Genomic DNA, 57,671 nt, shown 5'->3' with positions numbered 1-57,671 from the left:
AATTGCGATTACACAAATTTGAGCATCGACCGAGTTAAAGAAATTGTCGCGAATATGGATTATAACGGAATCTCGATAAGTGAACTTGAAAAAGGACAGATTTATGCCAGTTATTGTGGGGTAAGTGTCGGAAAAGTGTCCGAAAATATCACTATTGACTCCGATTATGGCGGAATCAAACTAAAAGAAATCCTTCCTCATACAAATTTGGTGAAAATCAATGCAGAATATGCAGGAATTTCATTAGGATATCATCCAAATTGGGAATTTCAATACGAGTTTTTCAATTCTTACGGAAAAATCTCAGTGCCGGAGAACCTCCCTTACACCAAAAAGAACGTAAAAATGATGGAAACGACCGTCAGCGGGAAAAAAGGTAGCGGAAAAAATACTTTCATCATATCAAGTAAATATGCAGGAATTAAAATCTATGAAAATTAACGCTCAAAACATTTAAAATTTTGCATCATCTATCAGAAATGAAAGACAATCCATAAGAAATAATGCTCCATCTGATAGAAATCATACGTCATCCAATGGAAATCATACACCATCTAATGGAAATGAAACATCATCTGACAGAAATCACACACCATCTGACAGAAATAGCACATAATATAATAAAAAAATACTTAAAAATATAATTTTCATCTCAAATAAGCATAAAATTCTATAAAAGACAATTGAATTTTCACATTCTTGGCTTGAAAAATACTTTCTTTCTGTAATAAAAGAAAGAAAATTGCATAAAATGATTAATTATAAAAAAATAATAAATATGAAACGATTTGTAGTAATGCTATTTTTAGCGGTATTTTCGGTAAGTTGTATCCGATGGTTTATGAAAGAGACCATAAAAGATAACGGAAACATTGTAACTAAGGAATTTGTAGTTGGGGAATACTCCAAAGTGGTAAATGTTGGCAGTCTGGAAGTGATTTTAAGCAAAGGCGAAATGGGGAAAGTGCGTATCGAAGTCTCGGATAACTTAGAACCTTACATTTCCATAACAACTGAGGGGAATTCATTGGTTATCGACTTAGATGATAATTACAACTATGACATTAATCACAAAGCCGTAGTGTATGTTCCTGTAAACGAACAATTAAATGAGATAAAATCAGTCGGAGCTGGGCATATCTTTTTAAAAGAAAGACTCAACGTGCATCATTTGAAGTGCAGTTCAACGGGAGCAGGCAATATTGAAATTAATATTGATGCCAATGAATTGGAATTATCACTTATCGGTAGCGGAAATTTTAAAGCTGAAGGAAATTCTCATAAGTTAAGTGCTTCTATCACAGGCTCGGGTCATATTAATGCTCATCAGAATAAATCAGAAGTAGTTACGGCTAAAATATCAGGAGCAGGGGACATAAGTGTGTATGCTTCGAAAGAAATTAAGGCAAAAATTACAGGAGCAGGCAATATTATTGTAGAAGGAAACCCTGAAAAGAGAGATACTTCGGTTCTCGGTGCCGGAAATATTGAATTCAGGTAAGAAATCAAGGGAAAATACATTGAAATTAAGCTATTTTTGAATCAGTCAGAGGATAATCCGACAGAAAAATTAAAAAAACAGATATAAAAATAATAACATTTAAAAGATAATATTATGAAACGATTAGCAACAATTCTATTTTTGGTTACATTTTCAGTAAGTTATGGGCAATGGTTTGGAAAAAAGACCATAAAAGACAACGGAAACATTGTAAATAAAGAACGTCAGGTTGGGGATTACAATTCCGTTAAACTGAAAGGCTTCATCGATGTGATTTTGCTCAAAGGCGAAGTGGGGAAAGTACGCATCGAGGCTTCGGATAACGTAGAACCTTACATTTTAACCACGGTTAAAGGCGGAGAAATCACCATCGAGTTGCAAGAAGGTTATAGTTACAACTTTAAGCATAAGGTTAATGTATATGTACCTGTAAACGAACGCTTGGAACAGGTTTCACTATCGGGTTCGGGTGATATTTCAATGAAAGAACAGATAAAAGTAGCGAATTTGAAGTGTATGCTGTCAGGTTCGGGTGATATTTCCATCAATTTTGACGCCATCCGATTGGATTTATCTTTAAGCGGTTCGGGCGACCTTATCGCCAAGGGAAATTGTCCGGAAATTAGTATAAAATTGGTCGGTTCGGGGGATATTACCACCGATGGCATTCGAGCCGAACACGTAACGGCACAACTTTCCGGTTCGGGAGACATAGATGTATATGCTTCTAAATCCATTAAGGCAAGAGTGTCCGGTTCGGGCGACATCTCGGTAAAAGGAAATCCCGAATTGCAGGATACGCACGTTTCAGGCAGCGGGGAGATTCATTTTAGGTAGAAATATGACATTATAGCCAACCTAAGATAGTTTGTCATACTAATTCCCCCTTTGAAGGGGGTTAGGGAGATGTAAATCTTAAGAAAACATCCTCCGTCCTTCGGACACCTCCTTCAAAGGAGGATTTTGTAAAATGACAATCTAAAGTGAGTTCGCTATATCAAATTGAATAAAATCAAAGGTTTTAAAAAATCTTTGATTTTATCTTAAAAAAATTACTACGTTTGATTGCATATCTCATATAACAACACCAATCAGAATAATCATTTATGAAAAAACTCCTTATCATTTTATCTTTTTTAAGTACGCTTTCTTACGGGCAACATCTTTCGCTCTCGGGCAAGGTAATTGATGCCCAAACAAAAGAAGAAATGCCTTTTGCAGAAGTAGCTCTTCAAGGAATATCCAACGAATCGGTTGAAATCGGCGTAGTTTCGAACGAAAAAGGCTATTTTCAGATAAAAAACCTGCAAAAAGGAAAATATTTAATGAAAGTTCATTTTGTGGGATATGAAAAACTGACAAAAGAAATCGACCTCACGCATAATAAAACCGACTTAGGCGTGATTTCGCTGAAGATGACCTCCGAAAATCTGGGAGAAGTGGTGGTGGAAGGCAAACGTGCGGCACTTTCTTACAGCGTTGACCGAAAAACCATCAATGCGGCTGCCTTTCCGGAGGCTTCCAACGCTATTGATTTGCTCACCAATGTGCCATCAATTCAAATCAGCGTCGATGGGAAGATAAGTTATCGCGAAGGAGGCTCGTTCGCCGTGTATATTAACGGAATCGCCGTGAAAAATGGCGAGGAACGCTTGCGTACACTTGAGGCTTCGCAAATTGAAAAGATTGAAATCATTACCAATCCGTCCGCCCGATACAGTTCAAGCGGAACGGCAGGAATTATCCGTGTTTTGCTCAAAAAGAACCGCTTGGAAGGGTATGCCATCAATTCCTCCGTGTTGGGAAACTCCCTCGGCACAAGTCAAATCAATTTTTCGGTAGATAAAAAGGGAAAACAAGGCGGTTGGCACACCTCTGCATATTTGGGGCATTCCACCAGAACAAAAACGGATATGGAAACGTTCAACCAGCTGCAATCTGATAATAAATTCTTTGAAATACACGAAATAAACAATTCCAAAAAGCGAAACAGAAGTAATTTCTTTGAATTTGGGTTCAATTATGATGTAACTGATAATGATTTTATTGATTTTTCAGTAATTCTGAAACCTTTACGCGACCGCGAAAAAGAAACTTCCTACATCCAAACCGTTGAAAACATATTCGACCTAAACCGAAACCTAATCACTTCGGAAAAATCAACCAGCGACAATAGTTATACTTTTGATTATCAGATGGTGGGCGTGAATTTGGAATACAATCACTTTTTCAATAAGGATAAATCGCACTCGCTGAAACTAACTTCGGGATACGATGTGTTTATAGGAAGCTCTGATACGGAATCTCGAAACGTGTGGACGCGTCCGTCAGAAACCATCGTTTTTGGAAGCATAGAAGCAGAAAAAAATGAAATCTTTACTTCTACGGAATTGGCTTACGAGTTGCCTCTGACCGAAAAAAGCAATTTGGAAGCAGGAATTGCCATAAAAACGGACTTCATTCCTGAAATTACCAGCGAAAGCGGAATTTTTCAAGGCAATAAAATAGGCATTCCTTCCCCCGATTTCCCGAGTAATCAGAAAATTAAATACGAACAGAATGAGTACGCTGCTTACACCACCTTTAAAAGTAGTTGGAAGAAATTCGAGTACAAATTGGGGCTTCGGGTAGAGCATACACGGCGTGATGTTTCGTACGCTTACAACAAAGCAGCAGAGCAAAGAGTAACCGATAAGTACAAAAAGAACTTTACCGATTGGTTTCCGTCCGTGCATTTGTTGTATAGTTTCTCGGACGATACGCAATTGGCAACCAGTTACAGCAGACGCATACAACGCCCTGAATATTGGACAATTACTTCCGTCTTCAAAATGGAAGACAGGTACACTTATATCAATGGAAACAGCCGTTTGCGATTCAGTTACACCGATGCTTACGAAATGAATTTTAAAAAATCGTGGGGCAAGGATTTTGTTTCGGCAGAGATTTTCGCACGTAATCAGCACGATTTCTTTGGAGATTATCGCCGTCCGTTTCGTGATAATATTTTACTCATTACTCAGGAAAACTTAGGCGATTCGTGGTCGGTAGGTTCGGAATTGATGACAGGACTTGATGTTTTTTCGTGGTGGAATGTAAACGCATCATTAAGTGGTTTTTATTTCGACCAAAAAACGAGTGTAGATAACATTGAAAATCGTTTTTCGCAGTGGCGTTTCCACGGAAAGATGAACAATACGTTCAAATTTCCGAAAGATGTTTCTGCCCGATTGAATTTGGCATTTCAATCACCTGTTACGGGTTTGCAATTTGAGAACGACGGAATTTTCTCGGCTTCGGCGTCAATTACCAAAAGTTTTAAACGCAATCGTTGGCAACTGACACTTTCGAGCTGGAACATATTCGATTCACACCGACAAATCCAACAAAGAAACAGTGATAAATTCGCCTTAAAAACGCAAACACGCTATCATCCTTATGTGGCTTTCTCTGTGAAATATCAGTTTAACAATCAGAAGTAAAACTTAGTAAACCTATTTTTATAATATCTGCAAAAAAAGAAAAAGCTGAGAAATTCTCAGCTTTTTATGTTTGAATTCACCTTTAATATTGCTCCAACAAATAGTTAATCAAATCGGTTGTTGTTACAATTCCTACCAGTTTATCATTTTCCAAAACGGGAATGGAATGAAAACTTTGCTTTGATAGTATTTCAGCCACTTCCTTAATTGTTGCATCGGAATTTACCGTCAGAGGTGTCTTTGCCATTATTTGTGGAATGGTGTACATATCATAAACCACAGAAGTCACCTCATCTTCGTTATCGGTCATATCTGCAAAACTGATTCGCAACAAATCGGAATAACTAACAATACCAACAATTCTGTCATTTTCCACCACAGGAATATGACGAATTTTGTGCTTTTTAAAAAGCCTTTCTGCATCGTACAAAGACTGTGTCGGGGTTAATGTTATCAACTTCCTCGACATAATTTGAGATATGGGAACTCGCTGTTTCATAGTGTTTTCTTTTTTATTTTGAATGATTTCTACGAAACAAAGTTATCTCTAAAATCGCTAAGAAAGTATGACCAAAATCATTGGCTTTTAAATTTCTTTTTTGTATCTTTACTGAATTTTCATTTTAAAAAACTGAAATAAAAAACCTGAACAAAATTGTTCAGGTTTCAAAATCTTAAAAGTATATTTTTTAGAAAACAGCTGCTAAATCTTTTTTATATTTAGCAAGCAACGCTCTCGTTAATCCAAGGTTAGCTTTTGTAGAATCTACTGCCAGATAAATAAAATAACTTCCGTTGGCAGAGATGTCTATAATATGAATTTGATTTGCCAAAGTAATCAAAATATCTTCAATCTTATCTTTTAATCCTAAAACTTGAAGTGCACTTTGCTCCGACTTAACAACTTCCAAGTGATAGGCAGAAGCTAAGCTAGGGTCAAAATTAGGGTCTACCGTATCAGAGCCATAAGATACTCCAGATCTTACCTCTGTAACAGATACTGCAATAAATCCAGGAACATTATTTCTCATATCCTGAATAAACTTATCTAATACGTTTGTCATATTATTTATTTTTTAGTGTTGTTTCTATACTAAGTACTTGAACTAAGTTAGAGGCATCGAGCGGATTCGAACCGCTGTACAAGGTTTTGCAGACCTCTGCCTAGCCACTCGGCCACGATGCCTTTTTTTACTCAGGTCGCAAATGTACAATCTTTTCTAATATTAACAAAATCTTTTTCGTTTTATTTTTATGCTTACAGCTTCAACATCTCCTCCTATTGGTGGATTTAATTTAGAAATTTTCACTACAACTTTCTCTGTTCGAAGTAATTCCTTAAATATTCTGTCAGATATTCTCCCTGCAACGTGTTCCAGAAGTTTTGAGCGAATTGCCATTTCTTCCTTCACTATTCTGTTTAAATGAACGTAATTTACTGTGTCAGATAAGTCATCTGAAGTTATTGATTTTTCCAAACCTAATTTAACTTTCAAATCAACACGATAATCGCTTCCTATTAGCTTTTCCTCATTCAAACACCCGTGATTTGTGTGAATTCGTATGTTTTTTAAAATAATTTGCCCCATATTATTGGTGAGTACATCTACAATTACTTACTCCTTGGAATAAATCAAGCCCTAAAGTAATAACGTGTGTTCCTGAATTGTATTTTATTATATTGTTCAGCATCAACTGATATGAATATGCAAAATAAAAATGTCCTCTTTTTATACCCGCCATAGGACCTGCATTTAGTGGCACAAATATTTTATCATTCAAAAATCGATAATTCAGCCCTACCCAGTAGTAATCCTCCAAATCTCTCCATCGGAATTTGAGGTTAACGTCCGTTGAAGAACGCCTGTCACTTTCGTAAAATTGGGCGAAAATGGAAGGTTCTATTTCAAAACTACTGTTACGATCTCTTTTATATCTGTATCCAGTATATAAAGTGTAGTTGCGTAACGCTTTAGGCTCGTTTGTTGCAAAAACATCAATATCTTTATTCAAAATATTTAACGCATTCAAACTTAAGAACCATCCTTTGTAACGATACAAAAATCCTACATCAAAGTTGTGATTTATTTGTGAACGATTGTTCGTAACGGAAGGGTCTGCCCCTGCCGATTGGTCAAACTTATCAATATCAATTCGGAAAGAATTCAGTGCATACGAAATACCAAAGGATACGAAATGATTCTCATAACGATCTAACGTTAAATGGTGAGCAAAACTTGCCTTCCCTCCCATTTGCTTGGTATTTCCATTTTTATCATTGTAAAGAATCAAGCCTGCTCCGCTTCGTTCTCCTATCCTAATATCTCCAGAAAGCGATTGATAATCAGGTGCATCTTTAATCCCCACCCATTGGGAAACCCCACTAAATCGCAACTTAACAAAGTCACCAATCCCCGCATAAGTAGATGTGATTAAAAACTCACTATCTGCCAAATACTGATTCATCTGAGGCAAGTGTAATTCCTGAGCATAGGACTTTCCTCCAAAAATAAAAATTGTAAGGATTAATAATATTTTCTTCATTGTCATAAAGTTATATGTAAAATATAAATCTTGTTTTATATACGACTATGTGAGGCAACACACAAAATTTCGACAAATATCTTTACTTTTTTTCTCTTTTCCTATTTTTTTTTTATTTTCCTACATAGATTTAACATATTCGAGTTTTTTTAACATTTCTGAAAGATTTTATATTTAACACTTTTTAGACAAAAACCTAAACCTGTTTCTTTTTATAAGTTGCGTATTTAATTTCACCCGTAATATTTATTCCTAAAAAATCTCATTATTTGTAAATAATTATAATTGAATTAATTAAATTATCAATAAAAGATTTTTTATCATTTTTTGTTGGAAAATATTTTTTATTACAAAAACTTGCGTATATTTGCAACCTCAAAACGCTCATCACTGGCGGGTGTGGTGAAATTGGTAGACACGCCAGACTTAGGATCTGGTGCTTCACGGCGTGGGGGTTCGAGTCCCTTCACCCGCACAAATCAAAAGCCTTAATTTGTTGATAAACAACATTTTAAGGCTTAATTTTTTCTCCTAATCCCCTAGCCTTATTTTATAAATTAAAGCTTCTGTATTTCACTAAAAACAATTCTGTTGAATTACAATTAATTAAATTATTCATATTTCTCCCTAAAACGAAAATCAACACAAAAAAAGAAATTGGGTAGTTTTGACAAAAACCATTATCTTTGCATCAATCAATATGAAAAATAATCTAAATTTTTCAGTACAATTATCCCTTACTTTAACTACAAAACTAAATTATTAATGAAAACTCATAAAAGCAAAATTGTTACAATCACCACAGTAGGTTTCGCACTGTTTGCAATGTTTTTCGGAGCAGGAAATCTTATCTTGCCTCCTCTGATAGGATTAGGCACTGGAAAGGATTGGGGAGAGGCATTAATCGGATTTTTTATATCGGCAATTATAGCTCCTTTTTTAGGAATTCTTGTAGTTACAAAATCAGGAACTTCGTTTACTGACTTAGGAAAGAAAATACACCCAAAACTTATTAATATTCTGTCTGTTCTAATAATTTTATGTATTGGACCTTTGGTTGCGATTCCTCGCACAGGAGCAACTACCTTTGAGGTTGGCATAAGTCCTTCTTTTCCAGAATTAAGCAATATTGTTTTTGCAATCATATTTTTTGCAATTGTTTGGGTTTTGTCAATTTCACGAACAACAATCGTGAACATCATTGGGAAGTTTTTAACCCCAATTTTGTTGTTATCGCTATTTGCCTTAATTATTTTAGGGATTTTATACCCCGTGAAGCCTATTGAGCAAGGAATAGAAGGATTGTACAGTTCAAAGGCATTCAGTGTAGGATTTGCGGAAGGTTATCAAACTTTGGACGTTTTGGCTTCCGTTATTTTCGCAGGAATTATCATTTCGGCTGTGGTTAGTGACGGATATACTTCTGTTAGAGAGCGGGTTAAAATAACCATATCGGCAGGAATGATATCCACTTTGGCTTTGCTTCTTATCTACGGAGGGTTGATTTATTTGGGTGCTACTTCGGATTATTTGGAGGCAACCGGAGTTTCTCCATCTGAAATTTCAAGAACAAATCTATTGCTTCATATTTCAACTTCAATATTAGGGAAAGGAGGAACATATGTTATGGCAATAGCCATCGCCTTTGCTTGCTTAACAACAGCCATCGCTTTGACCTCTGCCACAGGCTCCATTTTTGAAAAAATGTCAAAAGGAAGAATTCCGTACAAATTGGGAGTTACTTTATGTACGTTTATTTCTGCCTTTATATCTGTGAACAGTGTTGACAGCATTATAAATTACGCCATCAACATTCTTTTGTTCATTTACCCGATTGTTTTTACACTTATTCTGTACATATTACTTTTCGGAAGGTTTGTAGAAACACGAACTCCTTTCATTGCCAGCATTATAGCAACTGCTTTGGTATCTCTCATTTCCGTGTTGAAAAACCTAAACTTAAATTGGAATTTGGATTTTTTGTTTCAAATAAAGGACTCCCTACCTTTGAATAACTATCATTTGGAATGGGTGATTCCTTCGTTGGTTACTTTTGTGATTTTTGCTGTTTTTAGCAGAGAAAGGAAATAACAAAGTTTATTGCTTCCAAAAGAAATGATTCAATATTTTCCCCGTTTTGAGTTCCAATAAGTGCTGGTTAGTGGTTTTGCTGTCAAGACCGCCCAATGACGGAATCCATTTGCCTGTTTTTATATAGTCCAATTGTTGTAAGAGTTCGGGATATTTTCGGTGTACTTGCTTAATATTCAATCCGGTATAAAGAGCTGTTTTTAAATCTTTTCTTTTTGCCACCGCAATAAAATCAAGCAATTCCTGAATGTCCCATTCGCCTCCCATAAAAAGTACACAACTGATAGTATCTTCATATTTATCAAGAAGTTTTTCCAGCAAATTCACAGTTAAGGGCCCACCCGAATTGGGATTCCAAAGGTACTCGGAATGGCAACCTTTGCAAGCTAACGGGCAGCCCGTTATTGTAAAGCATAACGAAATTTCATTGGGAATTTCCTGTAAAACAATATTATAATCACTATACCTCAGCATTTCCGTAATATCTTTTCTTTGCTTCCTTTTGTCTGTCTTTTGAAAAATTGGTTATTCGTTTTAAATATCCAATGATGCGTGTTGCGTAATCAACGTCTGTTGAATGGCATTTCACGCAATGTCCGGAAGTATGTTTATTTATGTAACCACAACTGTTACAATACGTTACTTTTATATTAAAGCAGAAGTAGTTACAACCCGTTTTTGCTGCCACATTCAGTAGTTTTAAAAATCCTTCTTTAGTTGGATATTCCTCTAAATTACAATGATATGCCGAACCACCATCTAAAAACTGAATATACTCGTGTCCGTGCATATAAAACTTATCTATTATATTAACAGATTCATCTTCAACAATATAAAAATAAGAATTATAGCAATCTCTTGGAACGAAAAGCCCGTCTGCCTTATCCCAATTGGCATTTTTCACGCCCAAATTTTCCGCAGGAACAAATTCCGTGTTGAACATATAGCCGTACTTTGCTTTGGCTTCTTTATTTTTGTTGTAAATTAATTTCAAATTTTTATTGATAAACGCCTTATATTCTTCATTATCAGATATTTTCATTCCCAGATATTCCGCAGCTTCCACCATTCCGTTTATGCCAATGGTAAGAAATTGTTTATCAAGCGAAATAAATCCGGCATCGTACACGGGAAGCATTCGGGCATCTTTATAATCCTGAATAATAGCACGATACGCTACTTGATATTTATGAATCTTATCTATCATTTCTTCCAAAGAAAGTCCTTTTTGATACAACCGATTCATATTGATGGTAATAACATTAATGCTTCCTGTAGAAACGCCGCCTGCACCCAGTGAGTAGCTGAATGTGTTATCCGAAATTTCATTTCGCAAGCGGCAACAACTTGCCAACGAGTCGGCATTATCAGATTGGTAAATAAAGAATGCGTTTCCTTCGCTGAGTTCTTCGGCACAGAAGTCGGCAAACTGCCAGTCATAAACTTTTTTGTCTTTCGTCAGCATTGCCGCCGTAACCACCGGAAATGTTAAAATGGCTTTGGTTCGTTCATTGTTAAACCATTTCATAAAATATTTCTGAAGTCTGTCCAATGATTCATAAATGGGTTTACTTCCATCCGGAAAAACAAAATTTCCGAACATTGAATCAAAATAAGGTCTGTCATACAATGAAATATTCCAAAATACAGATTGATATCCGCGGGCTGCAGCAGGCTGATTGATAGCATAAACCACGTGTTGCATTTCGTTCTCCACTATTTTTCCGTGTGTTTGTAAGTAATTGATTCCATAGTCTTTTCGGGCAAAGTAATCGAAATACATCAAAAACTCAACTGTTGCCACAGCTCCCGCAAATTGAGAAGACACTGAAAATAAGAAATTTACAAACGAACCGCAAAAACTTGCCAAATGTTTCGGAGCTTTGGACTCTCCGCCGAGTTTTAAAAGCCCATCAAGCAAAAGCGGATACATCGAAACACTCACACAATAAGGCTTCAAACTGGTTTCATCGTGAACATAAATTTCGTGTTCCTCAATCTGACGGATGTATTCATCTGCTAATTCCTGACCGAAAAACTGGGCAATTTTGTGTGACACCAATGCTCTATTTACTTGAATATTAATATCTTTATTGAGTTCAGCTTCCATTGTTGCAACATTTTTGTTGGAAACATTTGCATTTGAATCAAATAGTGAGCCGCTCGCTGCATTAAGTGATTTTAGGTAATTTTCAATAAAATTACGCTTCGTTTTTAGTTGTTCTGGTGTTAATTTTGTGAATTTTGACATAATAAATTGTTTTTTGCTCCACAATAGCGGTGAAGTCTGGGGTTATTAAAATAAAAATACTTGTATTAGAGTAACTTTTTTGAGTTAAATTCTGCTTAAGATTTTTCTTATATAAAATATAGTTAGTGAAGTAATTCAATTTCTGAAATTATCAGAAAACAAGATTGAGTTTTTTGTAATACAAACTATTAATATTTGTTATTCAATCGCTTAAAAGAAAAACTTTCTTAAGATTTACGTGTTGCGAAACTAAACAAATAAAAGACTAATAAATCTTAAAATAAAAAATAGTTATGCACAAACTTATCAACACCAAATTAATCAACTCTTCAAAATTCAATGTATTTTTCTGATATAGCGATTTTTGAAGGCAATATTTTTTCATTTTCGAAAAATAACCACATCATTTTTATATATTCATCAAATAAAGAAATGTTTTTTATTTCTCAATATAAAATATTTTCATACTTTTACGGAAATTTTATCTGCTCATTGCAACAATAAAAAATTAAATAATTGTCAAATTTGCCAGATAATATAAAACATTCAAAGAAACTCAATAAAATTTTAACAATATGTCAAAATTTAGAACAGAATCAGATTTATTAGGAGATTTGCAAGTTCCGGCAGATGCCTACTACGGCGTACAAACACAGCGAGCTATTGATAACTTTTATATTTCGGGAAGCAAAATGAGTGAATTCCCCGAATTTGTAAAAGCAATTGCTTATGTGAAACTGGCTGCCGCTCAAACCAATCACGAACTGGGTTTGCTCCCTACCGAACTTTTGACTTCCATCACACAGGCTTGTAACGAATTGATTGAAGGCAAAATGCACAAGCAATTCCCTGTGGATATGATTCAAGGTGGAGCAGGAACCTCTGTAAATATGAATGCTAATGAGGTAATTGCCAACCGAGCTTTGGAAATTATGGGTTATGAACGTGGTGATTATCAACATTGTTCGCCTAATGACCACGTAAATCTCTCTCAATCAACCAATGATGCGTATCCAACTACCATTAAATTGGCAATTATCCGAATGAATGACTCATTGGTGCAACATTTAAAACAGCTTGTGGAGGCTTTCCGCAGTAAGGGAAAAGAGTTTGCTGATGTCATCAAAATGGGACGTACACAACTGCAAGATGCCGTTCCGATGACACTCGGACAAGAATTTGAAGCTTTTGCAGCCACTTTGGAAGAAGAAATTACACGTTTGAACAACCTTTCCGATTTATTTTTAGAAATCAATATGGGAGGAACTGCCATTGGAACGGGATTAAACGCTCCGAAAGGATTTCCGAAAATTTGTGCAGAAAAGTTGGCAAACATCACAGGTGAAGCCTTCGTTCCCGCTGCCGATTTAGTAGAAGCCACGCCTGATACAGGTTCATATGTAATTTATTCATCGGCATTAAAACGTATGGCTGTGAAACTTTCAAAAATCTGTAATGATTTGCGTTTGCTTTCTTCCGGACCACGTGCCGGCTTGAACGAGATTAATCTTCCGGCAATGCAACCCGGCTCGTCCATTATGCCAGGAAAAGTAAATCCAGTAATTCCCGAAGTTGTAAATCAAGTATGTTTTAAAGTGTTCGGAAATGATTTGACGGTAACCTTTGCTGCCGAAGCCGGTCAGTTACAGCTTAATGTAATGGAGCCTGTTATTTGTCAGTCAATTATCGAGTCTATCGTATTTTTGGAAAGGGCTTTGGATACGCTCCGCGAGAAATGTATTGTGGGCATTACCGCCAATCGTGAAGTATGTTTGAATATGGTAAAAAACAGTATCGGAATTGTAACGGCACTCAATCCATATATCGGTTATAAGAGCAGTACCAAAATTGCCAAAGAAGCCTTACAATCAGGAAAATCGGTGTATGATTTGGTTTTGGAACATAATTTGCTTTCACAAGAAAAATTAGACGAAATTTTAGACCCGAAAAATATGCTGGGGATTTAGAACAAAAAAGAGCGATTAGAAATTTCTAATCGCTCTTTTTTTATGTTTTAAGTCTATTTGAAAAATGAATGCGAAACAACATCTGTTCGTTCATCGTTCTTTTTGTCATATTTACGCAACTGACCTAACCAATACACGAAAAACACGATGGCGACCAAAATAAAAACCCAACTTATCAGGTTGGCTGTCCACCAATTTTCAAGTTCCAAATTGCGTAAAAAATCCAACGGGATAAATAAAATTTCTTCAAAAAGATATTGTATAGCTTCAAAAAATGCTTTCATAGCTTATTGTTTTTAACAGTATTACTTTTCGGGCAAAGATATTAATTCTTTTTAGATAAATAAACTTTTTGCCCAATTTCTAACGGGAAATTATTCAAAAAACAAACCTTTTCTCCGTTAGAAACACCAATTATCAGAAATTTTTCTCCCTGAAAATAACAATTTTCAACCGATGCTTCCCAACCCGATTTTTCAACAACTTCAATTTGATACGGTTTTAAAAAAGTCGTTTTTCCGTTTTCCGTATATTTGCTGACGTCCCCAAAGAGTGAAGCTGTGTAAAAATCATCTTTCTGGTTATATACATCTAATAAATCTCCAAACATCAGCAGATTTCCATCTCTCATTATCAGAGCTTTATCAGAAAAAGATAACGCTTCCTTTCCGTCGTGTGTAGCAACAACACAGCTGATTTTTTTGGCTTTCAAATAGGAAAAGAGCGTTCGTTGTAAATTGCTTCTTCTGAAATTATCGATTTGGCTGAAAGGCTCATCAAGTATCAGCAGTTCAGGCTCTTGTGCCAAAGTCATTGCCAAACCGATGCGTTGCTTTTCGCCGCCACTAAGCAGAAGAGCTTTTCTGTTTGCAAAACTTTCCATTTCCACCAACGAAAGCAACTCGCTTACACGTTGTTTTTTATATTCCAAATCAATGTTTGACAGGAATTTACCAACATTCTCAGCAACAGTATGATACGGACTCAAGCCAAAATCTTGTGCCAAATATTTCATCTTCTCGAATCCGGGAACTAACTGACGCGAAGGTCCTACCACTTTCTTTTCGTTGAAAAAAATCGTGCCTTCAGGCAGGTCGAATAATCCGTAAATGGCTTTCAGTAAGGTACTTTTACCGCAGCCACTCTCGCCCATAACCGACAAATGTTCACCTTGTTTGAGTTGAAAAGAAATGTTACGAAAACCTGCATCCGAGCTATCGTGTGTATATGATATGTTATTAACTTCGAGCATTGTCTAAAAAAAGGCAAATATAATAGGAAATAACTAAAACCGCAATACTTACACAAAATCAAACACTTATAAACCGATTTTTTGGACGAATAAAAATTATTTTGAAAAAAGTTGGTGAAAAATTTTTTCTATCAAAAATTTGTTTCTACATTTGTAGTGTAAAATCTAACTTTGTAGAAATATGAAGAAATTATCGAAAACGGAAGAACAACTTATGGAATATTTATGGCAGAAGCAAACCGCTTATATGAAAGATTTATTGGAGGCTTATCCCGACCCTAAGCCTGCAAGTACAACCATCGCCACGCTTCTTAAACGAATGATTGACAAGGAGATGGTAGGATATCATCAGCGGGGAAATTCACGTGAGTATTATCCGAAAGTTTCTAAAAATGCTTATTTTTCCCGAAAGATGAAAACCATTATCAGCGATTATTTTGGTAATTCAGCCTTTCAGTTTGCTTCCTTTTTTGCAAAGGAAATTTCAATGACGCCCGAGCAATGGGAAGAATTGAAAAAAATAGTAGATTCAAACCTTAAAAAAGAATAAAATGACACCGTATCTTATCAAAACGTTATTATGTGGTATGTGTTTTTACTCGTTTTATCACTTTCTGTTATCGCGAGAAAAAATGCTGATATTCAATAGGTTTTTCTTAATTTTGGCTTTAGTGGCGTCGTTTGTTTTTCCGCTGATTGCTATCGAAATGCCTTTTGAGCCGATATTCGAAAAAACATTCGAGCAAATAGCCCCAACGCAAGAGGTTAGCACTTCTACATTCTACGTAAACCCTACAACAGAACAACCCATTACAGAAACCCGCAACTTTACTGAATTGATTATCATATCATTATACGGATTAGTTGCATTTCTGATGTTATTTCGTTTCTTGCGTAACTTGCTTAAAATCTTCAACAGAATTAAAAAACATCCTAAACAGAGCTATCAAGGAGCTTATTTGGTGATTTTAGAAGAGGAATGTGCTCCTCATTCGTTTTGGAATTACATTTTTATCAATAAAAAAGATGCCTATGAACAGAAAGTTTTACTTCACGAACTGACCCACATTCGGCAAAAACATTCCATTGATTTGCTTTTTGTCGAGCTTTTGAAAATCGTGTTTTGGTTTCACCCTGTGGTGCATTTGTTTGGGAAAGCTATCCGAATCAATCACGAGTTTTTAGCCGATGCTTGTGTGATTTCTAAACACACAAATATTGCAGAATATCAGATGCTTATACTAAAAAGAGCTGCTTCTGCAAATGTCCCGATTTATAATTATTTCAATTTTTACAACACAAAAAAACGTCTGATTATGTTACAAACAAAAGTAAATCATTTTCGTAATTTATGCAAAGTGGCGTTGCTTATTCCGGTAAGTGTTTTGTTTTTATTCATCTTTGCCGAAAAAACGTACGCCCAAGAGGTAAAAAAACAAAAAGAAGTTTCTCCCTTACAAACATCTACCAAATATAAAATAATAAAAGTGCAAGGGGTAGGTCTTCCTAACGGAAAAGGAGAAAAAACGACTGTTACTCTGACAGATGAGGCAGGTAATGAAATCGTGGAGCAAATTACCAATAAATCAGAAAGAGAGGCTTTTACTAAGAAGTATGGTTTACAATTGCCACCTCCGCCACCACCTCCGCCATCTGCTATCAGAGTGAAGAAAGCTGAGGAATTACCACCTCCGCCATTACCTATCAACGAAGATCCAAAAATATATTTGCTTTCTTCTGATAAATACAAAATGATAGATATGGAAGTAGTGCCCAGTCGGAAAGACGGAAACACTATCATTGTCTTAGAAGATAAAGAAGGGAATAGAATTGTAGAAAAATTAGACATCTACAGCAAGAAAGAAAGAGCTGCCTTTGCTAAAAAATATGATATGGAGTTGTTAGTTCCACCTCCTCCTCCAACATCTTCCAAAAAGAAGTAATATTCCTCTGTAAAGAAATAACAAAAAAAGCAAGTTTTTTAGAACTTGCTTTTTTATTGTCATTCTAAAAAGAACTTTTGAACTGCTCTAAAAAACGGACATCATTCTCATAAAACATACGAATATCTCCTATTTGATAAAGCAACATCGCTATACGTTCTACCCCCATTCCGAAAGCAAAACCGCTGTACTCTTCACTATTTATATTGCAGTTTTTCAACACATTAGGGTCAACCATTCCACATCCCATAATTTCGAGCCAACCCGTTCCTTTGGTGATACGATAATCGATTTCGTTATTCAATCCCCAATAAATATCCACTTCTGCAGAAGGCTCTGTAAACGGAAAATACGACGGACGCAAACGGATTTTCGATTTTCCAAACATTTCTTTGGTGAAATACAAAAGCGTTTGTTTCAAATCGGCAAATGATACATCTTTGTCAATATAAAGTCCTTCAACCTGATGGAATAAACAGTGTGAACGTGCCGAAATGGCTTCGTTGCGGAACACACGTCCCGGAGAAATGGTACGAATTGGCGGTTTGTGATTCTCCATATAACGAACTTGCACCGAACTGGTATGTGTTCTGAGCAAAATATCGGGATTGGTTTGAATGAAAAACGTATCCTGCATATCACGAGCAGGGTGATACTCAGGCAAATTCAATGCCGTAAAGTTGTGCCAATCGTCCTCAATTTCAGGACCTTCGGAAACATTAAATCCAATATTGGAAAAGATTTCCACGATTTGGTTTTTTACCAGTGATATTGGATGTCTCGCCCCGATAGCAATAGGAGTTGCCGGACGCGTCAAATCGCCGTAAACACCTTTGCTTTCCTGCTTTTGCTCCAAAGCCTCACGGAGTTTTTGTACTTTATTTTCTACCTTACTTTTAAGTTCGTTTATAACTTGCCCAAATGCTTTCTTTTCTTCATTAGGAACTTGCTTAAACGCCGCAAAAAAATCGTTTAAAATTCCTTTTTTTCCTAAATATTGAATTCGTAATTGTTCTATTTCTTCCTTTGTTGAAGCATTAAAATTCTCAATTTCGGCAATATGTTCTTTAATTTTGTTTATCATCTGTTGAATATTTTTTCTCAATTTTGAAAGCACAAAAGTATGAATTTTAACATAAAGAGCAAAAGAGGAAATAAAATTTATTTTACCTTTCAGTAACTAAAAAGCAGACTCTTAAAGAGCCTGCTTCTTCACTAAAAAATAAATATTATGGTAATTAGTCTTCAGCTATTTATTTTGTTGCACTTGCCGCTATTAAGTTCAAAGCACTCCCTGCCTTAAACCATTCAATTTGGCTATCATTATAAGTATGATTTGCTATGATAACGTCTTTTGTTCCGTCAGCGTGAACAAATTCCAAATGTAATGGCTTGTTTGGAGCGAATTCAGTCAAATCCAAAAAGTTAATTGTGTCATCTTCTTGAATTTTATCGTAATCAGCTTCGTTAGCAAAAGTTAAGGCAAGCATTCCTTGCTTTTTCAAATTCGTTTCGTGAATACGTGCAAATGATTTTACTAAAACTGCCCGAACTCCCAAATGACGAGGTTCCATAGCTGCGTGTTCACGTGACGATCCCTCTCCGTAGTTCTGGTCTCCCACTACAATGGTAGGAATGTTTTCAGCTTTGTATTGACGTTGTACCGCCGGCACTTCACCGTATGTTCCAGTAAGCTGATTTTTTACAGAATTGGTTTTTGAATTGAAAGCATTTACCGCCCCAATAAGCATATTGTTTGAAATATTGTCCAAATGCCCACGGAAACGCAACCAAGGTCCTGCCATTGAAATATGGTCTGTGGTGCATTTTCCTTCGGCTTTGATAAGTAATTTGGCTCCTGTAATATTTTTTCCGTCCCAAGGTTGGAAAGGCTCAAGTAGTTGTAAACGCTGTGAGTCAGGACGAACTACCACCTGAACAGATGAACCGTCTGCTGCAGGAGATTGATAGCCAGGGTCATCAACATCGAATCCTTTCTCCGGAAGTTCTTCCCCAAAAGGAGGCTTGAACATAACTTCTTCTCCTTTATCGTTTAACAGTTTATCTGTCATTGGGTTAAAATCCAAACGCCCTGCAATTGCCAAAGCAGCAACCATTTCAGGTGAAGTAACAAATGCGTGCGTGTTCGGATTCCCGTCTGCTCTTTTAGAAAAGTTACGGTTGAAAGAGTGAATAATCGTGTTTTTTTCTTGTTTTTCAGCTCCTTCTCTATCCCACTGACCGATGCAAGGACCACAAGCATTGGTAAAAACTTTTGTGCCAAGTTTTTTGAATGCATCGATAATTCCGTCACGTTCAATAGTGTATTTAATTTGCTGAGAACCAGGATTTATACCAAGTTCTGCTTTTGGTGTGATTCCCAAGTCCAAGGCTTGCTCCACGATAGAAACAGCTCGTGTCATATCCTCGTATGAAGAGTTTGTACAAGAACCTATCAAGCCCCACTCTACCTTCAATGGCCAGCCATTTTCAACGGCAACTTTTTTCATTTTTGAAACCGGCGTTCCTCTGTCCGGAGTAAAAGGACCATTTATGTAAGGCTCTAATTCAGAAAGATTTATCTCAATTAATTGGTCGAAATATTTTTCAGGATTTGCATATACTTCAGCATCAGCCGTAAGATGGCTCGCTACTTTATCAGCCTCAAGCACTACATCTTCACGACCTGTGGCACGCAAATATCTTCTCATTGAATCATCATACCCGAAAGTAGAAGTTGTTGCCCCTATTTCTGCCCCCATATTACAAATTGTTCCTTTTGCAGTACACGAAATGGACTTAGCTCCTTCTCCGAAGTATTCAATTATCGCTCCCGTTCCTCCCTTTACTGTAAGAATGTCGGCGACACGTAAAATGATATCTTTCGGGGCTGTCCAACCATTGAGTTCTCCTGTGAGTTTTACCCCAATTACTTTTGGGAATTTAAGCTCCCACGGCATTCCCGCCATTACATCTACGGCATCGGCACCACCTACCCCGATAGCGACCATTCCAAGACCACCGGCATTGGGCGTGTGTGAATCTGTACCTATCATCATTCCGCCGGGAAATGCATAATTCTCCAAAACTACTTGGTGAATGATTCCCGCCCCGGGCTTCCAGAAACCAATTCCGTATTTATTTGATACTGAAGACAGAAAATCAAAAACCTCTTTGGATTGCTCTTGAGCAACTTTCAAATCTTGTTCTGCCCCAACTCTGGCTTGAATAAGGTGGTCACAGTGTACCGTTGTAGGCACCGCAACTTTTGATTTTCCAGCGTGCATAAACTGCAACAAAGCCATCTGGGCAGTTGCATCCTGGCAAGCAATACGGTCAGGAGCAAAATCCACATAATCCTTTGCACGCCCGTACGCTTTTTGAGGCATTCCGTCCCAAAGGTGAGCGTAAAGAATCTTTTCAGAAAGTGTTAACGGACGTCCCACAAGCTCACGTGCTTTTGAAATCCTTTCGGGCATACGTTCGTACACTTTTTTTATCATTTCAATATCAAATGCCATAAATGTAATTTTTTTGTTTTATGTACTTGCAAATATACGAAATGTTTTAACGAAATAAAAAATATTCAATCAAATAATCATTCTATTATTTCATCAATATTTTAGAATTATTTACCACTTTATCAAAGACGCTTTTCACAAAATTTCTTTTTATCAAACAATTCGATTAAGTATTATAAAAACAATACTATTCAGCAGATTTTAACAATTGAAATTTTTACAATGAAAAGCGCTATTTATAATAATTCTATTTTATAAAACTGGAATATGGAAGTATTTCTTACAAAAAATTGCAAAGTAATTTAATCAATTATTCCCAATTTTTTCATCAAAAAAGTAGCATTTTTATTCTGGCAAACTCCATCTCTGATTTTATAGTCAAAATGGAGTTCATCATTTTCAATTTGGACTTCAAAGCATTTATTTTGAAGCGTTTGCGGATATTTTTTTACAAGCTGACAAACCTCAACATCGTGTGTAGCAACAACACCAATGGCATTCAAGCGGATGATTTTCTCAATTATCTTGATGGTTCCCAATTGTTTATCTTCTGAATTTGTTCCACGTAAAAGCTCATCCAAAAGCACAAAAGAAATCTGATTCTCAAGACTTTGTATAATCCCCTGAATCCTACGTATTTCTGCAAAAAAGTACGATTTTCCGTCGTTCAGAGAATCAGATAACCGCATAGAAACCAATATTTTCATAGGATGGACAACCGCCTTCTTGGCACAAACAGGCAAACCCATTGCCGTCAAAAGCATATTTACGCCCAACGTTCGCAAAAAGGTGCTTTTCCCTGACATATTTGAACCTGTTAAAATTACAAACGGGTTTTCAACAAAGGAAATTGAATTTGTAACTCTTTGTTTTTCAGAAATAAGCGGATGACCAACTTCTTCAAAATATATTTGATAATCTGAATTTATTTCGGGAAAAACATATTTCGGATTGTTATACTTAAAATTAGCGAAACTACCAAGTGCTTCCATCTCTCCAACAACGTCCAACCAATCTTTTATATGAATTGCATACTGGTTTTTCCAACGAATTAATTGAATATACACGTGAAAATGATAAAAAGTAAGGCAATTTAATGGAATTGATACTAAAACATTGCCTAAATTATCCAAATCATCAAGTAAATTAGATAGTTTTTGAATTAAAACACTTGCTTTTTCCTCTTTTTGTGATAATTTTTTCCGAATTTCATTTAATTTATCCGATTTAAAGTCCGAATTTTCAACAAAAGCAATACTTTTTCTGTAGGAATATAAAATTTTGTACGCTCCTTCAAAACTTATTTTATTGCGTTGGATAACTCCGAATATGTAACCAAAAGCAACTAAATTTATCAGAAACAACAATTTTGCCCAATTATGAAACGGAAAATTTTCTGAAATAAAACCTAAAACAATGCAACTTACTAATAACAAAGAAGATATGTACGTAAAAAATTGCATCCATTTTGGAAAAGAAGTTTCCTTTTTTTGAATCCACATCTCAATTTTTTCGTAAAAATCAGCGGAATCACTTACCTGTGAAGTCAGTGCGAAAAAATTTTGCCTCCAATCTATTTTTTCTGATAATTCAGAAATACTTTGCTGATTTTCAGAAATATTTTCCATTTCCGGATTTAAAAAACAAGAGGCTAAACGCTTTTTACCAAGAAACGTTTTAGCCCGATTAATATGATGATACAAAGATTTTTCACCAAAAACATCCAAATCATACGCATAAGAATGTGATTCTTCCTGAAATTCAGTTCCATTATCTGAAAAATATTCATTTTTCTCCAAAAAACGAATCTCTTTTGCATTAATTTCTATCTTTGACTTCTCCAATTTACGAAAAAAAGAGATTTTTTTATGCCAAACGACAAGAAATAAGAACAAAACAACCAAAAAAGCAACTCCAAAAACAGATTTTATATTAAAATCTTGAAAACAGAAGTAAATCAAGACCACGACAAATACCGCAACAACGAGCCTTAAAAAGCTAATCAGATTGTATTTTTTGGTTAGTTTTTGATAGTTGGTGGTCGCTTCTTGTAGTTTTTCTTTGTAAATAGAAATCATAATTATTAAAGAGAATGTTTGTGAATTTTCTCTACAAATTTCGGATAGTTTTTTGAATTTATTTGTTATTTGAATAAAATTCTTTAAGTTTTTGTTTTATTTCGTCTGGATAAATGGTAGTGAAATATTCCACATCATCGTTTGAAATAAATGATGTTATCTCTATGGTTTCATTTCTATATCTCTCATAATCAGAATCATTCCCTTTTTCTTTGTGGATTTCGCTCAAGAAATAATTTACCTCAAAATAATCTTGGTCAATTTCTTCATACACAAAGTTTAGTTCTTCTTTCGCTGTTCTCAAATAATCAACTGCTATTTCCAAATATTTTTCTGCTTCGTTTTTATTCCCCAAGAAATAATTACAAAGCCCTGTGTTGATGTAAATTCCTGTTATGATTTCAATTCTTTGTTTAAAATCCTCTTTTTCAATATCATCAATTCCTTTTTGAAGTACCGAAAGTGCCTCTTGAAAATCTCCTGATTGCATAGAATAATCGGAATAATTAAAATAAATAATCCCCAAATAATCTCTATTTTTCATTTTTGAGAGTTGTTCCAAAGCACGACCTTCCATCTGTAAGGCTCCTTTCAAATCCCCGCTATCATCAAGAGCACAAGCGAACTCGCTGTAAAGCAAGGCTTTGCAAATAAGCGTTCCGTATTCAGTTAGGACAACTTCGTCATCGGTCAATATCTCAGGATTTTTTTCCATTTCGGAAAGAATTCCTCTGAACAAAGTTATTGCGTCTTGCGTGTTATTTGTATCTCGTAACTTGATTGCTTTTTCATACTGTGTTATGAATTGTTCTTTTGTCATAGTTTTGAAGTTTTACATTTACTATCGTCCCATATACACCAATAAAATACTGATATCCGCGGGGGAAACACCACTGATTTGTAATGTGTTGTTATACCCTCACTAATTCCATCAAAGGCTCAAAAGAGTACAAGGCTGCCCTTCTCCCAGAGGCTTCCTCTTTCAAAATCAAATAATTATTATCTAATAGCTTTTTTATTATCAAAACAGCTGTAGCATTTGGAATATTGGTTGTGCTTACAAACTTATTATTTCTGAACATAGGGTATGTAAATATAAAATCCAAAATTTCCATATTCCATTTAGAGGATAGAATTTCTGAAAATTCAATTTTTGTTTTTTCGTATAAGTCCTTTATACTTTGTGCTATTTTTAAGTTTTCAACTGCTTGATGCTCTACAGCAATCAAAAAAAACTTAATCCATTCATCCCATTTTTTTGTAATTGATACATTTCTCATCGTATCTATATACTCCTCTTTATTTTCTTCAAAAAAACCACTGATATAAAAATGGGGTTGAGACAATAATTTTTCCTTCCATAAAGTTATAGGAATCAACATTCTACCTATTCTTCCATTTCCATCTTTAAACGGGTGTAAGGCTTCAAACTCCAAATGCATTAAAGCTACCTTTATTAGGGGCGGAAATTTACTTTTGTTAATAAAATCAAATAAATTTTCGAGACCTTCAACTAATTTTTCAGGACTAATAGGAATAAATTGTATCTCTTTTCTTCTTCTGTCTGCCAAATAATTTTGTTCAGTCTTAAACTCTCCGGGAGACTTATTTGCACCTCTCCCCAAATAAAGCAATTGTTGGTGCATTTGTTTCAAAAAACTTAAAGATATCTCATATCCGTCTTCCAGAGCTTTTTGAGAATTTTTTAGGGCCCTTTGATACAATATAGTTTCTATCACATCTGCTTTTGCATTCGAATTATCTTTTTTATCATTGTCTGCTTCATACTGCAATATCTCATCCATTGTACTTATAGTTCCTTCTATTCGAGAAGACATTAAGGCTTCTTGATTACGTAAAGGAGCCAATAGAATCTCATTATTATGTAAGTTTTTCAACATTTGATCAAAGCGAGACAATGCCTCTATTGCTTTTGAATATTCATTTATGAATATTTCATAGTTAACTTTTTCTGGTGGAAAGCATTCATAATGATACTTTACTGCATTATCTAAATTATAGTCCATAAATCTAATTTGTTTACAATAATAAAGTAAATTTTAAAATCAAATCACTTTGTTTATAAAAAACATATACCAAACCATTTTAATTACAAAAATTAATCAAATTTTGTAATCAAGATGGTTTGTTTATAAAAAATATATATCAAATCATTTTGATTACAAGTGTGCATCTAATTTTGTCATCAAAATATTTTGTTTATAAAAAATATATATCAAATCCTCTTGATTGCAAATATAAAGAAAATTTTGTAATCAAACTTCTTTGTTTACAAAAAATACACATCAAACCACTTTGATTACAAACACAGCATTATATCTTGTAATGAAAAATTATTATCAAAATGAAATTATTCCATATAGTTACTACAGAAATAAAGGGAGAACTGTAACATCTCTGATAAAAACCTACCTCCCCATATACACCAATAAAATACTAATATCCGCGGGGGAAACACCACTGATACGCGAGGCTTGTGAGAGTGTTGTTGGGCGGATTTTTTTCAACTTTTCGCGAGACTCAAACGAAATAGAAGTCAGTTTGTCGTAATTGAAATTTTCAGGTATGCGGATGTCTTCCAAGCGATTGAGTTTGTCGGCATTGTTTTTCTCTTTTTCGATGTATCCTGCGTATTTCACCTCAATTTCCGTCTGTTCGATGATTTCTCTGTCAATTTCATTAGCTTCCACGAATGATTTTACGCTCTCCAATTGTTGCAAATCGGCAATGGTAATGTTCGGACGTGAAAGCACTTTGAACATCTTGTCGCCTTGTTTCATTGGGGACGAATCGTATTTCTCCAAAATCGGGTTCGCCTCTTCAGGTTTGATACTCGTTTCCTTAAAAAACTCCACAAAAGCATTTGTTTTTGTTTGTTTTCGCTCCAAAACGTCCATTCGTTTTTGTGATGCCAATCCTAATGAAAAACCAAGTGGCGTAAGCCTTGCATCGGCATTGTCTTGACGCAAAAGGGTGCGATATTCTGCTCGTGAAGTGAACATTCGGTAAGGTTCTTCCGTGCCTTTGGTAATTAAATCGTCAATCAAAACCCCAATGTAGGCTTCGCTTCTTTTCAAGATAACTTCCTCTTGCTCACGGATTTTCCGTACCGCATTAATTCCTGCCATTAGCCCTTGTGCGGCAGCTTCTTCATAGCCCGTAGTACCGTTGATTTGCCCTGCAAAATACAGATTTTCAACAAGTTTTGTTTCCAATGTATGTTTGAGCTGTGTTGGCGGAAAATAATCGTACTCGATGGCGTACCCCGGACGGAAAAACTTCACATTCTCAAAACCTTCTACTTTACGAAGTGCCTGGAACTGAACTTCTTCTGGGAGCGAAGTTGAAAATCCGTTTACATAAACCTCTACCGTGTGCCATCCTTCGGGTTCTACAAAAATCTGATGGCGGTCTTTGTCGGCAAAACGATTGATTTTATCCTCGATGGACGGGCAGTAACGCGGTCCTACACCCTGAATTCTACCATTGAACATCGGAGAACGGTCAAACCCCGTTCGGAGCAAGTCGTGTACCTCCTCGCTGGTGTAGGTCATATGACAATCTTTCTGAATTTGAAGCGGTTGCGTTTCTTCCGAAAAGGAAAATTTCTCTGGATTTTCATCACCGGGTTGCGGAATCATTTTGGAATAATCCAACGAACGACTGTCCACACGCGGTGGCGTTCCCGTTTTCATTCTTCCTGATTCAAATCCGTGATTAACAAGGCATTCGGTAATTCCTCTGGAAGCCTTTTCTCCTGCTCTTCCACCTCCAAATTGCTTCATCCCGATGTGAATAACTCCATTTAGGAAAGTTCCGTTAGTGAGAATTACCGTTTTGGCAAAAATGGAAATCCCGAGCGAAGTTTTCACACCTTTTACCTGATGATTTTCGATAATGAGGTCGGAAACCATATCCTGATAGAAGTCGAGATTGGGCAATCTTTCGAGTTGGAGACGCCATTCTTCGGCAAATCGCATACGGTCGGACTGAGCTCGCGGACTCCACATTGCCGGTCCTTTGGACTGATTGAGCATTTTAAACTGAATGGCGGTTTTGTCAGTAATGATGCCCGTGTATCCGCCCAAAGCGTCAATCTCACGAACGATTTGCCCCTTGGCAATTCCACCAATGGCTGGGTTGCACGACATTTGTGCGATATTTTGTAATTGCATTGTGATGAGCAAGGTTTTTGCTCCCATATTGGCAGCGGCGGCGGCGGCTTCGGCTCCTGCGTGTCCGCCCCCAACTACGATAACGTCGTATTTTTCTTGAAACATTTTTTTCTTTTTTTAGGTAATAGGGATTAGGCAATGGGCAATTGTGATTAAAAATTCCACTGGCTTAATTCCTAATAACTTTACAATTAGGGCGACAAAAATACGATAATTTAGAGAAAAAGAATTACTGTCTAAAAATCTTGTTGATTTTTAGCTGAAAGAAATTACGTTTTTTAAGGAAGTTACGAGCCTTAAACTACAAATAAGGCAAAACGATTTTCTTCCACAGCAAGTATCCCTCCGCCATTAGGTGAAGCCCGTCGTTGGTGAGTTCGGGTTTTAGCTTGTCAGTATTAGGTACGATAAAATGCGAGTACAAATCCACATATGTAACTCTGTATTGCTGGCATATTCGGCGGATTTCAGCATTAAGCTCGTGTATTTTTTCGGGTTGTTGATGCCCTTCAAACATCTTAAAATCAGAATTTACTGGCAGAACACTTTGCAAATAAATCTTGGTTTTTGGCGAAACTTGCTGTATTTTCATCACAATTTTTTCGATGTTTTGCGAAGTGGTTTCAACCGGAATTTTTCGGGCAATATCATTTACCCCAATAAGTAGAAATATTTTTTTAGGTTTTCCGTTTACGATGTTATCCAATCTTTCATAAACTCCTTGCGAAATATCGCCGCTAATACCTCTGTTTTTTATGTTTTCCTTTCCGAAAAGTTCTGCCCATTCACATCCGTTGGTAATGCTGTTTCCTAAGAAAACAATATCTTTTGAAGTAATGGGAAACTTATCGAAAAAGTCGGCACGTTGATAATAAAAATGGGAATGTTTTATCTCTTGCGAAAAAGCAGAAAATGAAAGCATTACAGCGAATAAAACAATAATCTTTTTCATAGTTCTTGAAATTAAATGGTTATATTTTATTTAAAAAGAATCATTTTTTCTTCTTCTTTGTTACGCATTTGCTGGCTTTCTGCATCGGTTTTATCTTTGTAACCGCATAAATGTAACACGCCGTGAGCCATCACTCGCAACAATTCGGTTTGAAAATCTACCCTGAAATCTTGGGCGTTATCAGCAACGCGTTCCACCGAAATAAAAATATCTCCTGAAATTGTTTCATCTTCCGTATAATCAAACGTTATAATATCGGTAAGTGTGTCGTGGTCAAGATATTGCACGTTGATTTGATGCAAATACGCATCATCACAGAAAATGTAATTCAACTCGCCTAACTGCTTTTCTTCGGAAGCGATTATTTTTTCAATCCACGCCTGAAAAACAGCTTCTTGCTTAGGAAGTTCAAAATCGGTTTCGTAATTAAATGTAATCATAAAAAATCTTTAACGTAATAAATGAAATACAAAAATACTTCATAATATTGATTTACTTCACATTCATCGAAACATTTTTCTGATATTGGCTTGGCGTGATGCCAAATTCTTTTTTAAATACCCTTGAAAAATAGCTCAAATCATAGAAACCGCAAACGTCTGCCACCTCGCCCAAACTGATTGATGTATCGTGAAGCATTTTTTTGGCTTTGTTAAGTTTCACTTTAAGAATATACGAAGATGTAGAAAATCCTGTTATTTGATTTAGCTTTCTGCTTAATTGTGAAGGGCTTACCGCCATTTTATCTGCAACAAAAGCCGCATTGAAATTAGGATTATTCAATTCGGAATGAATTATTTCAATCACTTTTTGTAAAAACTTCAAATTTTCATCATTATGCAAACGAGCTTGAGAGTTACTGTCGGTAATGTTCAAATACTTTTCTTTCAATATTTTTCTGTTTTCCAGAATATTATGAACACGAAGTAATAATTCTTTGGAAGAAAAAGGTTTTTCTATATAGGCTTCTATTCCGTATTTCAATCCTTGCAAGCGGTCTTCTTTCAAAGTTTTTGCAGTAAGCATAATAATAGGAATATGATTTAGTAACACACTCTCTTTCATTTCCTTGCACAATTCATATCCGTTTTTAATGGGCATCATCACGTCTGTAATTACCAAATCGGGTACGCATTTCTCAGCCAGTTCCATTCCCTCTTTTCCGTTTTTAGCTGTAATAATATTGTAATTAGCTTCTAATAAGGATTTTATGTACAATGTTACATCTTTATTGTCTTCCACAAGTAATATCGTAGGTAGCTCAGAATTTTTTATATTATCATCACAAACAGCATCTTCCTCCAGATCACTTTCCATTGTTTTTGGTAGTGTAATCAATTCTTTTCCAATATTTTCTGAAATTGGAGTGATTTTTACATTTTTATTTTTTAAAGGTAAAATAACTGTAAATGTTGTTCCTTTTCCGATTTCGCTTTCTACGGTAATTTTTCCGTGCATTTTATCAACTAACATTTTGGTAAATGCCAGCCCAATGCCCGTTCCTGACATACTTTTTGTGCTTGGACTTTGGTAGAATAGCTCAAAAATGTGTTTTAATTCCTCTTTTGGAATTCCCACTCCGTTATCTCTAACACGAATAACAATAGTATCTGGTTTTGACCCTTTTAGAACGATAAAATCAATTTTGTCGCCATCTTCGGTATGTTTGATAGCATTGGAGAGTAAATTTCCGACTATTTTGTCAATATAGAAAGGAACAAAATCCATTTCTTGTTTGGTGTTATCGGTGTAAAAAATCAGATTTATATTTCTTTCCTTAGCATACAACCGAAAAGTTTCTGCCGTCATTCGCAAGTAGGGAATAATGTCATCTCTTCTCCATTCCGGTTTTTCGGTTCCGCTTTTAAGTTTTGCAAAATCCAAAAGCTGATTAACTAAATTAAGCAAATTACTACTCTGCCGAGCGATGGCATCCATAAATTTTGCTTTCTCTTTTTCCGAAAGGTCTTTTCGTTTTTGCAACTGACGGTTAAGCCCTTGAATTACTGTAAGAGGCGTTCGGAATTCGTGGGTAAGATTTGTAAAAAAGTCCGTTCTGGCTTTTTCTACATTTTTGAGTATTCGGTTGCTAATGGCACGTTGCCGATAAGCATAATACAAAAGCCCTGATATGATTACAACCACCAAAACTACCGCCCAAGATATCTTCAGTAAAAATTGTCTTTCTCTTTCTTTGATTATGCTTTCAGCCTCAACTTGCTTAAGCCTACGCGAATTTTGCTGCCTTTCATAATTTACACGCAAATCCATATAATGATTTGCATTTTTAATTCCCTGCACGCTATCACGCATTATGATGCTTTCTTTGTAGCAGTCAAGTGCTTCTCGGAAATTACGTTGCTTTATGGCTTGATTATATTTTAGTTCGTTCACCTCCGAAATATGCCCCATAGAACCAATTTGGGTTGCAGTTTCTTCGGCAAGTCGAATGTATTTCTTGTATTTTTTGATGTTACCTTGTTGTTGATATACAGTAGCAAGAGCAACACACGCATTAAGCCAATGCCATTTATCGGCAAACTTATCCATTAAGTCATATGCCTTTTGATATTCTTTTTCTGCAAGGTCATATTTTTGTTCAATTTTGTACAAGTTTCCAAGATGAATATAACATAATCCTATGCCTACTTTGGAATTAGCTTTGATATTTTTTTCCAATGAATATTGATAATACACTCTTGCAGAATCATATTCCTGCCTACCTCTAAAAACAGAACCTATATTTGCGTAATTTATTGCCTGTCCTACTTCGCTGCCTAAAGCTGTTTCTTCAGCAAGAGCTTCACGGAAATATCTCTCGGCATCAGACAAATAACCAAGTTGCTGACTGATATTCCCTATTCCGTTTAAAGCCACAACACGAGCTTTCCTTCCGCTGTTTTTCAAATCTGAAAAAGCATCTGCATACCGAAGTGCCTCGTAATGATAGTTTGAAGCCTCAGATGTTGCTCCAATACGCCTAAAATCAGTTCCTAAATCATTAAATGCCTGAATAATTTCAACCGTGTCTTTTATTTTTAAAGCAAGTTCTAAATACTCTTGATGAGACTCAATTGCTTCTGAAAATTTTGCATTTTCTCGCTGATTTTTACCCAAATACTTGTATGACAGCATCATACCGACATCATCTTCTGCTGCAATTTGTTTTTGAAGCATAATTTTCAAAGAATCTTCCTTTTTTGAAATGCCATCAAGTATTTCCAAATATTCTTTTTTTGAAATACTCTTTTTTACTTGTTCTTTTTTGGGGGAACAAACATTAAGAAAGATAAAAGTACATATCAACAGAAATGATATCCTTATTCCAGCGAAAATATCCATATAAACAAAATTAACAGATAACAAAAATATATAATAGCTATGAATAATTTATGAAATTTAACAAAAAAAATAGTTCCGTATATAAACAATTGATTATCAAAGAAAATCGAGAGCATAAAAACGTTAAAATCATACAAAATTAAAATCCACCAAAACATTAGAAAAAAACACTCTTGCTGAGAATAATCAAACAATATTCTTCCAAATCATTTTCAGCCTTGATTATTTTCGTGTTTTTATAATCTTTTTAATTCAAAAAAACGTACAATTCCCTTTCATTTTACATAAATCGGATTAAAAGATTTACTTGTATTTTTTTATTTATCATTTTCAATAAGTTACATAAAAATTATGCGTGATATATACAAATCTGAAAAATGTTAATGCGTGATACATACAAATAAACGCTCACTTTTTACAAAGATTTCTCTGCTCGGTAACATAATTTTGCCTCGAGAGATTAGCACCTGAATTAACTAAAAGACTAAATGAGTTGAGAGGGTAATTTTATAAAATTTATTTTTCACATTGCGTAATTATGGTTCTGAGTTGTGGTTGTAATGATTGTACCACAGCCACAACTACGAACTATAGATTTTGATTAACTAATAACTATTAAATTTTTGGGGTTATGAATTTCCTTAACAAAATTAAATCTATGGATTTCAAATTTTTACATCGGAATATTGATGTAATAAAATGTCTGGAAAACAATGACAAATTGTGGAATGTTTTTTCTTCCCCAACAACCATCAAAAATGGAGCGAAACTTGTTGTTGATAAAACACACGTTGCAGCCCTTGTGAGCGGTGGTCGATTGGCGGATATGTACAGTTGTGGTCAACACGAATTGGTTGCTTCCAATATGCCCATTTTCGCGACACTCAAAGGGTGGAAATACAATCACACCTCACCGTTTGAAGCAGAAGTTTATTTCATAAATACCGCAACGTTCCATAACCAAAATTGGTCTACTCTTTATCCTTTTCCACTTGAGGATGAAAAGTTAAAATCTGTAGCCATCGAAACCTCAGGTACATACAGTTTCTGTGTAAAACCGAATCCTTCTGCTTTTATAGAAAATTTAATAAAAGACCAAGAAGTTGATTCTCAAGAAAGATGGTTTAACAACTTCATTATTAAACGATTTAGAAACTATTTGGAAACATCGGGTGTTGATTTACTGAGCATTGTAAAAGAACCTCACCGATTTTCGAACGATTTAATGCTCACTCTTAAAAATGACCTTTTAGATTTTGATATCATATTAGATGAATTTCAAATAGATAACTTCACAGTTTACAAAAATTAAAAGAAAAACTTCTAAGCTCCATCCATTACGTAGCATTTTTAATCAATATTATATATTCACTTTCAATATTTAGGAGCTTAACATTATGTACTACCACTTCTCAAGAAGATACCCAAAAGTATCTTCTTTTTTATTTTTGCGAGATTTAGAAGCATTATATGACAAAATTGTCTTTATTTTTTATTCTGTCAAAACAAAAATATAAAACACTAACAATCAATGATTTAAAATTTAATTTTTATAACACACACCATTTCAGCTTGTTAAATTATTTGTAATTGTGTATCAATTTTTTCAAAAAAATGTTTTTCATATAAAACTTATTTATATTTTTGTCCCCAGATAAGTAAATGTTTTTTAGTTTTTTTTAATTTTTTTTAACACTTGCTTTCAGTTTGCAATCTCTAAAAATTAGTCCTTATCTGATTAATTTTAAATACAATATATAGCAGCAAGAATAAATCAACTCAAATATAGTCATGAAAAACAACGCTACGTTTACTCTACGGAGTTTAATTCAAAAACAGAATCTTTTCAGATTCCTTTCCTACACTGCAATAGTAGGAATGATTTCATTAACAAGTTGTAAGAAGGAACAAGAAGAATTAATCAATCCTACAACAAATTCAAAGTCTTCATCTTCAGGAGGGGGGAAATCCAATTCTGGAGGAACTAACTCCAAGCCCGATTCAGATTTAGTTTTTGTAGAAGGAGGCACATTCCTGATGGGAAGCCCTGCCGGCTCGGGCGATGGAGACGAACGTCCACAACACAAAGTAACCCTTAAAAGCTTCAAAATCACTAAGTACGAAATTACCAACGAGCAGTATGCTAAATTTTTATCTGAAAGAGGAAATCAGACTGAAAACGGAGTGAAATGGTATCAAGGAACAGATTTTGACATAACAGGTAAAAAGTACACAGCCAAAAAAGGGAAAGAAAGGATGCCTGTACGATTCGTCAGCTGGAATGGAGCTGCTGCCTATGCCAAATGGGCAAAAGGAAGAATCCCAACTGAAGCCGAATGGGAATACGCAGCAAGAGGAGGGAAAAAAAGTAAAGGATACACTTGGAGTGGAAGCAACAACATCAATGAAGTTGCTTGGTATGTTGGTAACTCCGGACAAAGACTTCACAATGTAGGTGAAAAAAAACCAAATGAATTAGGAATTTACGATATGAGCGGAAATGTATGGGAATGGACTGCTGACTGGTACGGTCCTTACAAAAAAGAAGCTCAAACAAATCCTAAAGGTCCTGCTACAGGTAAAGCCCGTTCACGACGTGGAGCCAGTGCTTTCTGTACCGCTCACAACAACCGTTCTGCAAATCGTAGTAACAGAGCCCCCAATGGAGTACGTCACAATTTAGGTTTTCGTGTTGTTTTCGACTAACAACAGAAATATTTCTTAACTTAAAAAAATCCCGTTTATCATAACGATAAGCGGGATTTTTAACATAATTATCATCTATCTCATAAAAAATAAACGATTTAACTATATATATTATCAATATCCGATAATAAATTCTATTCATATAGAAGATATTCTTATATTAAATCATTATAAATAAGACTTCTAAAAGGAATACACACACTTCTAATTTTTATTAACTTCTTATAAAGTCTGCATAAATATTTTTCAAAACAACTTTCTTTTATAGTTTTGCCTCCCGAAAAAGACTATGTAATACATAAGACCGATTAAAAAACTATTGGTCACAATAATTCCTCTGGATTAATTAAAACAAATTAAATATAGTATGAAAAAAAATGTTCAGACCGCAGTAAAAAAGTGGGATGCTTTTAAACTGCAAAAATTTTCTAAAGGTATCGCTGTATTAACAGTAATGGCAACAACTACACTGATGAGTTGTAATAAGGAGGAGCAGGACTTCACTCCCTCTGATACAGTAGCTGTAGAAACACAACCGGAAATTTCTCCCAATCTTTTTTCAAAATCAATAAAAGACAACACTGTGTTTGTGGAAGGAGGAACTTTCTATATGGGAACAGGAAAAGCTCATAAAGTAACTTTGAGCAATTTCAGAATTACCAAATGGGAAATTACCAATACCGAGTATGCAAATTTTTTAAATTCAAAAAAAGAAAACAGAATTGAAAATGGAGCCAGATGGTATCAAGGAAAAGACATCATTCAAGAAGGAAAAACATTCAAAGTCCGAGCTGGTAAAGAAAAACATCCTGTAATTTTTGTTACTTGGAACGGAGCAAAAGCATACGCAGAATGGGCAGGAGGAAGGATCCCTACCGAAGCAGAATGGGAATATGCTGCTCGTGGAGGTAAAAAAAGTAAAGGTTATATGTGGAGTGGAAGCAACAACATTGATGAAGTTGCTTGGTATGTGAAAAATTCAGGAGGAAGAATGCATCCCGTAGGAACAAAAAAAGCTAATGAATTAGGAATTTATGATATGAGCGGAAATGCTTGGGAATGGACTGCAGATTGGTTCGGGTCTCTACCAAGAACTCAGCAAACAAATCCCAAAGGTGCTAATCAAGGAAGTTTACGAGTAAGACGCGGAGCCAGTGCCTTCTGTACACCAGCAACTTGCCGTACTACATATCGCAGTAAACGTGCTCCCAATGGCGTACGTCACAACTTAGGTTTCCGTGTTGTTTTCCCTGCGAGATAAACTTAGAGAATTATAATATAAATCCACCTCTTATATATAGGTGGATTTTTTTATTCACTTAAAGCAAGTCGTATTTCAATGCAAAACATCGTAAAAACAATTCTCTCCTTATATTTTTTTGAACATTTTAACTTTATAAACTTAAAGTTTATATCTTTTTTATGATTGAACTGTTTTTTGTGTAACATTAATTTGTATATTTGCACCCTCAAACTAATGTTTTTGAAGCTGTATTTCAATAAATTAAAAGAAATTTATATGCTTTTATAGTAATGAGATTATTTCAATAACAGTGGTTTACAAATAAAAGATTAATAATTTAATACTATTACTTATGAAGAAAAACATCGTAAAGTTAGCAAAAGGTGTTGTCACAGTTTCAGTATCAATAGCAATGATTTCATTGGTTAGCTGTAATAAAAAAGAAGAAGAGATAACACAAAAACCAATAATTGAAAATACTGTGGTATTCGTTGAAGGAGGAACTTTCCTTATGGGAAGTCCTACTAAAGATAAACAAAGTCAATGGGATGAAAGACCTCAACATAATGTAACATTGAGCGATTTTAAAGTTAGTAAATACGAAATCACGAATGCTCAGTATGCAAAATTCTTAACTGCAAAAGGTAACCAAACAGAAGACAGAAAAAAATGGTATCAAGGTAGAGATATTGAACAAAAAGGAGAGGTTTTTATTCCAAAAGCGGGTACAGAAAATCTTCCGGTAGTTCTCGTTTCTTGGTATGGAGCTAAAGCGTATGCTGAATGGGTAGGCGGTAAATTACCTACTGAAGCTGAATTTGAGTATATCCTGAGAGGAGGAAATAAAAGATTGAACCAAGATGGAATTTTTGCTGATGAAGATGGTGTAGGTGATAACATTGGTGATTATGCTTGGTACAGAGACAATTCAGGAGGTAAATTACACCCGGTTGGAGAGAAGAAACCTAATGAGTTAGGATTATATGATGTTAACGGAAATGTTTGGGAGTGGACTGCTGATTGGTATGGAACTTACCCAAGTACTGACCAAACAAACCCTACTGGAGCTGAAAGTGGAACTTACCGCGTTCGTCGTGGAGCAAGTTTCTCTTGCCTACACGATAAGTGCCGTATCGCTAATCGTGGAACTTACATAGCTCGTGATGGACAAGGAAACATCGGATTCCGTGTGGTTTTCCCAGCGAAATAATATAAAAGTTTTGTAAAACAAAAAGCCTTAACAAATTTGTTAAGGCTTTTTTTATTTTCATATATTCTCTTTACAAAAACAATAATTCTATTTTTAAACAATCTTTCTTTATGTGATATTGTTAAATTTTTAGGATTAAATCTTAAAAAAAAATCGTTTTTATTAAAAATATTTCTACATAAAAATATATTTCATACCTTAGCGGTTCAGTTTGGCAAGAAAATCAGAATTTATAAAAATGATTACCCAATTACAAGGAAAACTTATCGAAAAAAATCCGACCTATGTAGTTATTGACTGTGGTGGAGTGGGATATTTTGTAAATATTACATTGCATACTTTCTCATCACTTCTTGAAAATGAAAATATTAAGCTGTACACGTATCTGCAAATTAAAGAAGATGCTCACACACTTTATGGCTTTTTAACCAAGGCAGAACGTGAAGTTTTTGTGCTATTACTATCGGTTTCGGGAGTTGGAGCAAGCACGGCACGCACAATGCTTTCTTCACTCACAGCGACGCACGTTCGCAGTGCGATAATCAACGGGGATGTATCTACAATTCAATCCGTTAAAGGGATTGGTGCCAAAACCGCACAACGTGTTATTTTGGACTTGAAAGATAAGATGATGAAGCTTCAAGATTTTGACGATGTACCTTATAATGAAGTCAATACCAACAAAGAAGAAGCGCTTGCCGCTCTGGAAGTATTAGGGTTTGCCAGAAAACAAGCCGAAAAAGTGGTGGACAAAATTGTAAAATCAGCTTCAGAAGAAATTTCTGTGGAAGAAATTATAAAACAAGCATTAAAGAATTTATAATGAGTGAGTTATTATTTTCGGTAGGTGATGTGTTTAAGATATGGTTAGAGCGGTTTAACCTCTTTTTTCCGTGCCAAATCCTTGAAAAAAATGAAGATAAAGGACTTTTGGTGTTGGTTTTCAATAACTTTCAGTCAGAAATTCCAAAAATAGAAAATATCAAAAATTGGCAGCCGCTGTACAATGACCATCACTATTGGAAAAAAGAATTTTTTTGCGGTTGGATATCTGATTTTGAGCAACTTAATCCTGTTTTTTTAGGAAATGTCCCCACCACTTCCATTCCGGCAGAAAAGGAAATTGACAAATGGACGGTTCACAATACACAACAAATTGAATCACAATACCTTTGGCAACAACTTGACACGGAAATACAAAAGAATTTCAAGGCACAGAAGTATTCAAAAATTTGGATAAAAGAGCCTCCCACTAATAATTTTTTCAAGGATTTGGCAGAAAAACATCGATATAGTTACGAAATTGAAAGTGATTTTTTCTCTTCGGAACTCATTGATTATTTGGAAATTACACCGATGATTATCTGTTTAAATCTTCCACAGAAACAAAATCTCAAAGTGGTAGATATTTCAAAAACACATCTTCGTGATTTGCACCTGAATATCAGCAATGTAGAAAAGTTAATTTTAAATCCGCTACTTGTTGATTTGGTTTTAACGGGTGATTTTTCAACATTGAAAACGATTGAATGTCCGTTCGGCGGAAAATTGCTGGACTTACAACTGAATTTAGAAAATTCACAGTTTCATTTTTCGGGTTTGGAACAAGTGAAAAAGGTTCGGATTTTTTCTAACCAAAAAAATGCAGTCGATGGGCAAAATATCATTGAGTGTCTGCCACAAGTAGAAGATATGTTAATCAACGGACAAAACGCAACCCTACATAACGTGTTATCTTTCAAAGAACTAAAAAATATAAAAAGCCTTTGGATTACCAATGCTTATGGTTTTAATGATTTCCCACAACCAGTGGATTTTCCGCTGCTGGAAAAACTTTGGGTGTGGAGCATTCCGAAAACGGTAGGCGATAAAATCAAAAAAGAATTTTCGAAACTCCCTGATTTTGAAGCAAAACAATTGCGTTCAGAAAGTTGGCTGAAAGCCAATTTAGGCAACCCGTTTTCTGCTTGGGACGGACGAGACGGAACCTCTGCTACTATTGCCAAAAAAGCAATGGCTGCCTATACGAATTTCTATAAAAAATTAGACAAAAAAGACCTCAAACCTGAAGAAAAAGAAGCTTTATTGATTGATTTTATTCAGATTTTTAATCAAATTGATAAAAAACATTCCATTGATACCTTAGAGCGAGAAGAAATCTGGGAAGCTTTCACGCAACTTGCCCAATTGACCCCGCTCAATGACAAAGAAATTGAAACCATTTTTGAAAATCATCGTGATTTCTAAGAAAAATCATCGGAAAAAATATAGAATTATGAAGAAATCCTTGAAAATTCTAAATCTACTACTCCTTTTAACAGCGATGCAACTCTTTGGGCAAAATGAGCCAAAAGATAGCATTGTGGTCAAAAACAACATACCAAAAATCGGGTTGAAAAAACCTGAAAACATCATTCATAAGTACACCTACGATCCGCAAATAAACAAGTACGTTTACACAGAAAAGCTGGGTGAGTATGACCTTTCCGTTCCTATGTTTCTGACTGTTAAGGAATATGAAAATTTGGTACTTCGTGAACGAATGCGAGCTTACTACAAAGAAAAATGGGACGCAGTTGATGATAGCAAAACGGGTGAAAACAAGAAAAAAGTACAACGTGATTTACTTCCGGATTTGTACGTAAATTCTGATTTTTTTGAAAGTATTTTCGGCGGAAGAAATATTGATTTAATTCCTCAGGGAAGCGTGGGAATTGATTTGGGCATACGTTACAACAAGAACGACAATCCCGCCATAACACCCCGAAACAGAAGCACTTGGGGGTTAGACTTTGACCAACGAATCAGCTTGGGACTTACCGGAAAAATCGGGACGAGGCTTTCACTCAACGCCCAATATGACACACAGGCTTCATTTGATTTTCAGAACGTTTTTAAACTCGAATATGAACCCAATGAAGACGATATTATTCAAAAAATAGAGTTGGGGAATATCTCAATGCCAATGTCTAACTCATTGATTACGGGTTCTCAAAGTCTATTTGGAGTGAAAACAGAATTAAAATTCGGGCGGACAACCATCACCGGAGTATTTTCTGAGCAAAAATCGGAACGAAAAACCGTAACGGCACAAGGCGGAGGTACTGTAACCGAATTTGATTTTACAGCTTTGGATTATGACGAAAACCGAAACTTCTTTCTGGCACAATTCTTCCGTGACCAATATGACAAAGCCTTGGAAAATTATCCCTTCATCAACAGTAAAGTACAAATTACACGTTTGGAAGTATGGGTAACCAACCGCAACAACCGTACAGGAAATATTCGTAACATATTGGCTCTACAAGATTTAGGAGAATCAAAACCCGAAAACACACGTATCAATCAAAATGCTCCTGCGGGTTTCTTTCACACAACAAACAATAATATGCCAAGCAACACGGCAAACGACTATGACCCTACACAAATAGGAAAAACATCGGTACTTTCGGAAGCCATTCGCGATGTGGCAACTTTACAGCAAGGTTTCGGAAGTCTTTCAAACATCGTTAGTCAAGGTTACGATTATGCTGTGATTGAAAACGCCCGAAAATTAGAAGAAGGTACTGATTACAAAGTTGATACAAAATTAGGATACATCTCACTTAACATCGCCCTGAGCAGTGATGAAGTGCTTGCAGTAGCATATCAGTACACCTACGGAAACCAAGTGCATCAGGTGGGCGAATTTGCCAACGACGGAATTTCGGCAACAAGTTATAACATCTCGGCAGCAAATAATGCCATTACCAACAATTTATTAGTTTTAAAGATGTTAAAAAGTAATCGACTGAGTGTCAAGGACCCTATATGGGATTTGATGATGAAAAATGTCTATTCCTTAGGTACGGCTCAGTTGGACCCCGAAGATTTCAGAATGAACATCTATTATTCTGACCCATCTCCTATCAACTACATTACAAAAGTATCTGACGTTGGCTGGCCTTCGGGGCTGGAAGACAAAATATTGCTGAACTTATTTAACTTCGACCGTTTAAACAAGTACAACGACCCACAACCCGGAGGAGATGGATTTTTCGACTTTCTTCCCGAAATTACGGTTGATGAACAATACGGGAAAATTTTCTTTACAAAAGTAGAACCTTTTGGGGAATTTCTGCACAAAACCTTAGGAGGAGGCAACTACTCTGACCCAACCACTTACAACGAAAACCAACGAAAATACGTTTATCCGAGCCTGTACTCAAACACCAAAACGCAAGCCCAAATGGATGGAAACAAAAACAAATTCCAAATGAAAGGACGCTACAAGTCATCGGGCAGACGAGGAATATCATTGGGAGCTTTTAACGTACCCCGTGGTTCGGTAACAGTTACCGCAGGCGGACGTATTTTGGTTGAAGGGATTGATTATTTAGTTGATTATCAATCAGGAATTGTTGAAATCACCAATCCAAGTTTGGAGGCTTCAAATTTGCCAATTCAAGTATCGGTAGAAAATAATCTGATTTTCGGAGGACAAACCACACGTTTTATGGGATTGAACGTTGAACATAAATTCAGCGACAAATTCATAATGGGAGCTTCTGTGGTCAATCTTCGCGAACGTCCTTACACCCAGAAAACAAGTTACGGACAAGAATCGGTTAATAATACCATTTTTGGCTTTGGCGGAACCTACTCAACAGAACTTCCTTTCCTCACTCGCTTAGTAAATCGTATTCCTACGATAAAATCCGATGTTGCCTCAAACCTTTCTGTGCGTGGTGAGTTTGCCTACCTTATTCCGGAAACGCCCAAAGGTGATAATTTTGACGGAGAAACAACGGTTTATTTGGACGATTTTGAATCAGCTCAGACAACCATTGACATCCGCTCTCCGTTGGCTTGGAAACTTGCCAGCACCCCACTTGAATTTGGTTCCGGAAGCGGAACACAACCGAGAACCTTGTACGGAACATCGCCCGATGATCCTGAAAATTTGAAAAACGGTTACGGACGTGCCAAAATGGCTTGGTACACAATTGACCCTATATTCTACTCATCGCAAAAACCTTCGGATGTGAGCAGTGATGAGATTTCAAAGAACAGCACACGACGCATTTATATCGAAGAAATCTTTCCAGAACAGCAAGTAGCACAGGGACAAACACTTGTACAGCCAACTTTAGACCTTGCGTATTATCCTAACGCCAAAGGACAGTACAACAATAATCCTGCATTTGGAGCTGCCAACGCCGATGAAAAATGGGCTGGAATTATGCGAGGAATGACCTACTCCGACTTTCAGGAAAGTAACATTGAATACATCCAGTTTTGGATGCTTGACCCTTATACCTCAGGAGAATACTCAGGAACAGGAGAACTGGTTTTCAACTTAGGGAATATTTCCGAAGATGTTTTGAAAGACGGACGTAAACAGTACGAAAACGGATTGCCGGGGCTTTCATCTTCATCAACTGTTAATACCTCTTCTTGGGGAAGAACTCCGGGAGCACAATCATTGTTATATGCCTTCGATGCAAGTAGCGAAAACAGAACGCTGCAAGATGTTGGGTTAGACGGATTGCAAAACGCACAAGAAGCAAGCATTTACACGAATAATATTTCCGAATCACCTAACGACCCCGCTTTGGATAATTACGAATACTATTTAGCACGAAGTGGCGGTATTTTAAATCGTTATTACAACTATAACGGAACAGAGGGCAACTCCCCCGTTGCAGTAGGCAACAACGATAGGGGTTCAACAACGGTTCCCGATTACGAAGATATTAATGCCGATTTCACAATGAATACGGCAAACAATTACTACGAGTATCGACTTCCTATAAAGCCTAACATTTCACGCAGCGATAGGTACGTAAATGACATTCGTACGGTTTCGGTGGAAGCTCCTAACGGAAGGAACGTCTCGGCACGCTGGATTCAGTTTAAAATCCCCATTGCCGAAGGGAAAATGGTACGTGAAGGATACACATTTCCCGTAAGTCCCAATGATGAAATTGACATCATCAATTCCATAACGCATATGCGAATGTATATGACCGGATTCTCGCAAGATATGCTATTGCGATTCGGGACGCTGGATTTGGTACGTGGCGATTGGCGTTATTATAACTACACTCTGAGTAGCGATTTGGATGATCCGACAGATGATAACACTCATACTGAAATCAATTCAGTGAACCTCATCGAGAATGAAACCCGTACACCCATTCCGTACGTGATGCCTCCGGGAGTTTATCGGGAAAGAATCAACACCAATAACACGCTAATAGAACAAAATGAGCAATCCCTGTCATACATTGTTGATAATTTGGAATCTTATGACAGTAGGGCTGTTTACAAAGTAATGAGTATCGATTTGAGGCAGTACAAGTACATCAAGATGTTCACGCACGCTGAGGCTTACAATAACAAGTCATTGAATGACGGACAGATGGTTGCCTTTATACGTATCGGTACGGACTTTAACGAAAACTATTATCAGGTAGAAATCCCACTGCGAGTAACCCCCATAGGAACATCATCGCAAGGACTTATTTGGCCAAAGGAGAACGAACTGATAGTCCCAATGGAAATTCTGACAAAAATCAAAGCCATCGGGCTGAGAAATCAGACATTGAATAACGCCACGTATTATGATGCAAATCTCAATACAGTATCTGAAAATACGCCGTATGTGTTTGGTGAAAACCGATATGCAATAAAAGGAAACCCTTCACTGGGTAGCATACGTTCCGTAATGATAGGCGTGAAGAACGTATCAGGGCATACTGCAAGCGGTGAATTTTGGTTTAACGAACTGCGTGTAGCCGAACTCTCCAATTCCGGAGGGTGGGCAATGGTAGGTGCCTTAGATGCCAATGCTTCTGAGCTTATGAATCTCTCAGCCACGGGACGTATGAATACCGTTGGCTTTGGTGCCGTTGACCAAGCTCCTAACCAGCGAGCCATTGAAAGCACTAAGGAATACGATGTAGTGATGAACATCAATGCCGGAAAGCTACTCCCTACCAAGTGGAATATGCAAATTCCACTCGCTTTGAACCATTCACAGAAAGTATCAACGCCCGAATACGACCCTGTTTATCAGGATATTCGCTTGGAAGACAGGCTTAGCGTAGCCCAAACTGCTCAGGAACGGGAAGCCATTAAAGAACAAGCCGAGAATGTTACCGTACGAAGGGGCGTAAACCTAATCGGGGTGAAGAAAAACCTATCCGAAGGACAAAAGAAACGATTCTATAACATTGAAAACCTGACGCTGAATTATGCTTACAATGAAGTAAACCACAGGGATTACGAACTGAAATATGAAAACGAGCAAAACGTGCGGGCAGGTCTGTTATATAATTACGCCTTTGATGCTAAGCCGTTAGAGCCTTTCAAGAAGATAAAACGCTTGGAAGGCAAAAGATACTGGCAATGGCTATCTGACCTAAACCTCAACTTGCTTCCTACCAGCGTGATGTTTTCTTCCAATATCACAAGGTCATTCTCAAAACAACTCTTCCGAGACGTGTACTTTGAAGGAGTCGATATCACAAAACAGAAGGCTATGCCTGAGCTTCAGCAGAGAAATTACCTGATGGACTACCAAATAGGCATCAATTACAACCTGACTCGTTCACTGCGTGTGAATTTCAATGCCACGAATAACAGTATCATACGTAATTACTATGCGTATGATGCCAACGGAGATGTTTCCGGCGTACGCAAGGACGTAGGTTTATGGGATAATTTCTGGGATTTAGGAGATCCGGATCATTTCTTCTCGAAGTTCCAATTGAATTACGAGCTTCCATTCTCCAAGTTTCCGTTCCTGCAATTCATCAAAGCGAACTACACGTACTCAGGTGACTTTGATTGGCAACGCGGTTCGCAAACACTGTTACAGCTCGCCAAGCACGATATCAACACGTTACAGAACGCTAACACGCACAATCTGACAGCGAATATGACCTTCGACCAACTCTATCGCTACGTTGGCATTAAGCCAAGTGCAAGGACAGAGAAACAGAAACTATGGAAATCATTGGCAACGATGATTAAAAACATCAGCGTAAATTACTCCGAGACTAACGGAAAAACGCTCCCGGGCTACACGCAACGCGTTGGATTCTTAGGAACCACGAAGCCTTCATTCGGATTTATGTTCGGAGACCAGTCTGATGTACGTTACGAGATGGCAAAAAGAGGGTACCTGACCAATTTTGCGGACTTTAACGACCCATTCTTACAGTCCAAAGAAAGAAACCTAACCATCACGGCAAACTTGCAACCCATTCCCGATTTGCAAATCACCCTGAAAGCCCTACGGCAATATACCGACAACTATACGGAAACCTTCGAGGTACAAAACTTCGTGTATAACAAACTTATTGGTAATCAAACAGGGAATTTCAACATATCTACCAACTTGCTTGCCACTTCGTTCGATAAGGTGGACGAATACAATTCGGAAGGCTTTGAACGTTTCAAGCAGTACAGGCTGAATATTGCCAATCGTTTGGCAGCTGAAAGAGGTATCAACCTTAATGACCCCAATAACTTGGATAGCGAGGGATTCCCCAAAGGCTACGGCAAAACCAGCCAGCGTGTGATGATACCGGCATTTTTAGCGGCTTACTCAGGGCAAAACCCCGATAAAGTATCACTGGGAGCTTTCAAGAATATTCCCATACCCGAATGGAGCATCACATACACGGGGTTAATGCGTCTGGAACCTATCAAAAAGGCATTCAGGAGATTTACTTTAGACCATAGTTATCGAGCCAGCTATTCATTGAGTGATTTCAGAACTAATTTGGAATACGACCCGAATGACTTGAACAAGGTAAATGCAGCCGGAAACTTCCTAAGTGAAAAGCTGTTTACCAATGTTACCTTAGTGGAACAATTTAATCCGCTTATCAGAGCCAATATGGAGATGAAAAACTCTATTAACGTGCTTGCTGAACTAACGCGTGACCGTACCGTATCCATCAGCTTGGATAACGATTACTTAACTGAAATCATCGGGAAGGAATATAAATTAGGACTGGGATACCGTATCAAAGACCTGCGATTTGTTACCAAGGTAGGTGGCGTGAAAACCACACTGAAAAGCGACTTAATCCTCAAAGGAACCCTTTCGTATCGTGATGAGTTTACCGTAATCCGCAATATGGAGGTATTTAACAATCAGGTAACGGCAGGTCAGACGAACTGGCTGGGGAACTTCACAGCAGAATATAACCTCAGTAAGAACCTACTGGCTTCTTATTACCTGCAGTATAATTTCTCGAAATCGGCTATATCCACTGCGTTCCCGATGACTACAATCAGAACCGGGCTATCTGTGCGATATACTTTTAATTAACGAAACGACAAGCTAATTATCCGAGACCATTATACAAAAATTCTCCCTTAAGTGCTTTACCTAAGGGAGAATTTTTTTTATGCCTGAAACAATAATCCGGCATAACAAACACTTTATAAATTATTCTTGTACATAATTTTAGTAATACTTGTCAAGCTGAGCGAAGTCGAAGTTTTTATTCTAATTATACTTACCGAGTCTTCGACTACGCTCAGACTGACATTCAGTAACACATCAACCCCATTCAGATTACTAAAAACGATAATCCAGCATAACAAGCACGTTATAAATCATTTTTATAAATAATTTTAGTGATACTTGTCAAGCTGAGCGAAGTCGAAGCATTTTATTCTAATTATACTTGCTCAGTCTTCGACTACGCTCAGACTGACATTCAGTAACACCTCAACCCCATTCAGATTACTAAAAACGATAATCTAGTATAACAAGCATTTTATAAATCATTCTTGTAAATAATTTTAGTGATACTTGTCAAACTGAACGAAGTCGAAGCTTTTATCATCGTAATACTTGTCAAGCTGAGCGAAGTCGAAGCATTTTATTTTAGCAATACTTGTCAGGCTGAGCGAAGTCGAAGCCTTTTATTCTAATTATACTTGCTCAGTCTTCGACTACGCTCAGACTGACATTGAGTAATGCTTTAACTTCATTTATATTGATAAAATACCAGTACTTTACTCACTTGCAAATATTTGCTCTAATATTTTCAGCGTTATCAGATATGTAGGCTTAACACCTGTGGTGCCTAAACCTCCTGATGCCAATGTACTTCCTGTCTCTAACGGATTGTCAGACGCATAGTAAGCATAACGTACCTTTACATCTTCACGGATGCTTTTACGTATCTTTGATGCTGACTGAATGGCTTTTTGATAGTGAACTCCTTCCATTTCAAGCCCGACGACATTCCACGTAGAACGAAGGAAATAGTTCAGTACGTCTTTATTCTGCAAAGAAGTTCCGAGTACCGTAATCATAGAGCCTTCAAATACCTTCAGCCCGTTGTTTTCAAAGTCCTGTGCCGTTAGCTCATTGTTAAAGGGATAATTATCGGAAGTCCCTTCAAAGATGTGTGCCGTAGGAATCATCAAATCTCCTTTGCCACCTTCCAAGATACCTGCTTTCCCCATTATGGAAATAGAGTCCACGTTCATAAAATAGGTGTTTTGTTCAGTTCGGAAAGGTTTCAAGAGTTCATCGATGGTCTCATAGGCTTGTTCCCCGAATGCGTAATCCATCACAAATATGACGGGTTTGGCTCCTGAACCAAAGGAATAGGGTGTACCCGTAAGGTCTATCTTCTCCGTATCGAATATCTGTACATCAATGTTGGTTCCTGAGGTATCCGGAATCGATATCATACCGTTATTGTGAGCATAATCCTTGACCTTTTTACGAAGTCGTTCGCTATCAGGATTGCTCAAAAGCTCAAAGATTTCCATTCGCGTCTTCCCCTTGACTTCCGTTTTCAATGCCTTTTCAGCAAAGATACTGTTCATTACACTGTGCATATTGGCACTGATAATATGTAACGGACGTGTCAGCAATCCGTTTGCGTATAAGGTTTTCTTGATAGTATCAGCCCAAATCTCCCCGTGCAGATGATGCCCTAATCGTTCGCGAAGCACGGTACTGAAGGTAATAACCCTTTTCTTATCTTCCAGAATTTCATTCAATGCTAATTTACCCAGCCAATACACGATATGGATAAACCGCTCAGGCTGCGAAGGTGTCGCAAAGGAATGATATACTTCCAGAACTTCTTCAAAAGTACGTCCTAAGATATTCCCGATGTGTATGAGGGTAGTTTCACGCTCTGCCTGTGTAAGTTTGTTTTTATTGAATGCCTGTTCCAGCTTCTCCCAATCGCGTGACAGCCCCCCTGTCTCTTCTATTAATACATTGCGGGCAATTTTATGTGACTCTATAAACAAGAATGTCAAGTGTGTGAGAGCATCATATATATCTGACCTTCCGCGTGTGATTTCGATATTCATCTGCTGCTCATCAATGCGATAGCAATTGCGACGTCTTTTCGGAGGGATAATAGGCTTGAAATGCGACTTCCGATACCCTTCATCGGAAATCAGGTTAATGTACGTACATTGTTCAATACCTTCAGGTAGGCGGTCGAGTACATAGCTCAGTCCACTAAGTTCCGCTTTGCTTTCAGCAATGGTACCGTATATTTCAGGACGAAGTAATAATAACGATTCACGCAAGGCTTCTCCTGATACACCCATCGGTTTGTAAAATCCGCGTGCAAAGAGATGACGCATCGTAACATACATACGCTCAATAGCCTTTGTTGACTCTTGAGCTCGGCTTCTTTCTTTTATTTTCATAATATCTTATCGTTGTGTTTCCTCTGTTTTATTCTCTGGTTCAGCAGGCTTGGCTGTGGGTTGCAAGGTTCGTAGCTTATGAGCATTCATCGTGTCGGTTACCAATTTGTTAAGTAACTTAATAAATGTAGCACTTTCCGGCGATTGAAACACTATATGACTACTCACTGCACATTTGGTCAAGTACCTATATAATTTCGTAGCTTCCCTCCTCACCTTCTTGGTATTGATAAGCGTATTGGTAATCTGACTTTCAGCACGTCCTTCGATGAGTTTCTGACATTCTTTGTTAGTCTCCGCAAGTGATGTAATTGTTTGCTTTATTCCCAATGTGTTTACATATTGCTCAAACTCGGGCTTATTGATGTCTTTTAGAAAGCCTTCGATAGTTTGCGATTTCTGCCGAATAGGTAAAGCCTGAATCCCGGAGTACGTTCTCATATTTTTGTGAAGTATTGAGGCAGCCTCCTTACGCTCTACAATAGCATTTTTTTGTTCAAACCGAAACGAGGAAAGCAGGAAAACAAGATAATTACACCGTTGCTTATCCAAATCGGCAATGCGTTTGGTTTCACTGCTAAAACGGTTCTGGCGTGTGGCTTCCGTAAGGTCTTCGTGGTATTTTTGAAGCTTGTCATATACTTCTTGCTCCAAGCTCAATTTCTCCAGAGAAGCATTCTGAGCCAAATTCAATACACTTTTTACAAATTGAGCATACTCATCATTATTCAATTGCTCAAATTTCACTGATTTTACTTCCAAAATTGTTTTCATATCTTTACGTTTTAAATGAATTTAACTAATGTCCACAAATATAGTAAGATAATTTCAATAAAGCAAATTTATATACAGAAAATACATTAGGAAAACTTTAATTACAAAAACAATAATCCAGCAATAGAAGTTTTTAGCAACAATACATCAAAACAACATTCCAGCACCACTGGACAACAGATTTTAAAGTCATAAACAGCAATACAACAATGTTTTTAATTCACATCATATATATTAAAAGACAATCCGGCACCACTGAAACATAATTCAAATCATTATATACTATAATTCAGCGATACCGGACGTCATAAAAAATACAACTTTAAAAAAACATTCTTAACTTTCTTCCCTCAACTTATGTTTTTGCACTTGTGAGATGCTCTTTTCATTCCATTCTACTCTTTTTATAAAAGGTCTTTTACGAAAATCACATTGCATATTGCAAATTTCACACGAGAAAGGCTTGCAATCATCCATATGAAAATTAAATTCAACCGTTCTGTCAGTATTTTTAAGCAGTAACCGAATTACTTTTTCCATTTCCTGATGTGCTTCCTGCAAGGAATAATAGTACGGAAGGGTAATATGTGCATCAATGTGCAAATGCGAGCCAAATTGTTGCACCTTCATATTATGAATGTCAATCCATTTTTCACACCGATTCTCTTTGAGTACCTTCACGATTTCGGAAAAAAGAATCTCGTCCTTCTCGTCCATAATGCCGCCTAAGGCTTTGCGAACGATTTTATACCCCACCAGCATAATGTACCCGCCGAAAAGCATTGCTACTACGGAGTCCAACCAAAGCCAGTCAGTCAAATATACTAACAGAAGGCTCAGTACAACCCCTAAGGTAGATAGTGTATCGCTCTGTAAATGCTTTCCTGAGCTTATCAGCACTAAGGAATTTTCCCTTTCTCCTTTCTTACAGGATATATAGCCCATTATATAGTTAATCACGGCAGTTGCACTCACAATACCGATTCCCCAATCCAGTTGCCGAAGCGAAATTCCGGTAAGCAAGGAATGTACCGACTGAATGATGATGAGCAGTCCCGCAATTACTATCAGAACGCCCTCAATGCCTGCAGTAACGAACTCTACCTTGCCGTGCCCATACGGATGGTCATTATCTATGGGCTTGGCTGCCAAGTACAATGCATATAACCCCATAAACGCCGAGACTATATTAACGGTACTTTCCATAGCATCGGAAAACACAGCGTCAGAATTGGTTAACTGCCAGGCAATAATTTTCCCGATAAATAATACAACGCCGACAAAGGCTACAAGTCTCTGAAAGGAAAGGGATTTAGGCATCAACTGGTTACAAAACTATAATTTTACTTTTTATTGAAGTACTTGCTTTCCATTTCGGCTACCTCTAACAAAAAGTTGTGCATTTCATAATTATGTATAAAAGGTTTTAGTTTCTCGCTACCAGGTCCGAACATTGCCAGCTCCACATAATCCGACGAGTGATCCATACTTATCCAGCCTACAGAGGTGTGTTCTTTCTGTATCTCTGCCAATAGCTTGAAAGGTAGATTTTTGTAATTGTAAAGCCCGTCCTCCCTACTTTTGTTTAAATAGTGTGCTTGCAATGCTTTGGCTTGGTCGTCAGTGAGTTTCATATTCCCGAAGTTCTCTGCTATAATATCTTTTATGAAGCTCGTTGAGCTGTCGGGAAGAATATTATTAAGCACCCATTCGTTTGTATGTTTGAAATGCTGCATATTGTCGAAGTTGTCATTGCATTTCTTACCATAAATCAATCCGGGGTTGGCGTTACCGTGGTCGGTAGTTACCACTACGAGTGTGTTTTTGTCCTGTTTCGCAAACTCAATGGCTACGCCCACCGCTTCATCAAATGCTAACTGGTCGAAAAGTAATGCCCCGATGTCATTCCCGTGAGCTGCCCAATCCACTTTACCTCCTTCTACTTGCAGCACGAAGCCCTCTTTGTGGTCTTTCATTAGTTCTATCGCCTTGCTGGTCATCTCTGCCAACGTCGGACGGTTGTGTAAAGCCTCGTCATACTTGTAATCCAATGAATACGGAAGTCCTTGACTATCAAACACGCCTAACAGAGGCTTGTTTTTAGGTGCCTTTTGCATCTGTACTTTATCTCTGGCAACGGTAAAACCACTGTTTAGAAACTCTTTGTACAAGTCTCTCTTTTCCTTTCGGTGGTCTGGACTGAAGTAATCGTCACCTCCGCCCATCATTACGTCAAATCGTAAGTCCAAGTATTTCTCAGCGATTTCAGGTTGAGCGTTTCTGGCTTTGCTGTTCACACAGAAACCCGCCGGTGTAGCGTGGGTTATCATCACGGTAGTAACACAACCCACTTTCTTTCCGCCTGCTTTAAACTTCTGCAAGATGGGCGTGTACACTTCACCGTTAGCTCCTATGTTAAGCCTGCCGTTCGGGACACGATATCCGCCACCCCAAGACGAACTTGCCGCAGCCGAATCCGTTACCACAGAGTTAAGTGACTGCATATCCATAAAGGCTTTCGTGGCTAAATTTTGTTGATAAAGGTTTATCCAGTTGGAAGGCTTGCCCAAAATCCTCCGTGAGTATAAATCAGCCATTGTAAGCGTTCCCGAACTCATTCCATCACTTACCATATAGATGATGTTTTTGGCTTTTTTGCCTCTAAATTCCTCTTTAACAGCATTAGCTCTTAAATCAAACGGAGATATTAGCATCCCTCCCAGAGTTGCTAACGCTCCTTTTTTGAAAAATGACCTTCTTTTCATACAAATATTTTTTTGAATAGTTTGTACGTCAATGGTTTGCCCATCAAAATACAACTAATTGTTTCTCATTAATTTGACAAATAATTTTTTAAAAAACAGTGAATAACAATTGGTTGCGAAAGGTACGGATTTTTTTAAAGCGAACAAATAAGATTTTGTTAAAAAATTTCATTATGTTTGTAGCTGACTAATCCGCAAATAAATTATAGATAAAAAATTTCGGTTATTTTAGCTGAAAGACAATATTATCAGGATTTTTCAGAAAAATTAATATTTGATTTTTTAGTGATGAAAATAGGTTTTGATGCCAAAAGAGCTTTTCACAATAATCGCGGATTGGGAAATTATAGCCGTGATTTGATTCGCATTTTGCAAGAGCAAAGTGATTGGGAACTTGTTTTGTTCAACCCGAAAGAGAAAAGGGACGAACGTATAAATTTTACTGAAAAAACAAAAGTAATTACGCCAAAATCTTTCTTCTGGAAAAAACTAAAAAGTATTTGGAGAACACTGAAAATAAGCTATTTATCTAAAAAAGAGAAATTAGATATTTATCACGGGCTTTCGGGTGAAATCCCCTTGGGCATTTATAAAAACACACGAACCATTGTTACCATTCACGATTTGATTTTTCTTCGTTATCCGCATTTGTATTCGTTTTTTGACAGAAAAATCCATTATTGGAAATTCCTATATGCAGCACTAAAATCACATCACATTATTGCAATTAGCGAACAAACAAAACGAGACATTGTTGAATTTTTCAGCATTCCTCCGGAAAAAATTTCTGTAGTGTATCAGGGTTGCCATAAAGCTTTTAAGCAACTTTATCCTGAAGAAAAAAAACAAGAAATTCGCCAAAAATACAATCTTCCGGAAAAATTTGTGCTAAACGTAGGTGCCATAGAACCTCGCAAAAACGCTTTGGAAATTGTAAAAGCGATTAAAGATTTGGATATTTCTTTGGTTTTGATAGGCAAAAAGACGAAATATTTCGAGAAAATCGAAAAATTTTGCGTTGAAAATAAGATGCAAAATCGCGTTTTTGTTTTGAAAAATGTTTCAATGGAAGATTTGGCGATAATTTATCAATTGGCAACTATTTTTTGCTATCCTTCTGTTTTTGAAGGATTTGGAATTCCCATTATTGAAGCCTTATTTTCAAAAGTTCCTGTAATTACCTCTTCCGGAAGTTGTTTTGCTGAGGCAGGCGGAAAGCATTCTGTTTATGTTGATTTAAATAATGCCTCTGCAGAAATAAAACAAGCTATTTTAGCTATTAGCACAAATGAAGAGAAACGAAAATTGATGAGTGAAAAAGGCTTTGAATACGCTCAAAAATTCACAGATAAATCTGTTTTTAAGCAACTTATGGAAGTATATAAAACGAAAATCTGACCAAATTATTCATATTATGAAAAGAAAAATCTTTACACTTTTAGTTTTTGTATTTAGTTTGAACGTTTTTGCTCAAACGAAACCTGAACCAAAATCATACATTGCGTATCGGGTTAATGAAAAAATAGAAATTGACGGAAAAGATAACGAAAAATCGTGGAAGTCAGCCAATTTTACCGATGATTTTATCGACATTGAAGGAGAAAAAATTCCGCATTTCAAAACCAACGTAAAAATGCTTTACGACAATGATTATTTCTATTTCTTTGCCAAAATGGAAGACCCACACATCTGGGCAACGCTTAAACAACGTGATACAGTTATTTTTCACAACAACGATTTCGAGATTTTTTTAGACCCTGATAACGACTCACATAATTATTACGAATTTGAAATCAATGCTTTAAATACCGTTTGGGATTTGTTTCTCACCAAACCTTATCGCGAAACAAACAAAGTACTTGACGGCTGGGATATCAACGGACTAAAATCAGCTGTGCACATCAATGGGACACTTAACAACTCCGCCGATACCGACAAATTCTGGAGCGTGGAAGTAGCCATTCCGTGGGCGGCAATGCGAGAAACACATATGCAGCATAATATCCCAACGAAGAAATTTTGGCGAGTAAATTTCTCGCGTGTGCATTGGGATTTTGATTTGATTGATGGAAAATACGACAAAAAACGAGGAACTGACGGAAAATATTTACCTGAATACAACTGGGTTTGGTCACCTCAATGGAAAATCAGTATGCACGAACCCGAATTATGGGGATATGTGTATTTTTCGGAGAAAAAAGTAGGAGAAAAAGACCATTTTGAAGTTCCGAAAGATGAAACTATTAAAAGATATTTATACGATTTGTATCATTCAAGCAAATCAAATACAAAATCTGCATTAACCCAGAAAATAAAGAAAGGAACAACTATTTTCGCAAAGAAAATAACCGTAACATTCAATGACAATCCATATTTTTGGAATATATCCGTTAAAAGTCCTTTTTCAGGAAAAACACTTGTAATTATGCAAGACGGAAAGTTGCAAGAACTTGAAAAATAAATAATTATCTATTTATAGGTAAAATAAGCCTACTTATTACTTTTCAATAAGTAGGCTTATTGCATTTCCGCCAAATCCTACGGCATTTATCAATATCTTTTTGATTTTCTGAGGGATATTTTTTTGATTTTCAAGATAAGGAACTCCATAAAAAGCTTGGTTTTGTAACATCAAAATTGCCATTTCAAGGCTTAATGCTCCGCTTGCTCCAAAAGTATGTCCTAATTTCCATTTATTATTGGTTAAAATGGGTTTTTTTTCTCCAAAAACCTCACGAATTGCAGTAATTTCAGCCAAATCTCCTTTAATTGTTCCCGGAGTATGAGCTACAATTACATCAATTTCTTCCAAATTTGTATCTTTCAAAGCCATTTGCATTGATTTTTGCAAACATTCGCCATTTGCCGACAGAGAAACACTGTGTGAGATTTGTTCCGTAACAAATCCCAGCCCTGTAATAAGTGCCAATCGGTTTGATTTTGTAGCTTTTTCCAAACAAAATACACCTGCACCTTCTCCCAAAACCATTGTATTTTGCTTTTTATTAATATCCATAGCTCTACAAGGAAAATCATCTGTGAAATGGCTGTAAATTTTCAAAGCTCGAGCCTGAGCAATCGTAAATTGAGTTAAGGGTGCTTCGCTTCCGCCCACTAAAAAACGATTTTCCATTCCGCTTTTAAGCCACGCCACCCCATTTGCCACAGCGTGCAAAGCGGTGGAACAAGTGATGGAGTGCGACATTTCAAACCCCGTGTTTTTTAAATCTTGCCCTACCCAGCTGGCAATATTTCCGAGTGTGGTAGTGGGTGAAGCCAACGTCATACATTCTTGATTTTGAAGAAAATACAAATAATGTTCCTCAAAGAGTGAAGTTGCCCCGCGTGATGAGCCTATATTTATACCGAATTGTACATCTTGCCAGCCAGCCTGTGCCACAGCCTTGCGTGAAGCACAAATGGCAAACAAAACGGAAGCGTCTAAATTTTTATAACTTTCTGTTTTTCTGATATTTTCTATTTCCAACCGGCTACTTTCTGATAATTTTGCCATCGGAACGGATTCATTTAGAGAAATATGTGTTTGATTATTTTCATAGGCTTGTGTAATTTCGGAAGGAGAATTTCCTAACGCTGAAACTGAACCCATTCCCGTAATTGCGATTTTCATTTTATCTTTACATTATTTTGCAAATGTATGAATTATTTTAACTTCCTACCTAAAAAATATTTTTACCCAATAAATTCAAATCGGAAATATTTACAAGGAAAATTAGTACCTTTGGCAGAGAACATAAAATCACCACCAAGCAGAAAACTACCTAAATAACAACATTATACAAACCTCTTTAGGAGATAATTACAAAAATGCTGAAAAACATTACCAAACAGCTTCTAATATGATCCTAAACAGATTGTATCCACATTACTTACTAGCCAAAATGTTTCAAGAAGAAGGCAACATAGAGAAAGTAAAACAACAAGCTAAAATTCTATTGGAAATGCCTATAAAAGTTCCTTCTATGGCTGTCTTTGAAATGCAAGAAGAAATGAAAACACTTTTGAACAAATAGATAATCACAACACAGTTTTGCAAATTAATAAAAACTTTTTCAAAAGTCAATATTGATTTTTAAAAATTAACATAATAAATTTGTAGCGTTAATCAATTAAATTTTTACATCAAAAACTTACAACACAAAAAGGATTTACATCTAACTTATCAATAAGTAGATAACAACTAAGCTACGAGTTGTTTCCTTATACGGAATCAGTGCAAAATAAAATTTTTATAAATTAAAATATACAAAATAATGAGAAAAATATCATTCTTAATTGGGATTATCCTTACACTTGGAATTAGTAGTTGTGCCAGAGAAGATAATGTTTATATGCCAGAGAGTGTAGATGGAGAATTTACATTTTATAAATCATCTGATTTAGAAGAAAGTACATCTTTCGTTTTTAGTCCTAAAAATAAAAACATAAGGGTCAAATTTGAAGCATTTATAAAAGATGATATTTTACATTCAACATTGTTTTTTCGCGATAACTCTTCTTCTTGGAATAAATTAAGCAATTTTAAAAGTAAAATCAGAAATGATGACTTTATAGAAAGTATATATTCGGATGTGAAAATCGAAGGAAATTCTATAAAAAAGAATTTAGATTACGAAAAAATAAGAAATATTGATAATATTTTAGATGCAATTCCTGAAAAACTTTTTGAGGAAGTAAGTAGAGAAGAATATTACAAAGAAAGCACTCTATCTTTATTTTATCATTTAAGTTCCATAAAGTCTGCTAAACGCTCCTTTGAGAATAAAACAAATGATTGTAATTGTAGTTTTTATGCAAATTCATTTGATGAAAAATCTCCATTCTTTTGCGAAGAAGATAAACCAATAAATGCTACAAGTGCGTTAATTCTTATTAAAGATTTATCTGAAAGCAAAAGATTTGCAGGAAAGAAATTTGATGCGGATAAAACATTAAATTATCTTGAGCACAATAAAAATAGATACTTACCCGCAAGCAAAATAGACCGTTTAGTCAAAGACGAATTTATATTATTTTTAGATAGTAAACTAACGAGGAAAGAGTTACAGAGTATTTTACCTAAAAATTCTTTAAATAATTTAAAAACAATGCGTTTTCAAACTGTAGCAAATTCAAAAAATGATCGTAAATTCCCTTATGATCCTTTTTGTCTATTACTTGGAGTATGGGAAGGAAGTGATTGTGGTTGTTGTAGCAATTATAGAGGTCCTTGTTTTTGGTGTTCGCCAGCTTGTCTTTTACACGATGTATCCTGTGTAAATTGTGATTGGTGGTGTGGTTGGAAATGTGTTCCTGGACCTTGTTAATTATAATGATTATGAATAAATTATATTTTACAGTAGGAGTAATTCTTACTTCAATTATTTCTTATTTTGTTGTGTTATGGATTTCTATTTTTAGTACCTATCGAAAAAATAGAGAAGAAGCAGTTTATTTTTTTTATAAAAATGTTCCCAGCATTATACAAAACAATATTGATATTACTTTTTTTTGTATCTTTTTAGGATTAATTGCTATTTTTTGCTTTTACATTTCTTATAAAAAAAGTACAAATTTATTAAAAAAATTAAATCTCATTTTTTTACTTTTTAGTTCGGTAATTACTATTTGGTATCTTTGGACTTTATTATGAGAAGAAAAATTAGTAGCCTACTGAAAGTAGAAGAAATATTGAACAACAGAATTTTTTCGAAACTTTAAAAGCCCTTACTTACAAAGGCTAAATTTTAGCACCAATGTTACCTAATTGTAGTTAAAATTTTAAGCAGGAAATCCCTCTTAGAAGTATATTATAAGTAATAATATTTAGAATTATTAAAAAGAAAATAATTTTTTACCTTATTAGTTATATATTTTTCTTTCCTATGATGAATTTAGTTTGGGCATACAAAGAAAATTTACTATTTTTTTCATAAAGATGTTTTATAGTTTTCTATTCCTGTAACTATTTTTGGTTTTCTCTGTATGGTAGGTAGTGTGATATACCAATAATATAAGAATAAAAAAAAGAATTTAATCCAAAGCTCCTTAATTGGGGCTTAATTTTTTATTATTAAACCTGTCTAAACTTTTTAATAGGAAAAGTAAAAGTTCCTTGATTTTCATTTTGTTATGCAAAACAAAATGAAAATCAAGGAA

The 57,671-nt window shown here is 36.1% G+C and carries 42 protein-coding genes and 2 tRNA genes (1 of these 44 running past the window's edge); 21 read left to right on the top strand and 23 right to left on the bottom strand.

The features are described 5' to 3' along the window. The 5 genes from GN105_RS07175 to GN105_RS07155 form a co-directional block, all read left to right on the top strand. Window positions 1–441, top strand: partial view of a hypothetical protein gene (locus GN105_RS07175; RefSeq protein ID WP_155284733.1) — the 3' end only. Its footprint begins 663 nt before the window's first position; 441 of the gene's 1,104 nt are visible here — the last part of the coding sequence; the start codon falls outside the window, past its left edge; it ends in the stop codon at window positions 439–441. Window positions 442–503: 62 nt separating this feature from the next. Continuing rightward, a complete protein-coding gene (locus GN105_RS07170; RefSeq protein WP_155284732.1) occupies window positions 504–644 on the top strand; it encodes a hypothetical protein in 141 nt (46 codons plus the stop codon). 134 nt (window positions 645–778) lie between these two features. Then, window positions 779–1,501, top strand: coding sequence for a head GIN domain-containing protein (locus tag GN105_RS07165; protein ID WP_155284731.1), 723 nt, complete (start codon window positions 779–781; stop codon window positions 1,499–1,501). A gap of 114 nt (window positions 1,502–1,615) precedes the next feature. After that, window positions 1,616–2,338: a head GIN domain-containing protein gene (locus tag GN105_RS07160; RefSeq protein WP_155284730.1), complete on the top strand. Its 723-nt coding sequence runs from the start codon at window positions 1,616–1,618 to the stop codon at window positions 2,336–2,338. A gap of 269 nt (window positions 2,339–2,607) precedes the next feature. Beyond that, window positions 2,608–4,983, top strand: coding sequence for a TonB-dependent receptor (locus GN105_RS07155; protein WP_155284729.1), 2,376 nt, complete (start codon window positions 2,608–2,610; stop codon window positions 4,981–4,983). 82 nt (window positions 4,984–5,065) lie between these two features. Here the strand turns inward: GN105_RS07155 and GN105_RS07150 are convergent, their stop codons facing one another. The 5 genes from GN105_RS07150 to GN105_RS07130 all read right to left on the bottom strand — a co-directional run bounded on the left by GN105_RS07150 (window position 5,066) and on the right by GN105_RS07130 (window position 7,527). After that, window positions 5,066–5,482 (bottom strand): CBS domain-containing protein, encoded by a 417-nt coding sequence (locus GN105_RS07150; protein ID WP_155284728.1) that lies wholly within the window; start codon window positions 5,480–5,482, stop codon window positions 5,066–5,068. Between the two features lie 190 nt (window positions 5,483–5,672). Continuing rightward, on the bottom strand, window positions 5,673–6,047 hold the full coding sequence (locus GN105_RS07145; protein ID WP_155284727.1) for a hypothetical protein: 375 nt from the start codon (window positions 6,045–6,047) through the stop codon (window positions 5,673–5,675). Between the two features lie 51 nt (window positions 6,048–6,098). Beyond that, a tRNA-Cys gene (locus tag GN105_RS07140) sits at window positions 6,099–6,169 on the bottom strand. Window positions 6,170–6,209: 40 nt separating this feature from the next. Continuing rightward, window positions 6,210–6,572: a dihydroneopterin aldolase gene (gene folB, locus GN105_RS07135; RefSeq protein ID WP_155284726.1), complete on the bottom strand. Its 363-nt coding sequence runs from the start codon at window positions 6,570–6,572 to the stop codon at window positions 6,210–6,212. A 1-nt stretch (window position 6,573) separates the two neighbouring features. Continuing rightward, window positions 6,574–7,527 (bottom strand): PorP/SprF family type IX secretion system membrane protein, encoded by a 954-nt coding sequence (locus GN105_RS07130; protein ID WP_155284725.1) that lies wholly within the window; start codon window positions 7,525–7,527, stop codon window positions 6,574–6,576. Window positions 7,528–7,920: 393 nt separating this feature from the next. On the opposite strand from GN105_RS07130, the gene GN105_RS07125 reads away from it, so the two are divergent. Further along, window positions 7,921–8,002 (top strand) — tRNA-Leu (locus GN105_RS07125). Between the two features lie 290 nt (window positions 8,003–8,292). Then, complete coding sequence (gene brnQ, locus GN105_RS07120; protein ID WP_155284724.1) at window positions 8,293–9,618, top strand: branched-chain amino acid transport system II carrier protein; 1,326 nt, start codon at window positions 8,293–8,295, stop codon at window positions 9,616–9,618. Between the two features lie 6 nt (window positions 9,619–9,624). On the opposite strand, the gene nrdG is transcribed toward brnQ, so the two are convergent. Next, window positions 9,625–10,092: an anaerobic ribonucleoside-triphosphate reductase activating protein gene (gene nrdG, locus GN105_RS07115; RefSeq protein WP_155284723.1), complete on the bottom strand. Its 468-nt coding sequence runs from the start codon at window positions 10,090–10,092 to the stop codon at window positions 9,625–9,627. Then, window positions 10,079–11,869: an anaerobic ribonucleoside-triphosphate reductase gene (gene nrdD, locus GN105_RS07110; RefSeq protein ID WP_155284722.1), complete on the bottom strand. Its 1,791-nt coding sequence runs from the start codon at window positions 11,867–11,869 to the stop codon at window positions 10,079–10,081. Before nrdD ends, nrdG begins: the two co-directional genes overlap by 14 nt. 575 nt (window positions 11,870–12,444) lie before the next feature. Between nrdD and aspA the strand changes: the two genes are divergently transcribed. Next, a complete protein-coding gene (gene aspA / locus GN105_RS07105) occupies window positions 12,445–13,836 on the top strand; it encodes an aspartate ammonia-lyase (protein ID WP_155284721.1) in 1,392 nt (463 codons plus the stop codon). A gap of 53 nt (window positions 13,837–13,889) precedes the next feature. Here aspA and GN105_RS07100 read toward each other — a convergent pair whose 3' ends face one another. Both GN105_RS07100 and GN105_RS07095 read right to left on the bottom strand, forming a co-directional pair. Continuing rightward, complete coding sequence (locus tag GN105_RS07100; protein WP_155284720.1) at window positions 13,890–14,120, bottom strand: DUF6341 family protein; 231 nt, start codon at window positions 14,118–14,120, stop codon at window positions 13,890–13,892. Between the two features lie 41 nt (window positions 14,121–14,161). Further along, window positions 14,162–15,088, bottom strand: a complete 927-nt coding sequence (locus tag GN105_RS07095; protein ID WP_155284719.1) for an ABC transporter ATP-binding protein — start codon at window positions 15,086–15,088, stop codon at window positions 14,162–14,164. Window positions 15,089–15,269: 181 nt separating this feature from the next. Here GN105_RS07095 and GN105_RS07090 point away from each other — a divergent pair, with 181 nt between their 5' ends. Together GN105_RS07090 and GN105_RS07085 are read left to right on the top strand one after the other, a co-directional pair. Further along, window positions 15,270–15,638 carry a BlaI/MecI/CopY family transcriptional regulator gene (locus tag GN105_RS07090; RefSeq protein ID WP_155284718.1) on the top strand — a complete coding sequence of 123 codons (369 nt, stop codon included), beginning with the start codon at window positions 15,270–15,272 and terminating at the stop codon, window positions 15,636–15,638. 1 nt (window position 15,639) lies between these two features. Continuing rightward, window positions 15,640–17,031 (top strand): M56 family metallopeptidase, encoded by a 1,392-nt coding sequence (locus tag GN105_RS07085; protein ID WP_227978809.1) that lies wholly within the window; start codon window positions 15,640–15,642, stop codon window positions 17,029–17,031. Window positions 17,032–17,095: 64 nt separating this feature from the next. Here GN105_RS07085 and pheS read toward each other — a convergent pair whose 3' ends face one another. The 9 genes from pheS to GN105_RS07040 form a co-directional block, all read right to left on the bottom strand. Continuing rightward, complete coding sequence (gene pheS / locus GN105_RS07080; RefSeq protein WP_155284717.1) at window positions 17,096–18,115, bottom strand: phenylalanine--tRNA ligase subunit alpha; 1,020 nt, start codon at window positions 18,113–18,115, stop codon at window positions 17,096–17,098. A 169-nt stretch (window positions 18,116–18,284) separates the two neighbouring features. Continuing rightward, window positions 18,285–20,552, bottom strand: a complete 2,268-nt coding sequence (locus GN105_RS07075) for an aconitate hydratase (protein WP_155284716.1) — start codon at window positions 20,550–20,552, stop codon at window positions 18,285–18,287. A 302-nt stretch (window positions 20,553–20,854) separates the two neighbouring features. Beyond that, window positions 20,855–22,630 carry a MutS-related protein gene (locus GN105_RS07070; RefSeq protein ID WP_155284715.1) on the bottom strand — a complete coding sequence of 592 codons (1,776 nt, stop codon included), beginning with the start codon at window positions 22,628–22,630 and terminating at the stop codon, window positions 20,855–20,857. Window positions 22,631–22,688: 58 nt separating this feature from the next. Next, window positions 22,689–23,450, bottom strand: coding sequence for a tetratricopeptide repeat protein (locus GN105_RS07065; RefSeq protein ID WP_155284714.1), 762 nt, complete (start codon window positions 23,448–23,450; stop codon window positions 22,689–22,691). Between the two features lie 91 nt (window positions 23,451–23,541). Next, window positions 23,542–24,657 (bottom strand): Fic family protein, encoded by a 1,116-nt coding sequence (locus GN105_RS07060; protein ID WP_155284713.1) that lies wholly within the window; start codon window positions 24,655–24,657, stop codon window positions 23,542–23,544. 402 nt (window positions 24,658–25,059) lie between these two features. Next, window positions 25,060–26,931, bottom strand: coding sequence for a tRNA uridine-5-carboxymethylaminomethyl(34) synthesis enzyme MnmG (mnmG, locus tag GN105_RS07055; protein ID WP_155284712.1), 1,872 nt, complete (start codon window positions 26,929–26,931; stop codon window positions 25,060–25,062). Window positions 26,932–27,127: 196 nt separating this feature from the next. After that, window positions 27,128–27,778: a GDSL-type esterase/lipase family protein gene (locus tag GN105_RS07050; protein WP_155284711.1), complete on the bottom strand. Its 651-nt coding sequence runs from the start codon at window positions 27,776–27,778 to the stop codon at window positions 27,128–27,130. Between the two features lie 26 nt (window positions 27,779–27,804). After that, on the bottom strand, window positions 27,805–28,218 hold the full coding sequence (gene ybeY, locus GN105_RS07045; protein ID WP_155284710.1) for an rRNA maturation RNase YbeY: 414 nt from the start codon (window positions 28,216–28,218) through the stop codon (window positions 27,805–27,807). Window positions 28,219–28,270: 52 nt separating this feature from the next. Continuing rightward, complete coding sequence (locus GN105_RS07040) at window positions 28,271–31,003, bottom strand: hybrid sensor histidine kinase/response regulator transcription factor (RefSeq protein WP_227977378.1); 2,733 nt, start codon at window positions 31,001–31,003, stop codon at window positions 28,271–28,273. A gap of 775 nt (window positions 31,004–31,778) precedes the next feature. Here GN105_RS07040 and GN105_RS07035 point away from each other — a divergent pair. The 7 genes from GN105_RS07035 (at window position 31,779) to sov (ending at window position 45,607) form a co-directional block, all read left to right on the top strand. Further along, window positions 31,779–32,432, top strand: a complete 654-nt coding sequence (locus tag GN105_RS07035; RefSeq protein ID WP_173014978.1) for an SPFH domain-containing protein — start codon at window positions 31,779–31,781, stop codon at window positions 32,430–32,432. A gap of 479 nt (window positions 32,433–32,911) precedes the next feature. Beyond that, window positions 32,912–33,826, top strand: a complete 915-nt coding sequence (locus GN105_RS07030) for a formylglycine-generating enzyme family protein (protein WP_155284707.1) — start codon at window positions 32,912–32,914, stop codon at window positions 33,824–33,826. Between the two features lie 367 nt (window positions 33,827–34,193). Next, entirely contained in the window at window positions 34,194–35,087 is an 894-nt protein-coding gene (locus tag GN105_RS07025) for a formylglycine-generating enzyme family protein (protein ID WP_173014977.1), read from the top strand. Window positions 35,088–35,421: 334 nt separating this feature from the next. Next, window positions 35,422–36,279: a formylglycine-generating enzyme family protein gene (locus tag GN105_RS07020; RefSeq protein WP_155284706.1), complete on the top strand. Its 858-nt coding sequence runs from the start codon at window positions 35,422–35,424 to the stop codon at window positions 36,277–36,279. A gap of 238 nt (window positions 36,280–36,517) precedes the next feature. Further along, window positions 36,518–37,102, top strand: coding sequence for a Holliday junction branch migration protein RuvA (gene ruvA / locus GN105_RS07015; protein ID WP_155284705.1), 585 nt, complete (start codon window positions 36,518–36,520; stop codon window positions 37,100–37,102). Continuing rightward, window positions 37,102–38,526, top strand: a complete 1,425-nt coding sequence (locus GN105_RS07010; RefSeq protein WP_155284704.1) for a hypothetical protein — start codon at window positions 37,102–37,104, stop codon at window positions 38,524–38,526. Before ruvA ends, GN105_RS07010 begins: the two co-directional genes overlap by 1 nt. A 28-nt stretch (window positions 38,527–38,554) precedes the next feature. Continuing rightward, window positions 38,555–45,607: a T9SS outer membrane translocon Sov/SprA gene (gene sov, locus GN105_RS07005; protein ID WP_155284703.1), complete on the top strand. Its 7,053-nt coding sequence runs from the start codon at window positions 38,555–38,557 to the stop codon at window positions 45,605–45,607. Window positions 45,608–46,302: 695 nt separating this feature from the next. On the opposite strand, the gene GN105_RS07000 is transcribed toward sov, so the two are convergent. The 4 genes from GN105_RS07000 to GN105_RS06985 all read right to left on the bottom strand — a co-directional run bounded on the left by GN105_RS07000 (window position 46,303) and on the right by GN105_RS06985 (window position 51,512). Beyond that, entirely contained in the window at window positions 46,303–47,973 is a 1,671-nt protein-coding gene (locus GN105_RS07000) for a DUF6909 family protein (RefSeq protein ID WP_227977377.1), read from the bottom strand. Between the two features lie 6 nt (window positions 47,974–47,979). Continuing rightward, complete coding sequence (locus GN105_RS06995) at window positions 47,980–48,747, bottom strand: DUF6261 family protein (protein ID WP_155284702.1); 768 nt, start codon at window positions 48,745–48,747, stop codon at window positions 47,980–47,982. A 336-nt stretch (window positions 48,748–49,083) separates the two neighbouring features. After that, window positions 49,084–50,067, bottom strand: a complete 984-nt coding sequence (locus GN105_RS06990; protein ID WP_155284701.1) for a cation diffusion facilitator family transporter — start codon at window positions 50,065–50,067, stop codon at window positions 49,084–49,086. A 23-nt stretch (window positions 50,068–50,090) separates the two neighbouring features. Next, complete coding sequence (locus GN105_RS06985) at window positions 50,091–51,512, bottom strand: alkaline phosphatase (protein WP_155284700.1); 1,422 nt, start codon at window positions 51,510–51,512, stop codon at window positions 50,091–50,093. A gap of 288 nt (window positions 51,513–51,800) precedes the next feature. Here GN105_RS06985 and GN105_RS06980 point away from each other — a divergent pair, with 288 nt between their 5' ends. Both GN105_RS06980 and GN105_RS06975 read left to right on the top strand, forming a co-directional pair. Further along, window positions 51,801–52,910: a glycosyltransferase family 4 protein gene (locus tag GN105_RS06980; RefSeq protein ID WP_155284699.1), complete on the top strand. Its 1,110-nt coding sequence runs from the start codon at window positions 51,801–51,803 to the stop codon at window positions 52,908–52,910. Between the two features lie 16 nt (window positions 52,911–52,926). Next, the gene (locus tag GN105_RS06975; protein ID WP_155284698.1) at window positions 52,927–53,973 is read left to right on the top strand and encodes a carbohydrate-binding family 9-like protein; all 1,047 of its coding nucleotides are present in this window, start codon (window positions 52,927–52,929) and stop codon (window positions 53,971–53,973) included. A gap of 36 nt (window positions 53,974–54,009) precedes the next feature. On the opposite strand, the gene GN105_RS06970 is transcribed toward GN105_RS06975, so the two are convergent. After that, window positions 54,010–55,143, bottom strand: coding sequence for a beta-ketoacyl synthase N-terminal-like domain-containing protein (locus GN105_RS06970; protein ID WP_155284697.1), 1,134 nt, complete (start codon window positions 55,141–55,143; stop codon window positions 54,010–54,012). A gap of 229 nt (window positions 55,144–55,372) precedes the next feature. On the opposite strand from GN105_RS06970, the gene GN105_RS06965 reads away from it, so the two are divergent. Both GN105_RS06965 and GN105_RS06960 read left to right on the top strand, forming a co-directional pair. Continuing rightward, a complete protein-coding gene (locus GN105_RS06965) occupies window positions 55,373–55,546 on the top strand; it encodes a hypothetical protein (protein ID WP_155284696.1) in 174 nt (57 codons plus the stop codon). Window positions 55,547–55,786: 240 nt separating this feature from the next. Then, on the top strand, window positions 55,787–56,839 hold the full coding sequence (locus GN105_RS06960) for a hypothetical protein (protein WP_155284695.1): 1,053 nt from the start codon (window positions 55,787–55,789) through the stop codon (window positions 56,837–56,839). Window positions 56,840–57,671: the final 832 nt, after the last annotated feature.

It is taken from the genome of Capnocytophaga felis, from assembly GCF_009684755.1.
Lineage (GTDB): Bacteria > Bacteroidota > Bacteroidia > Flavobacteriales > Flavobacteriaceae > Capnocytophaga > Capnocytophaga felis.
The sequence above is the reverse complement of the archived record's forward strand: the minus strand, read 5'-3'. Positions and strand labels throughout refer to the sequence as shown.

Bases quoted from the DNA above. Each gene is read 5' to 3' on its own strand.
- nrdD (WP_155284722.1), bottom strand. From the start codon at position 11,869: ATGTCAAAATTCACAAAATTAACACCAGAACAACTAAAAACGAAGCGT.
- GN105_RS07060 (WP_155284713.1), bottom strand. From the start codon at position 24,657: ATGGACTATAATTTAGATAATGCAGTAAAGTATCATTATGAATGCTTT.
- GN105_RS07095 (WP_155284719.1), bottom strand. From the start codon at position 15,088: ATGCTCGAAGTTAATAACATATCATATACACACGATAGCTCGGATGCA.
- GN105_RS06990 (WP_155284701.1), bottom strand. From the start codon at position 50,067: ATGCCTAAATCCCTTTCCTTTCAGAGACTTGTAGCCTTTGTCGGCGTT.
- GN105_RS07025 (WP_173014977.1), top strand. From the start codon at position 34,194: ATGAAAAAAAATGTTCAGACCGCAGTAAAAAAGTGGGATGCTTTTAAA.
- GN105_RS07130 (WP_155284725.1), bottom strand. From the start codon at position 7,527: ATGAAGAAAATATTATTAATCCTTACAATTTTTATTTTTGGAGGAAAG.
- aspA (WP_155284721.1), top strand. From the start codon at position 12,445: ATGTCAAAATTTAGAACAGAATCAGATTTATTAGGAGATTTGCAAGTT.
- GN105_RS07035 (WP_173014978.1), top strand. From the start codon at position 31,779: ATGGATTTCAAATTTTTACATCGGAATATTGATGTAATAAAATGTCTG.
- sov (WP_155284703.1), top strand. From the start codon at position 38,555: ATGAAGAAATCCTTGAAAATTCTAAATCTACTACTCCTTTTAACAGCG.
- GN105_RS07010 (WP_155284704.1), top strand. From the start codon at position 37,102: ATGAGTGAGTTATTATTTTCGGTAGGTGATGTGTTTAAGATATGGTTA.
- GN105_RS07150 (WP_155284728.1), bottom strand. From the start codon at position 5,482: ATGAAACAGCGAGTTCCCATATCTCAAATTATGTCGAGGAAGTTGATA.
- folB (WP_155284726.1), bottom strand. From the start codon at position 6,572: ATGGGGCAAATTATTTTAAAAAACATACGAATTCACACAAATCACGGG.
- GN105_RS06995 (WP_155284702.1), bottom strand. From the start codon at position 48,747: ATGAAAACAATTTTGGAAGTAAAATCAGTGAAATTTGAGCAATTGAAT.
- GN105_RS07160 (WP_155284730.1), top strand. From the start codon at position 1,616: ATGAAACGATTAGCAACAATTCTATTTTTGGTTACATTTTCAGTAAGT.
- GN105_RS07065 (WP_155284714.1), bottom strand. From the start codon at position 23,450: ATGACAAAAGAACAATTCATAACACAGTATGAAAAAGCAATCAAGTTA.
- GN105_RS07020 (WP_155284706.1), top strand. From the start codon at position 35,422: ATGAAGAAAAACATCGTAAAGTTAGCAAAAGGTGTTGTCACAGTTTCA.
- mnmG (WP_155284712.1), bottom strand. From the start codon at position 26,931: ATGTTTCAAGAAAAATACGACGTTATCGTAGTTGGGGGCGGACACGCA.
- GN105_RS06975 (WP_155284698.1), top strand. From the start codon at position 52,927: ATGAAAAGAAAAATCTTTACACTTTTAGTTTTTGTATTTAGTTTGAAC.
- GN105_RS07165 (WP_155284731.1), top strand. From the start codon at position 779: ATGAAACGATTTGTAGTAATGCTATTTTTAGCGGTATTTTCGGTAAGT.
- GN105_RS07075 (WP_155284716.1), bottom strand. From the start codon at position 20,552: ATGGCATTTGATATTGAAATGATAAAAAAAGTGTACGAACGTATGCCC.
- GN105_RS06985 (WP_155284700.1), bottom strand. From the start codon at position 51,512: ATGAAAAGAAGGTCATTTTTCAAAAAAGGAGCGTTAGCAACTCTGGGA.
- GN105_RS07030 (WP_155284707.1), top strand. From the start codon at position 32,912: ATGAAAAACAACGCTACGTTTACTCTACGGAGTTTAATTCAAAAACAG.
- GN105_RS06960 (WP_155284695.1), top strand. From the start codon at position 55,787: ATGAGAAAAATATCATTCTTAATTGGGATTATCCTTACACTTGGAATT.
- ruvA (WP_155284705.1), top strand. From the start codon at position 36,518: ATGATTACCCAATTACAAGGAAAACTTATCGAAAAAAATCCGACCTAT.
- GN105_RS07070 (WP_155284715.1), bottom strand. From the start codon at position 22,630: ATGATTTCTATTTACAAAGAAAAACTACAAGAAGCGACCACCAACTAT.
- GN105_RS07085 (WP_227978809.1), top strand. From the start codon at position 15,640: ATGACACCGTATCTTATCAAAACGTTATTATGTGGTATGTGTTTTTAC.
- GN105_RS07050 (WP_155284711.1), bottom strand. From the start codon at position 27,778: ATGAAAAAGATTATTGTTTTATTCGCTGTAATGCTTTCATTTTCTGCT.
- GN105_RS06965 (WP_155284696.1), top strand. From the start codon at position 55,373: ATGATCCTAAACAGATTGTATCCACATTACTTACTAGCCAAAATGTTT.
- nrdG (WP_155284723.1), bottom strand. From the start codon at position 10,092: ATGCTGAGGTATAGTGATTATAATATTGTTTTACAGGAAATTCCCAAT.
- GN105_RS07100 (WP_155284720.1), bottom strand. From the start codon at position 14,120: ATGAAAGCATTTTTTGAAGCTATACAATATCTTTTTGAAGAAATTTTA.
- GN105_RS07170 (WP_155284732.1), top strand. From the start codon at position 504: ATGCTCCATCTGATAGAAATCATACGTCATCCAATGGAAATCATACAC.
- GN105_RS07145 (WP_155284727.1), bottom strand. From the start codon at position 6,047: ATGACAAACGTATTAGATAAGTTTATTCAGGATATGAGAAATAATGTT.
- GN105_RS06970 (WP_155284697.1), bottom strand. From the start codon at position 55,143: ATGAAAATCGCAATTACGGGAATGGGTTCAGTTTCAGCGTTAGGAAAT.
- GN105_RS07000 (WP_227977377.1), bottom strand. From the start codon at position 47,973: ATGAAAATAAAAGAAAGAAGCCGAGCTCAAGAGTCAACAAAGGCTATT.
- GN105_RS07155 (WP_155284729.1), top strand. From the start codon at position 2,608: ATGAAAAAACTCCTTATCATTTTATCTTTTTTAAGTACGCTTTCTTAC.
- ybeY (WP_155284710.1), bottom strand. From the start codon at position 28,218: ATGATTACATTTAATTACGAAACCGATTTTGAACTTCCTAAGCAAGAA.
- pheS (WP_155284717.1), bottom strand. From the start codon at position 18,115: ATGATAAACAAAATTAAAGAACATATTGCCGAAATTGAGAATTTTAAT.
- GN105_RS07090 (WP_155284718.1), top strand. From the start codon at position 15,270: ATGAAGAAATTATCGAAAACGGAAGAACAACTTATGGAATATTTATGG.
- GN105_RS06980 (WP_155284699.1), top strand. From the start codon at position 51,801: ATGAAAATAGGTTTTGATGCCAAAAGAGCTTTTCACAATAATCGCGGA.
- brnQ (WP_155284724.1), top strand. From the start codon at position 8,293: ATGAAAACTCATAAAAGCAAAATTGTTACAATCACCACAGTAGGTTTC.